The sequence below is a fragment of the Streptomyces sp. NPDC057702 genome (genome assembly GCF_042799315.1).
Lineage (GTDB): Bacteria > Actinomycetota > Actinomycetes > Streptomycetales > Streptomycetaceae > Streptomyces.
Map to the genome: position 1 here is coordinate 57,672 of NZ_JBHVJC010000010.1, position 56,831 is coordinate 114,502.

The 56,831-nt window shown below is 73.3% G+C and carries 51 protein-coding genes (1 of these 51 only partly in view); 30 read left to right on the top strand and 21 right to left on the bottom strand.

What is annotated here, in order from left to right; all coding sequences use genetic code 11:
* Positions 1-75: 75 nt before the first annotated feature.
* Positions 76-501 (bottom strand): MarR family winged helix-turn-helix transcriptional regulator, encoded by a 426-nt coding sequence (locus ACFVFR_RS09460; RefSeq protein ID WP_383699173.1) that lies wholly within the window; start codon positions 499-501, stop codon positions 76-78.
* A gap of 142 nt (positions 502-643) precedes the next feature.
* Between ACFVFR_RS09460 and ACFVFR_RS09465 the strand changes: the two genes are divergently transcribed.
* The gene (locus ACFVFR_RS09465; RefSeq protein ID WP_383699175.1) at positions 644-1,534 is read left to right on the top strand and encodes an MBL fold metallo-hydrolase; all 891 of its coding nucleotides are present in this window, start codon (positions 644-646) and stop codon (positions 1,532-1,534) included.
* Between the two features lie 93 nt (positions 1,535-1,627).
* On the opposite strand, the gene ACFVFR_RS09470 is transcribed toward ACFVFR_RS09465, so the two are convergent.
* The 8 genes from ACFVFR_RS09470 to ACFVFR_RS09505 all read right to left on the bottom strand — a co-directional run bounded on the left by ACFVFR_RS09470 (position 1,628) and on the right by ACFVFR_RS09505 (position 9,992).
* Positions 1,628-2,473 carry a calcium-binding protein gene (locus ACFVFR_RS09470; RefSeq protein ID WP_383699177.1) on the bottom strand — a complete coding sequence of 282 codons (846 nt, stop codon included), beginning with the start codon at positions 2,471-2,473 and terminating at the stop codon, positions 1,628-1,630.
* 166 nt (positions 2,474-2,639) lie between these two features.
* Positions 2,640-3,011, bottom strand: coding sequence for a zinc ribbon domain-containing protein YjdM (locus ACFVFR_RS09475; RefSeq protein WP_383699179.1), 372 nt, complete (start codon positions 3,009-3,011; stop codon positions 2,640-2,642).
* A gap of 152 nt (positions 3,012-3,163) precedes the next feature.
* A complete protein-coding gene (locus ACFVFR_RS09480; RefSeq protein WP_383699181.1) occupies positions 3,164-4,909 on the bottom strand; it encodes an amidohydrolase in 1,746 nt (581 codons plus the stop codon).
* A 64-nt stretch (positions 4,910-4,973) separates the two neighbouring features.
* Entirely contained in the window at positions 4,974-5,951 is a 978-nt protein-coding gene (locus ACFVFR_RS09485; protein ID WP_383699183.1) for an alpha/beta hydrolase, read from the bottom strand.
* Between the two features lie 48 nt (positions 5,952-5,999).
* Entirely contained in the window at positions 6,000-7,070 is a 1,071-nt protein-coding gene (locus ACFVFR_RS09490) for a phosphotriesterase (protein WP_383699185.1), read from the bottom strand.
* Positions 7,067-8,185, bottom strand: coding sequence for a phosphotriesterase (locus ACFVFR_RS09495; RefSeq protein ID WP_383699187.1), 1,119 nt, complete (start codon positions 8,183-8,185; stop codon positions 7,067-7,069). The genes ACFVFR_RS09490 and ACFVFR_RS09495 overlap by 4 nt, the downstream gene beginning before the upstream one ends.
* A gap of 334 nt (positions 8,186-8,519) precedes the next feature.
* Positions 8,520-9,194: a GntR family transcriptional regulator gene (locus ACFVFR_RS09500; RefSeq protein ID WP_383699189.1), complete on the bottom strand. Its 675-nt coding sequence runs from the start codon at positions 9,192-9,194 to the stop codon at positions 8,520-8,522.
* Between the two features lie 57 nt (positions 9,195-9,251).
* Positions 9,252-9,992 carry an alpha/beta fold hydrolase gene (locus ACFVFR_RS09505; protein WP_383699190.1) on the bottom strand — a complete coding sequence of 247 codons (741 nt, stop codon included), beginning with the start codon at positions 9,990-9,992 and terminating at the stop codon, positions 9,252-9,254.
* Between the two features lie 257 nt (positions 9,993-10,249).
* On the opposite strand from ACFVFR_RS09505, the gene ACFVFR_RS09510 reads away from it, so the two are divergent.
* The 4 genes from ACFVFR_RS09510 to hpaD are packed head-to-tail and all read left to right on the top strand — an operon-like array spanning position 10,250 to position 15,215.
* Entirely contained in the window at positions 10,250-11,686 is a 1,437-nt protein-coding gene (locus ACFVFR_RS09510; protein ID WP_383699192.1) for a fumarylacetoacetate hydrolase family protein, read from the top strand.
* Positions 11,687-11,720: 34 nt separating this feature from the next.
* Positions 11,721-12,641, top strand: a complete 921-nt coding sequence (gene dapA / locus ACFVFR_RS09515) for a 4-hydroxy-tetrahydrodipicolinate synthase (RefSeq protein ID WP_383699194.1) — start codon at positions 11,721-11,723, stop codon at positions 12,639-12,641.
* A gap of 31 nt (positions 12,642-12,672) precedes the next feature.
* Positions 12,673-14,169, top strand: a complete 1,497-nt coding sequence (hpaE, locus tag ACFVFR_RS09520) for a 5-carboxymethyl-2-hydroxymuconate semialdehyde dehydrogenase (protein WP_383699196.1) — start codon at positions 12,673-12,675, stop codon at positions 14,167-14,169.
* Between the two features lie 20 nt (positions 14,170-14,189).
* A complete protein-coding gene (hpaD, locus tag ACFVFR_RS09525) occupies positions 14,190-15,215 on the top strand; it encodes a 3,4-dihydroxyphenylacetate 2,3-dioxygenase (protein WP_383699198.1) in 1,026 nt (341 codons plus the stop codon).
* A gap of 506 nt (positions 15,216-15,721) precedes the next feature.
* On the opposite strand, the gene ACFVFR_RS09530 is transcribed toward hpaD, so the two are convergent.
* The 4 genes from ACFVFR_RS09530 to ACFVFR_RS09545 form a co-directional block, all read right to left on the bottom strand.
* Entirely contained in the window at positions 15,722-16,966 is a 1,245-nt protein-coding gene (locus ACFVFR_RS09530) for a multidrug effflux MFS transporter (protein WP_383699200.1), read from the bottom strand.
* 29 nt (positions 16,967-16,995) lie between these two features.
* Positions 16,996-18,000 carry an alpha/beta hydrolase gene (locus tag ACFVFR_RS09535; protein ID WP_383699202.1) on the bottom strand — a complete coding sequence of 335 codons (1,005 nt, stop codon included), beginning with the start codon at positions 17,998-18,000 and terminating at the stop codon, positions 16,996-16,998.
* 136 nt (positions 18,001-18,136) lie between these two features.
* Positions 18,137-19,099, bottom strand: a complete 963-nt coding sequence (locus tag ACFVFR_RS09540) for an aldo/keto reductase (RefSeq protein WP_383699204.1) — start codon at positions 19,097-19,099, stop codon at positions 18,137-18,139.
* Between the two features lie 102 nt (positions 19,100-19,201).
* Complete coding sequence (locus ACFVFR_RS09545) at positions 19,202-20,311, bottom strand: zinc-binding dehydrogenase (RefSeq protein WP_383699206.1); 1,110 nt, start codon at positions 20,309-20,311, stop codon at positions 19,202-19,204.
* Between the two features lie 99 nt (positions 20,312-20,410).
* Between ACFVFR_RS09545 and ACFVFR_RS09550 the strand changes: the two genes are divergently transcribed.
* Complete coding sequence (locus ACFVFR_RS09550; RefSeq protein WP_383699209.1) at positions 20,411-21,808, top strand: amidohydrolase; 1,398 nt, start codon at positions 20,411-20,413, stop codon at positions 21,806-21,808.
* A gap of 88 nt (positions 21,809-21,896) precedes the next feature.
* On the opposite strand, the gene ACFVFR_RS09555 is transcribed toward ACFVFR_RS09550, so the two are convergent.
* Positions 21,897-22,637, bottom strand: coding sequence for an SDR family NAD(P)-dependent oxidoreductase (locus ACFVFR_RS09555; RefSeq protein WP_383699211.1), 741 nt, complete (start codon positions 22,635-22,637; stop codon positions 21,897-21,899).
* A 91-nt stretch (positions 22,638-22,728) separates the two neighbouring features.
* Between ACFVFR_RS09555 and ACFVFR_RS09560 the strand changes: the two genes are divergently transcribed.
* The 9 genes from ACFVFR_RS09560 (at position 22,729) to ACFVFR_RS09600 (ending at position 32,698) form a co-directional block, all read left to right on the top strand.
* Positions 22,729-23,697 carry an aldo/keto reductase gene (locus tag ACFVFR_RS09560; RefSeq protein ID WP_383699213.1) on the top strand — a complete coding sequence of 323 codons (969 nt, stop codon included), beginning with the start codon at positions 22,729-22,731 and terminating at the stop codon, positions 23,695-23,697.
* Positions 23,698-23,764: 67 nt separating this feature from the next.
* A complete protein-coding gene (locus ACFVFR_RS09565) occupies positions 23,765-24,763 on the top strand; it encodes a methyltransferase (protein WP_383699215.1) in 999 nt (332 codons plus the stop codon).
* A gap of 258 nt (positions 24,764-25,021) precedes the next feature.
* Positions 25,022-26,533 (top strand): ABC transporter substrate-binding protein, encoded by a 1,512-nt coding sequence (locus tag ACFVFR_RS09570; RefSeq protein WP_383699217.1) that lies wholly within the window; start codon positions 25,022-25,024, stop codon positions 26,531-26,533.
* 62 nt (positions 26,534-26,595) lie between these two features.
* Positions 26,596-27,537, top strand: a complete 942-nt coding sequence (locus ACFVFR_RS09575) for an ABC transporter permease (protein ID WP_383699219.1) — start codon at positions 26,596-26,598, stop codon at positions 27,535-27,537.
* Positions 27,534-29,327 (top strand): dipeptide/oligopeptide/nickel ABC transporter permease/ATP-binding protein, encoded by a 1,794-nt coding sequence (locus ACFVFR_RS09580; protein ID WP_383699221.1) that lies wholly within the window; start codon positions 27,534-27,536, stop codon positions 29,325-29,327. The genes ACFVFR_RS09575 and ACFVFR_RS09580 overlap by 4 nt, the downstream gene beginning before the upstream one ends.
* A complete protein-coding gene (locus tag ACFVFR_RS09585; protein ID WP_383699223.1) occupies positions 29,324-30,178 on the top strand; it encodes an ATP-binding cassette domain-containing protein in 855 nt (284 codons plus the stop codon). Before ACFVFR_RS09580 ends, ACFVFR_RS09585 begins: the two co-directional genes overlap by 4 nt.
* A gap of 8 nt (positions 30,179-30,186) precedes the next feature.
* Positions 30,187-30,777 (top strand): TetR/AcrR family transcriptional regulator, encoded by a 591-nt coding sequence (locus ACFVFR_RS09590; protein WP_383699225.1) that lies wholly within the window; start codon positions 30,187-30,189, stop codon positions 30,775-30,777.
* Between the two features lie 56 nt (positions 30,778-30,833).
* Positions 30,834-32,282, top strand: a complete 1,449-nt coding sequence (locus ACFVFR_RS09595; protein WP_383699227.1) for an aldehyde dehydrogenase family protein — start codon at positions 30,834-30,836, stop codon at positions 32,280-32,282.
* A gap of 32 nt (positions 32,283-32,314) precedes the next feature.
* The gene (locus ACFVFR_RS09600; protein ID WP_383699229.1) at positions 32,315-32,698 is read left to right on the top strand and encodes a nuclear transport factor 2 family protein; all 384 of its coding nucleotides are present in this window, start codon (positions 32,315-32,317) and stop codon (positions 32,696-32,698) included.
* 143 nt (positions 32,699-32,841) lie between these two features.
* On the opposite strand, the gene ACFVFR_RS09605 is transcribed toward ACFVFR_RS09600, so the two are convergent.
* Together ACFVFR_RS09605 and ACFVFR_RS09610 are read right to left on the bottom strand one after the other, a co-directional pair.
* On the bottom strand, positions 32,842-34,140 hold the full coding sequence (locus ACFVFR_RS09605) for a cytochrome P450 (RefSeq protein ID WP_383699231.1): 1,299 nt from the start codon (positions 34,138-34,140) through the stop codon (positions 32,842-32,844).
* 20 nt (positions 34,141-34,160) lie between these two features.
* Positions 34,161-35,516: a glutamine synthetase family protein gene (locus ACFVFR_RS09610; RefSeq protein WP_383699233.1), complete on the bottom strand. Its 1,356-nt coding sequence runs from the start codon at positions 35,514-35,516 to the stop codon at positions 34,161-34,163.
* A 275-nt stretch (positions 35,517-35,791) separates the two neighbouring features.
* Between ACFVFR_RS09610 and ACFVFR_RS09615 the strand changes: the two genes are divergently transcribed.
* From ACFVFR_RS09615 to ACFVFR_RS09655, 9 genes are all read left to right on the top strand, one after another.
* Positions 35,792-36,076, top strand: a complete 285-nt coding sequence (locus ACFVFR_RS09615; RefSeq protein ID WP_383699235.1) for a ferredoxin — start codon at positions 35,792-35,794, stop codon at positions 36,074-36,076.
* A 3-nt stretch (positions 36,077-36,079) separates the two neighbouring features.
* Entirely contained in the window at positions 36,080-37,330 is a 1,251-nt protein-coding gene (locus tag ACFVFR_RS09620; protein WP_383699237.1) for an NAD(P)/FAD-dependent oxidoreductase, read from the top strand.
* On the top strand, positions 37,327-38,133 hold the full coding sequence (locus ACFVFR_RS09625; protein WP_383699239.1) for an acetoacetate decarboxylase family protein: 807 nt from the start codon (positions 37,327-37,329) through the stop codon (positions 38,131-38,133). Before ACFVFR_RS09620 ends, ACFVFR_RS09625 begins: the two co-directional genes overlap by 4 nt.
* A 35-nt stretch (positions 38,134-38,168) precedes the next feature.
* Positions 38,169-39,632, top strand: a complete 1,464-nt coding sequence (locus ACFVFR_RS09630) for an aldehyde dehydrogenase (RefSeq protein WP_383699241.1) — start codon at positions 38,169-38,171, stop codon at positions 39,630-39,632.
* Positions 39,625-40,539, top strand: coding sequence for a 3,4-dihydroxyphenylacetate 2,3-dioxygenase (locus ACFVFR_RS09635; protein ID WP_383699243.1), 915 nt, complete (start codon positions 39,625-39,627; stop codon positions 40,537-40,539). Before ACFVFR_RS09630 ends, ACFVFR_RS09635 begins: the two co-directional genes overlap by 8 nt.
* A gap of 28 nt (positions 40,540-40,567) precedes the next feature.
* Positions 40,568-41,413 (top strand): fumarylacetoacetate hydrolase family protein, encoded by an 846-nt coding sequence (locus ACFVFR_RS09640; protein WP_383699245.1) that lies wholly within the window; start codon positions 40,568-40,570, stop codon positions 41,411-41,413.
* Between the two features lie 28 nt (positions 41,414-41,441).
* Positions 41,442-42,164, top strand: a complete 723-nt coding sequence (locus tag ACFVFR_RS09645; protein WP_383699247.1) for a TetR/AcrR family transcriptional regulator — start codon at positions 41,442-41,444, stop codon at positions 42,162-42,164.
* A 391-nt stretch (positions 42,165-42,555) separates the two neighbouring features.
* Entirely contained in the window at positions 42,556-44,043 is a 1,488-nt protein-coding gene (locus ACFVFR_RS09650) for an aldehyde dehydrogenase (protein WP_383699396.1), read from the top strand.
* Positions 44,040-44,777 (top strand): gamma-glutamyl-gamma-aminobutyrate hydrolase family protein, encoded by a 738-nt coding sequence (locus ACFVFR_RS09655; protein ID WP_383699249.1) that lies wholly within the window; start codon positions 44,040-44,042, stop codon positions 44,775-44,777. The genes ACFVFR_RS09650 and ACFVFR_RS09655 overlap by 4 nt, the downstream gene beginning before the upstream one ends.
* A gap of 83 nt (positions 44,778-44,860) precedes the next feature.
* Here the strand turns inward: ACFVFR_RS09655 and ACFVFR_RS09660 are convergent, their stop codons facing one another.
* On the bottom strand, positions 44,861-45,433 hold the full coding sequence (locus ACFVFR_RS09660; protein ID WP_383699251.1) for a MarR family winged helix-turn-helix transcriptional regulator: 573 nt from the start codon (positions 45,431-45,433) through the stop codon (positions 44,861-44,863).
* Positions 45,434-45,796: 363 nt separating this feature from the next.
* On the opposite strand from ACFVFR_RS09660, the gene ACFVFR_RS09665 reads away from it, so the two are divergent.
* Positions 45,797-46,498, top strand: coding sequence for a polysaccharide deacetylase family protein (locus tag ACFVFR_RS09665; protein WP_383699253.1), 702 nt, complete (start codon positions 45,797-45,799; stop codon positions 46,496-46,498).
* A gap of 230 nt (positions 46,499-46,728) precedes the next feature.
* On the opposite strand, the gene ACFVFR_RS09670 is transcribed toward ACFVFR_RS09665, so the two are convergent.
* Positions 46,729-47,493, bottom strand: coding sequence for an SDR family oxidoreductase (locus ACFVFR_RS09670; protein ID WP_383699255.1), 765 nt, complete (start codon positions 47,491-47,493; stop codon positions 46,729-46,731).
* 50 nt (positions 47,494-47,543) lie between these two features.
* On the opposite strand from ACFVFR_RS09670, the gene ACFVFR_RS09675 reads away from it, so the two are divergent.
* Positions 47,544-48,185: a TetR/AcrR family transcriptional regulator gene (locus ACFVFR_RS09675; protein WP_383699257.1), complete on the top strand. Its 642-nt coding sequence runs from the start codon at positions 47,544-47,546 to the stop codon at positions 48,183-48,185.
* Positions 48,186-48,554: 369 nt separating this feature from the next.
* On the opposite strand, the gene ACFVFR_RS09680 is transcribed toward ACFVFR_RS09675, so the two are convergent.
* Entirely contained in the window at positions 48,555-49,553 is a 999-nt protein-coding gene (locus tag ACFVFR_RS09680) for a GlxA family transcriptional regulator (RefSeq protein ID WP_383699259.1), read from the bottom strand.
* A 157-nt stretch (positions 49,554-49,710) separates the two neighbouring features.
* On the opposite strand from ACFVFR_RS09680, the gene ACFVFR_RS09685 reads away from it, so the two are divergent.
* Positions 49,711-50,295, top strand: a complete 585-nt coding sequence (locus tag ACFVFR_RS09685; RefSeq protein WP_383699261.1) for an isochorismatase family protein — start codon at positions 49,711-49,713, stop codon at positions 50,293-50,295.
* Between the two features lie 186 nt (positions 50,296-50,481).
* On the opposite strand, the gene ACFVFR_RS09690 is transcribed toward ACFVFR_RS09685, so the two are convergent.
* Complete coding sequence (locus ACFVFR_RS09690) at positions 50,482-50,985, bottom strand: hypothetical protein (protein WP_383699263.1); 504 nt, start codon at positions 50,983-50,985, stop codon at positions 50,482-50,484.
* A 222-nt stretch (positions 50,986-51,207) separates the two neighbouring features.
* On the opposite strand from ACFVFR_RS09690, the gene ACFVFR_RS09695 reads away from it, so the two are divergent.
* The 3 genes from ACFVFR_RS09695 (at position 51,208) to ACFVFR_RS09705 (ending at position 55,850) form a co-directional block, all read left to right on the top strand.
* Entirely contained in the window at positions 51,208-51,579 is a 372-nt protein-coding gene (locus ACFVFR_RS09695; protein WP_383699265.1) for a YciI family protein, read from the top strand.
* A gap of 64 nt (positions 51,580-51,643) precedes the next feature.
* Entirely contained in the window at positions 51,644-52,897 is a 1,254-nt protein-coding gene (locus ACFVFR_RS09700) for an RNA polymerase sigma factor (protein ID WP_383699267.1), read from the top strand.
* 1,816 nt (positions 52,898-54,713) lie between these two features.
* Positions 54,714-55,850 carry an acyl-CoA dehydrogenase gene (locus ACFVFR_RS09705; RefSeq protein ID WP_383699269.1) on the top strand — a complete coding sequence of 379 codons (1,137 nt, stop codon included), beginning with the start codon at positions 54,714-54,716 and terminating at the stop codon, positions 55,848-55,850.
* A gap of 383 nt (positions 55,851-56,233) precedes the next feature.
* Here ACFVFR_RS09705 and ACFVFR_RS09710 read toward each other — a convergent pair whose 3' ends face one another.
* A protein-coding gene (locus tag ACFVFR_RS09710; RefSeq protein ID WP_383699271.1) for an MMPL family transporter crosses the window boundary here: on the bottom strand, positions 56,234-56,831 show its end. Its footprint extends 1,625 nt past the window's final position; only the last 598 of its 2,223 coding nucleotides appear in the window; its start codon lies off the right edge, out of view — the gene reads right to left on this strand; it ends in the stop codon at positions 56,234-56,236.

Below are 56,831 nucleotides of genomic sequence, written 5' to 3' on the forward strand. Positions count from 1 at the left end.
CGAGGCCGGGACCGGGGGGCCGCCGACCGGGCGGGGCCGGCGGCGCCCCCACGCCAGCGGCGGGTGGTGGTCGGCTCAGGAGTGGAGGGTGGCTCGCGCCAGGAGGTGGTGCAGGGTGCCCTGCTCTTCCTGGGTCAGACCGGCGAGCGGGGAGCCCTCGCCCAGCAGCCCGAGGAGCCGCTGGCGCAGCGTGGCGCCCTGTGCGGTGAGGACCAACCGCTTGGCCCGGCGGTCGGTCGGGTGGGGATGGCGCTCGATCAGCGACCGCTTCTCCAGCTTGTCCACGACGAAGGTGGCGTTGGAGGGCTCGCAGCTCATCCGCTCGGCGAGCTCCCGCATGGTCATCGGTCCGGTCAGCTCGCGCAGCGCCGTGGCCTGGGGCGCGGTCAGACCCAGGGTGGCGGCCCGCTGTCGGACGTGCTCCGCGATCTGCTGGGCCATGCCGTTGATCAGTCCGCACAGCTCCCGCTCGGCGACGGCCTGCGCGTCCGGGTTCGTCATGCGCCCCAGCCTAGCAAGAGCGACCAGATTGAATATTGCAAGCTTGCATGGTTCAAGCTTGATGCATACGGTTGCCTGAGTCGCCGCCGGTCGGGAACCCGTGGTGACGGACCCTGTCGTGCGCGGAGAGGAACGAGTACCCATGAGCACCACCGCATCGCACCAACCCGAGCGGCTGCGCCGACCCGCGCGGCTGCGCTCGCTCGGGCTCGGCGAGACCAAGGTGACCCACGTCCCGGACGGGGCGGTGCAACTCGCCCCGCGCGGCTGGCTCCCGGAGACCACCGAGGAGGTGTGGGCCGCGCATCCGGGATACCTGGACGACGCCGGCTACCTGGTGGCCGGCATCGGCGCCCTGCTGGTGGAGCACGGCGACCGCGCGCTGCTGATCGACTCCGGGTTCGGCCCGTACTCCCTGCCCGCCCGCGAGGACGCCCCGCTCGGCCGCACCCACGGCGGTGCCCTGCTGGAGAACCTGGCCGGTCTCGGCCATCGCCCCGCCGACATCGAGGCGGTGGCCTTCACCCATCTGCACATCGACCACCTCGGCTGGGCCGCGCACCGCGCGTCGGAGGGCGAGCGCCCCGCCTTCACCGGCGCCGACTACCTGGTGGCCGAGCCCGAGTGGTCCCAGCGTCACCTGCTGGCGGCCCACGGCACCCCCGCCGAGACGCTGGCCGCGCTGGAGCCGCAGGTGGTGACGGTGGCCGACGGGCAGGAGATCTTCCCCGGCGTCCGGGTCCGCTATCTGCTGGGGCACACGCCCGGCCACACCGCCTACGTCATCACCGGCGGCGGGCGGCGGCTGATCGCCTTCGGCGACGCGATGCACTCGCCGATCCAGGTCAGCCACCCGGAGTGGGCCGCGTGGTCCGACCATGACGCGGAGCGGGCGGTCGACTTCCGCCGCCGACTGGTCGCCGAACTCCAGGAGCCCGACACGATCGGCTTCGGCGTGCACTTCGCCGACGTGCCCTTCGGGCGCGTCCACTCCGGTGTCGACGGTCCCACCTGGCGGCCCGTCGACGCGTGAGTGCCGGCGCGGACCCACCGGGCCTCTCACACCCGCCGGCCGCCGGGCCACCCCCGCCGGACGGTCGGCGCGCGGGGGCGACCGGAGTGGAGGTCAGTCCTGGTGGAGTTGGTTGCGGCCGGCGCCGCCGGAGAGCTTGTCCGTGCCGGGGCCGCCCCACAGCACGTCGTCGCCGCTGTTGCCCCACAGCGTGTCGTCGCCCGCCTCGCCGTACAGCGTGTCGTCGTCCCGGCCGCCGAACAGGACGTCGTCGCCGCCCCCGCCGCGCAGGACGTCGTCGCCGTCGTCACCGTGCAGGGTGTTGTCCTCGGCGGTGCCGACCAGGGTGTCGTTCCCGGGACCGCCGAAGCAGTCCTGCCCGCAGCGGGTGAGGGTGTCGTTGCCCGGCCCGCCGTAGGAGCCGAAGCCGAACGGGCCGCCGCCCCCCTCCAGTCGGTCGTTCCCCTCCTCGCCGTGCAGCATCGCCGACGCCGACGCCTTGATCACGTCGTTGCCCGCACCGCCGTGGACCCCGGCCCAGGCGTGGCTGTCGGCCGCGAGGGTGGCGGTGTCGTCCTGGTCGCCGAGATCGATGTCGTAGCTGTCCGAGTCATCCGAGTTCAGCGGGATCTCCACCGCGCAGCGCACCGTGGTGCGATCGCCCGGCGTGGGGTACGCGCACTCGTCCCACTCCGCCGCGCTGGCGTCGATGGTGATGTCGTACTGGTCGTGGAAGGTGAGGACGTAGTACGACGCGAACTCGTCGCGCTCCTCGATCTTCTCACCGACCGTCAGCTTGTTCCGCTGGCCGGGGGCGGCCTTGTACCAGAGCTCGCCGTCCTGGTGGACGACGGTGGCCGTGGCGTTCGAGGCCGCCTGGGCGGTCGGCGCCGCGAGGACGGCCGTGCCCAGGGTGAGGGCGAGGGAGGCGGTGGCGGCGATGGTGCGGTAGGTGCGCATACGGAAGTGGCCCTTCGGGACGTCGGTGCGCCGTGGTGCTCGTGGTCTTCCGGTTAGACCAGGGGTCCCGGGGTCGAGTTGTGCCGGCGATCATGAACAACGAAGGGCCGGGTGGTGGTCGGGATGTGGACGGATGCGGGCGGGGCGTGGGGCGCGCCGCCGGCGATCAGACCTTCTTGACCACGCTGGACCTGAGCTTCATGGCGCCGAAGCCGTCGATGCGGCAGTCGATGTCGTGGCCGTCGACGGCGTCCACGAGGCGGATGCCGCGCACCTTGGTGCCGGCCTTGATGCCGGCCGGGCTGCCCTTGACCTTCAGGCTCCTGACCACGGTCACGGTGTCGCCGTCGGCGAGCACGTTGCCGACCGCGTCCCGGACCACGCCGTCACCGCCGTCGCCGTCACCGCTGTCGCCGTCGGCACTCGCCTCGGTCGCGGGTGACCACTCGTGCCCGCATTCGGGGCAGACCAGCAGTGCGCCCATCGCGTAGGTGTGGGGGCTGGAGCAGGTGGGGCACGGGAGCAGGTTTTCCGTCACGGCGGAAGTGTATGTCACTTGTCGAATTGCAAAGATTCGCAACTACTGCCGGTGGAGTGGAGGGCTCGCGCCGCCCGCCGTGCGCCCGCCGTGCTCCCGGCGCGGCCCGCCCGTGGACGAGCCGCGCCGGGGGCGCGGCCGGGTACGCGCCGCTACCGGCCGCCCTGCCCGGCCGTGACCTCGCGCTCGTCGCGCCCCTCGCGCGCGCGGTCGAAGACGACGCGGCCGTCGAAGACGGTGAGGTCGATGGGCAGGTCGGGGATGTCGTGCGGGTCGGTGGCGCGCAGATCGCCGCCCAGGACGCACAGGTCGGCGACCTTGCCCGGCTCGATGGCGCCCTTCCACCCCTCGGCGAAGTCCTGTCGGGCGGGGTTGACGGTGTACGCGCGCAGCGCGGTCTCCAACGAGACGCGCTGGTCGGGGCCGCTGACCCGGCCGGTGGCCTTGGACTCGCGCAGCAGCATGGCGGCCACGCCCTGTCGCCAGTTGGGTTGGGTGATCGGGGCGTCGGAGCCGACGCACACGGCGATGCCCGCCTCGGCGGCGGAGCGTACCGGCCACTGGTAGTCCGACCGCTGTCGGCCGACGACGTCGTCCATCAGGTCCGCGATGGTCCACTTGATGGCGGGGTTCATGTTCACGCCGTAGCCGTGCTCGGCCAGCTTCGCCAGGCTGCGCGGCGAGGCGAAGTCGCCGTGGATGATGTAGTGCCGGGCGTCGGGGCGGGGGTGGGCCCGCTGGGCGTCGGCGAACGCGTCGACCACGGCGTCGATGGCCCGGTCGCCGGTGACGTGCACGCCCAGTTGGTGTCCGGCCGTGTGCGCCACCCGGATCATCTCGGCCAGTTCGGCCTGTTGGAGACCCGCGTCGGCGCCGTGCACGCACAGCGCTCCGTGACCGCCGGCGGGGTACGGGTCGTGCATCCACGCGGTCTCGTTCGGCGGCACCCCGTCGGCGAAGACCTTGACGCCGATGACGGCGAGCCGGCGCTCGTCCACGTCCTTCGGCACCTCCAGCCCGCGCAGCCCGGCGCGCACGTCGGCCGCCGAACCACCCATGGGCGCGGGCAGCAGCAGGACGCGTACCCGGGAGTCCAGTTGGCCGGCGCGGGCCAGTTCGACGTAGGCGTGCAGCGTGCCCACGTCCAGGCCGCCGCCCAGGATCTCGGCGCCCCCCGGACCGAGCCCCGGCTCCGTGTAGCTGGTGATGCCCTGGGCGTGCAGCGCCGTGACGGCCCGGCGGATCGCCTCCTTGCGCTGGGCCACGGTCGCGGGTGGCACCAGCGCCTGCACGAGGGCCTGGGCCGTCTCCTTGAGGATGCCGGTGGGCTCTCCCGTGGCGTCGGTCTCGATCACCCCGCCCGAGGGGGACTCGGTGCCCCGGGTGATGCCGGCGCGTTCGAGCGCCGTGGAGTTGACCCAGACCATGTGGCCGGAGAAGTCGGTCAGGCAGACCGGGTGGTGCGGCGCGGCGGCGTCCAGGTCGGCGCGTGTCGGGCGGCGGGCGGTGTCGGCCAGGCACTCCGCCAGGTAGCCGAGGTCCCAGCCGAGCCCGGTGATCCACTCCCCGCGCGGGGTGTCGGCCGCCGCCGCGCGCACGGCGTCGGCGATGTCGGCGATCGACTCCACGGCCGGGTGGCCGATGTCCAGCGCGAACGGCGGCCGGGTCAACGCCCAGGCGGCGCCGTGCAGATGGGAGTCGTTGATCCCGGGCAGGACGGTGCGACCGGCCAGGTCGATCACCTGGGTGTCGGGCCCGGCCAGCGCCGCGACCTCCGTCGCGCCGCCCACGGCCAGGACGCGGCCGGCCCGGACGGCGACCGCCTCGGCGACGGTGAACGCGGCGTCGACGGTCAACACGTCGCCGCCGGTCAGGATGAGGTCCGCTGTCTGCGACATGGACGACCTTTCTGGCTGGTGAGGGGGAGGGAGCGGGGCGGCGGGCGGGGCCCGGCGCGGGCGTTCAGAGGGCGAGCACGCGACGCAGCCAGGAACGGCGCGCGGCCAGCGCCGCCCGCGTCACCTCGTGCCCGGGGGCGAAGACGTCGAAGCCGTGGAAGGCGCCCTGCCAGATGTGCAGCTCCGCCTGTCCGCCGGCCGCCCAGATACGGGAGGCGTACGCCACGTCCTCGTCGCGGAAGAGTTCGGCGCTGCCGGCCTCGACGAACGCGGGGGGCAGGCCCGACAGGTCGCCCGCCCGGGTCGGGGCGGCGTAGGGCGACAGGTCCGCCGTGGGGTCGCCCGCCCGGTCGCCGAGCAGGGCCCGCCAGGCGAGGAGGTTCATCGGGCGCCGCCAGGTGCCGCTGTGCTCGTACTGGTGGCTGGAGAGCGTGGTGTTGGTGTCGTCGAGCATCGGGCACAGCAGCAGTTGGCCGGCCAGCGCCGGCCCCCGGCGGTCGCGGGCCAGCAGCGCGACGCCGGCCGCCAGGCCGCCCCCGGCGCTGCCGCCCATGACGACGACGCGGTCGGGGTCCACGCCCAGCTCCGTGGCGTGGTCCACCAGCCACGTCAGGCCCGCGTAGCAGTCCTCCACCGGCGCCGGGTCGGGGTGTTCGGGGGCCAGCCGGTACTCGACGCTGACGGCGAGCACCCCGAGCTCCTCGACCAGGTCGGCCAGGCGGGGGACGTCGTGGTGGCGGTGGCCGCTGATCATGCCGCCGCCGTGCATGTTGTACAGGCCCGGCACCGGCCCCGGCACGCCGCGCGGGCGCAACACGGTCACCCGCAGGTCCGGCCCGCCGGCGGGGCCGGGAACCGTGCGCTCCTCGGCGTCGATCTCCCGACCGGCCACGACGTCGGCGACCGGCGGCGCGGGGATGGCCGAGGCGGCCTCGCGCACCGCCGGGACGCCGGCCGACGCGGGGTCGGGGCCCGCGTCCTCGGGCATGGCGTCGAGCACCGCGCTCAGGGTGGGGTCGAAGGGGACGGGGACGACGCGCATGGTGCTCCCTCGGGGCGGGTTCGGGGCTGGTCGGGGGTGCGGGGAGGCTCAGCCGGGCGCGGCGAAGGCGAGGGCGCGCGCGGGGTTGTCCACCATGATCGTGCGCACCGCCTCCGGGCTTACGCCGAGGCGGCGCAGGGCGGGCAGGAAGTGCCGGGGGATGTAGTCGTACCCCTGGCCGCCGTACCGCTTGAGCTGGATCTTCTGGCACACGTCGTGGCCGAGCAGGATCTGGTGGGCGTAGCCTCGCTCGATCAGCTCCGCCACGCCTCGGGCGATCTTGTGGTCGCTGGTGAGGACGAGGTGGCCCCAGGGGCTGCCGGGCGAGGCGAGGAAGTCGAACTCGACGAAGACGCCGCGCGCCAGCAGCCGGTGGGCGAAGTCCGGGTCGGCGAGCACCTCCATGGCGTGCCCCAGGACGACGTTGTGCGCGGGGACGCCCTCCTCCTCCAGGATGTCGAGCACCCGGAACTTGTCCTGGCCGACCCCGCCGACGTGGAAGGTGACCGGGGCGCCCGTCACCCGGCTCGCCCGCCCGCTGGCGCGGACGCTCTTGAGTTCGTTGTCGGTCAACGGCACGGTCTCCGCGCCGACCTCGCCGATGACGCCCGAGCGGATGCCGGTGTCGCCCACGCCCACGGCGACGTCGCGCACGATGACGTCGGCCAGCGCGTCGACGTCGCGCTCGGCCATGTCCGCCGGGTGGAAGGTGGGGGTGTACCAGCCGCCGCCCATGACGATGTTCAGCCCGCTGGCCCGCGAGAGCCGCAGCAGCGACTCGGGCGCCCGGCCCAGGCCCTCGGGGGAGACCTCGACCATGGTGCGTCCCCCGTGGCGGGCGAAGGCCAGCACCTCGGTGAGCATCTCGTCGAAGTCGTCCAGTACGTCGTTGTCGGCGTTCGGGGCGCCGTGCCGGGTGCGGGCCAACGTGGCCAGCGTCAGCGGCTCGGCCGCCTCGGGGGCGTCCTCGCCGGGGCGCCGGAAGCCGGCCGGTCGGCGCAGGTCGACGAAGAGGTGCTCGTGCATGAGGGTCTGGCCGAGCGTGGCCGGGTCCACCGGCCCGGCCACGGTCAGGGCCTGACCGGTGAGGTCGGGGATCTCGAAGGGGTAGCGGCTCACGGCGTCGTCCTCCGGTTCGCGAGGGTGAGCAGACGGCCGGGGTTGTGGAGGGTCAGCGAGGCGACGAGGGAGTCGTCGGCGCCGATCATCCGCAGGTAGGGGACGAACTGCTGGAGCACGAAGCCGTAGCCGCCCCCGCCGTAGGCGAGCAACTGCGCCCGGGTGCTGACGTCCTGGGAGAGCAGCAGGCGCCCGGCGTGGCCACGGCGGGCGAGTTCGACCACGGCCGTGGCCACGTCCTGGTCGTCGCTGACGCCGTGCGCCGACGGCAGCCGGCCGAGCTGGTCGAACAGGACGAACACCCCGCGTTCCAGGAGAGGTTCGAGCTCGTCGGGGCGGGGCGCGAGCGCGTCGCAGTGCCCGACGGCGACCCGGGTCAGGTCCGCGCCCTGTTCGCCGAGCAGATCGAGTACGCGCTGCTGGGTGGCGTCCTCGGGGGAGCGGCTGAGCGAGATGGCGGCGCCGGTGGCCGCCGCCGCGCGGCCCGCGGCGACCAGCAGGGCGCGCTCGGCGGGCTGATCCGGGTCGAGCGCGGCGAGATGTCCGATCAGGCCCGCCCGTACGCCGTCCACGCCCTCGGTGAGGTCGCGGACGATCTCCTCGGTCAGCTCCTCGGCGGTGGGGTCGGCCCACTCGGTGGGCCAGGCGGGGTGGTGGCGGCCCGCGCCCATGACGATGTGCAGGCCGCTGGCCTCGGCGATCCGGCGCAGCGCGGCCGGGCGGCGACCGGGGCCGACCGGCGTGGCGTCCACCAGGGTGGCGCCCCCGGCGCGGCGCAGGGCCGTGGCCTCGGCGATGGCCAACTCCTCGTCCCCGAGCAGCCAGTTGTCCCGGTTGGGGGCGCCGGTGCCGATCTCGCCGAGGAGGTCCATGGTCAGGGGCGCGCGGTAGAACCGGAGCGCGTCGGCGGTGGCGGGCAGCTCGCGCCCCGTCGCCGCCCAGGAGGCCGCCGTGTCGCTCGGCGGGGCGAAGTCGCTCAGCAGGTGTTCGTGGGGGAGGACCACGCCGAGCGCGTCCGGCGCGATCTCGCCGGTGACGGTGACGACGGTCCCCCCGGCGGGCTGCGCTGAGCGCGCCGCGCTGACCGCGCCCGCGGTCGGGTCGGTGGTGGACATGCGGCTCAATCTAACAGGCGAGATACCGCATCGTATACGATTACGCGCCCCCGAAATCCGCGAGTTCGCGCCCGATACCGCCGCCCGCCCGACGACGTCGCGGCCCCGACCCCGCCGGCCGCCCCGTGTCTCACCGCCCGACCCCGCCGCCCCCTGCCGCGTCGAGCACCCCGCCGCCGCCCCGTCCCGCCGTATCGAGCCCCCACCGCCGCCCACGCCCCGCCCGTCGGGAGCGCGAGCCGCCCGCTCCGGCCGCCCCCGACCGGGGCCCGCCCGTACGTCACCGCCCGTGTCGGTCACCGTGGGGCGCGGTGACCGACACGGGCGGGGCGGGTCAGGGGGCGGGCTTGGCCTGCCGTAGCGCGTCCGCCGTGGCGATCTTGTGGGCGCAGGCGACCTGCTCGATCTCGTGGGCCGGCGCGCCCGTCTCGATCAGCTCCAGCAGCCGCTCGTGCTCGGCGACCGAGCGGCGGGCCCGCCCGGGGACGTAGCTGAACGTCGAGCGGCGCATGTGGTCGAGGCGCGCCCACTCCGCCTCCAGGAGCGCGACCAGGTGCGTGTCCGGGCAGTGTTCGTAGAGGGAGAAGTGGAACTCCCGGTTGAGGGCGGTGAAGGACGTCGGGTCGAAGTCCTCCAGGGCCCGCGTCATCCGGGCGTTGACCTGGCGCGAGCGTGCGACGTGCCGTGCCGTCATGTGGGGCGCGCAGATCGCGCTCGCGTACCCCTCCAGCCGGGCCAGCACCTGGAGCGAGTGCTCCACCTGCGTGGCGTCGAAGACCGCCACCCGCGCGCCGATGTTGCGGACGACCTCGACCAGCCCGTCCGACTGCAACCTGCGCAGGGCCTCGCGCAACGGGATCGTGCTGACCCCGGTCTCCCGGGCGAGCTGGCTCAGCACCAGCCGGTAGCCGGGGCCGTAGGTCCCGTCCAGGATGCGCGAGCGCAGCAGGTCGTAGCTGAGCTCGGCCTTGGACCCCTTGGCGCGGGTCTGCTTGTCCGTGGTACTCATCGGTCTTCCCCTACCCCAGGCCGGCCGCGTCGCGACCCCGGCTGTCTCCTCGTGCGCTCACCCTGCGAGTGTTTCCAGGACTGTACGGCGGAACGCGCCCTCCGCGAGAACCTCGTGGTGCTCGCCGGGGACCTGGGTCAGCGCCGACCCGGCGACCAGGTCGACGAGTCGCTCGATGCCGCGCGTCATGAAGTCGTCCTTGCCCACGACGAACAGGGGCGGGGTGCTCGCCGGCCAGGCGTGCGGCACGAAGGGAGTGCTCCGCAGCCCCTCGACGCACCGGGCCAGGCCCGGCGCCCGGTCCCCGTGGGCGCGCACCATGCCGGCGATCACCGCGGTGAAGGGGTCGGCGGGCTCGGTGCCGTCGGCGACCGCGCGGTGCAGCGCCGCCACGTCCACCGCCTCGAAGGGCTCGGCGGGGCTGAGCCCGCCCAGGACGGCCCGCCGCAGCCGGCCGGGCGCCGCCGCGGGCAGCTCCCAGGCGAGTCGGGCGCCCAGCGAGTAGCCGACGACGTCAAAGTTCCGCGCGCCCGCCTCGTCCACCACGGTGACCAGGTCGGCGACCAGTGCCGGCGCGGTGACCTGGTCGGCCGTCAGCGGTGTCGGGCTCTGCCCGTGTCCGCGCAGGTCGGGGACGATCACCAGCCGGCCGGCGGCCGTCAGGGCCGGGGCGATGCCCGTGTCCACCCAGTCCCGCTGGCCGTCGGAGCCGAAGCCGTGCACGAGCAGGACGGGGGGCCCGCCGGCGGCTTGGGCGGGGGCGAACGTACGGACAGTCAGACCAGTTCGACTCTGCATCGGTCGCACATCCTCACATCGAGTGTCATCGGCGCGTGGCGATCCGCTCACCCCGGCCGGCCCGGCCGGTGGGAAAGGAGCGCCTTCCCCACCATGCCATGCATGATATCGTATACGATTACTGCGTCGCGACGCTGGCCGACCCGTACCCGGGACGGACGCCGCCGCTCGCGCCCCACCCCGCCACGCCTGCGCGGGACAGGCGCCGCACCTCCTCACCACAGCGCCTGACGCCGCTCACGCACAGGAGAACTCCCATGCCGCACCCGCTGGGAACCCAGCCGTCGAAGATCATCGCCGTCCACCTCAACTACCCCTGCCGGGCCAGGGAGCGCGGACGCGTCCCCGACCAGCCGTCGTACTTCCTCAAGCCCCCCTCGTCGCTGGCCGGCACCGACGACGCCCTGGTCCGCCCCAGCGGCTGCGAGCTGATGTCCTTCGAGGGTGAGATCGCCCTGGTCATCGGCCGCCGCGCGCACCGCGTCACCCCCGAACAGGGGTGGAGCCACGTCGCCTGGGTGACGGCGGCCAACGACGCCGGTGCCTACGACCTGCGCTACGCCGACCGGGGCTCCAACCTGCGCTCCAAGGGCGCCGACGGCTTCACCCCGATCGGCCCCCGGCTGCTGGATGCCACCGGGCTCGACCCCGCCGCGCTGCGGCTGCGCACCTGGGTGGGTGGCGAACTCGTCCAGGACGCCGACACCGCCACCCTGCTCTTCCCCTTCGGCACCCTGATCGCCGACCTCTCGCGGCTGGTCACCCTGGAGCCCGGCGACGTGATCCTGACCGGCACCCCGGCCGGCGCCTCGGTCGTCTCACCCGGCGACACCGTCGAGGTGGAGGTCAGCGCGCCGGACCAGCTGATGTCCACCGGCCGGCTGCGCAACACGGTCACCGAGGCCGAGCACACCCTGGCCGACTGGGGCGCCATGCCGCGCGTGAGCGCCGCGCTGCGGGCCGACGCCTGGGGCCCGGCCCACGCGCCGGAGCCCGCCCTGGACGAGGCCACCGCCCGGGCGCTGCGCGGCCTGGCCACCGCCACCCTCAGCTCCCAGCTGCGCAAGCGCGGCCTCCAGCACATGACCATCGACGGCGTACGCCCCACCCGCCCGGGCGACAAGCTCGTCGGTGTCGCGCACACCCTGCGTTACCTGCCGTTGCGCGAGGACCTGTTCCAGCGGTACGGCAACGGCATGAACGCCCAGAAGCGGGCCGTCGAGGAACTGCGCCCCGGCCAGGTGCTGGTCATGGACGCCCGCCGCGACCCCACCTCCGGCACCATCGGCGACATCCTGGCGCTGCGGGCCCAGATGCGCGGCGCGGCCGGCATCGTCACCGACGGCGGCCTGCGGGACAGCGCCGCGGTGGCCGACCTGGACCTTCCGACGTACTACGCCGCCGAACACCCCGCCGTCCTGGGCCGCCGCCACGTCCCCTGGGACACCGGCGTGCCCGTCGCCTGCGGCGGGGCGCTCGTGCAACCCGGCGACATCCTGGTCGGCGACGCCGACGGGGTCGTCGTCGTCCCGCCCGACCTGGCCGCCTCGCTCATCGTCGACAGCACCGAGCAGGAGGCGCAGGAGCGCTTCATCGCCGAGCGGGTCGCCGCCGGCGAGGCGATCGAGGGCCTCTACCCGCTGGGCCCCGCCTGGCGGGACACCTACCAGCGGTGGCTCGCCACCCAGGCATGACGCAGCCCGTCCCCACCCACCCACGGAGCCACCCATGAAGTTCCGCACCGACCCCGCCACCATCCGCGGGTCCATCGCCCCCGTCGTCACCCCCTTCACCGCCGACGGCGCGGTCGACCACGACAGCCTGCGCGGCCTGATCAACTGGCAGCTGGAGTCCGGCTCGCACGGCATCTCGCTGGGCGGCTCGACCGGCGAGCCCTCCGCGCAGTCCGTCAGCGAGCGCGTGGCGGCCATGCGCACCGCGGCGGACGCCATCGAGGACCGGGTGCCCTTCCTGCCCGGCACCGGCTCGCACAAGCTGGACGAGACGCTGGAGATCACCGCCGCGGCCCGCGAGCTGGGCGCCGACGCCGCCCTGGTCATCACCCCGTACTACGCGCGCCCCACCCAGGAGGCGCTGTACCAGTGGTACGCCACGGTGGCCCGCGAGTTCCCCGACCTGCCGCTGGTCGCCTACAACGTGCCCTCGCGCACCGCCGTGGACATCGCGCCGGAGACGGTGCGCCGGCTGTTCACCGACTTCGACAACTTCGTCGGCGTCAAGGAGACCACCAAGGACTTCGAGCACTTCTCGCGTGTCCTGCACGCCTGCGGCCGCGAGCTGCTGGTGTGGTCGGGCATCGAGCTGCTGTGCCTGCCGCTGCTGGCCCTGGGCGGGGCCGGCTTCGTCTCGGCGGTCTCCAACCTGGCGCCGACCGCCGTGGCCCGCATGTACGAGCTGTGGGAGGCCGGTGACTTCGACGCCGCGCGCGAGCTGCACTACCGGCTGCACCCGCTGGTGGACCTGCTGTTCGTCGAGACCAACCCGGCGCCGGCCAAGTGGGTCCTGGAGCAGCAGGGCCGGATCGCCTCCGGTCACGTGCGCCCGCCGCTCACCGGGCCCACCGAGGACGGCCTGGCCCGTATCCGCGCCCTGCTCGCCGAGGGCGGCGACCTCACCCAGCAGATCTGACCCCCACACCGGCACAACGGGAAGAGACACCATGTCCACGAACCTGACCGCGGGCCGCCCGGCCGACCTGCCCGCCACGATCCGCCACTGGATCGGCGGCGAGCTCCTCGACAGCGCCGACGGCCGCACCTTCCCCGTCAGCGACCCCGTCTCCAACGCCCCCTACGCCACCGCGGCGGCCGGCGACACCGCCGACGTGGAGCGCGCCGTCGACGCCGCCGCGCACGCCTTCCCCGCCTGGTCCAAGCTGGCCAACCGGGCCCGGGCCCGCATCCTGAACGGCATCGCCGACGCGATCGAGGCCCGCGAGGAGCGGCTGGCCACCTTCGAGACCTTCGACTCGGGCCTGCCGATCACCCAGGCCCGGGGCCAGGCCCGGCGGGCGGCCGAGAACTTCCGCTACTTCGCCGATGTCATCGTCTCCCTGGGCGAGGAGGCGTTCCGGGTCGGCGACGAGCAGATCAACTACGTCGTGCGCAGCCCCATCGGCGTCGCGGGCCTGATCACCCCCTGGAACACGCCGTTCATGCTGGAGAGCTGGAAGCTGGCCCCGGCGCTGGCCTCCGGCTGCACCCTGATCCTCAAGCCCGCCGAGTGGACCCCGCTCTCCGCCAGCCTGTGGCCGGAGATCCTGGACGAGGCCGGCGTGCCCAGCGGCGTGGTCAACATCGTGCACGGCATCGGGGAGGAGGCCGGCCAGGCCCTGGTGGACCACCCTCGGGTGCCGCTGATCTCCTTCACCGGCTCCACCGACACCGGCCGGCACATCGTCCGCAGCTCGGCCACCCACCTCAAGACGACCTCCATGGAGCTGGGCGGCAAGTCCCCGGTCGTGCTCTTCGCCGACGCCGACCTGGAAGCCGCGCTGGACTCGGTCGTCTTCGGCGTCTTCTCGCTGAACGGGGAGCGCTGCACCGCCGGCTCCCGCGTCCTGGTGGAGCGCCCGGTCTACGAGGAGTTCACCCGCCGCCTGGCCGAGCGCGCCGAGCGCGTGCGCGTCGGGCTGCCCGCCGATCCGACCACCGAGGTCGGCGCCCTGGTCCACGCGGAGCACTACGCGCGCGTCCTGGACTACGTCGAGATCGGCCAACGGGAGGCCAAGCTGGTGGCCGGCGGCGCCCGCCCCGCGCACCTGGCGGAGGGCAACTACCTCCAGCCCACCGTCTTCGCCGACGTCCCCCGCGACGCCCGCATCTTCCAGGAGGAGATCTTCGGGCCCGTGGTGGCCGTGGCGCCCTTCGACGACGAGGCCGAGGCCATCGAGCTGGCGAACGCCACCGAGTACGGGCTCGCCGCCTACGTGTGGACCTCCGACCTCAAGCGCGGCCACCGCATCGCGCACGCCGTCGAGTCCGGCATGGTCTGGATCAACTCCCACAACGTCCGTGACCTGCGGACTCCCTTCGGCGGGGTCAAGTCCTCGGGCCTGGGCCGCGAGGGCGGTGCGCATAGTATCGATTTCTACACCGAGTCGAAGATTGTCCATGTCATGCTCGGTCAGCCCCACACCCCCCGCTTCGGCGCGTGACCGGCAAGGAGTCGCATCCCATGACCACACCTCCTGACGTCGTCCGCTCCGCCTACGCCCAGCTCGTGGTCACCGACCTGGCCAAGGCGCGCTGGTTCTGGGCCGACATGCTGGGCTTCCACATCCAGTACGAGGACGACACGCTGCTGTGCCTGCGCGGCACCGACGAGCTCACCCACCACTCCCTGGTGCTGCGCGCGGGCGAGACCCCGGCCCTGGACCACCTCGCCTACCGGGTGCGTACCAGCGAGGACGTCGACCGTGCCGAGGAGTACTTCCGGGCGCTGGGCCGGCCCGTACGCCGCGTGCCCAAGGGCGCCGGCACCCCCGGGGTCGGCGAGGCCGTCCGCGTCATCGACCCGCTCGGCTTCCCCGTGGAGTTCTTCCACGACATCGAGCGCGCCGAGCGCCACATCCAGCGCTACGACCTGCGCCGGGGCGCCGAGATAGCCCGCCTGGACCACTTCAACATCTGCACCCCCGACATCCCCGCCGCCTACGCCCACTACCAGGCGCTCGGCTTCGGCTGCTCGGAGACCATCGAGGGGGACGAGCACGAGCTGTACGCGGCGTGGATGTACCGCAAGCAGACCGTCCACGACGTCGCCTTCACCGGCGGCGCGGGTCCGCGCCTGCACCACGTGGGCGTGGCCACGCACGAGTCGCACCAGGTGCTGCGCACCGCCGACCTCTTCGGCTCGCTGCGCAAGGAGCACCACATCGAGCGGGGCCCGGGCCGGCACGGCGTCTCCAACGCCTTCTACCTCTACCTGCGCGACCCCGACGGCCACCGGGTGGAGATCTACACCTCCGACTACTACACCGGCGACCCGGACCACGAGACCTACCGGTGGAACGTCCGCGACGACCGCCGCCGGGACTTCTGGGGCAACGCGGTGATCGAGTCCTGGTACAAGGAGGCGTCCCCGGTGCTCGACCTCGACGGCCGCCCGCTGCCCGTCACCGAGGCCGCCTTGGACGAGTCCGCGGTCCAGGTCGGCGCCGACGGCCTGGGCATCGTCGAACCGGGCCAGCGCGACGGGTGACCCACCCCGGGTGACGGCTCCGACCGCCACCCGGGCGCACCCGCACCCGGGCCGCCCCGAGCTGTCCCCCAGCGCACCCACGAGCCGCCGCCGGCACCCCTGCCGGCGGCGGCTCGCCGCGTCCGCCCCCGACCGGCCCACGAGGCGAGCCCGTCGCGTAAGGCCGCCGCACGCGGCGCGCCCGTCGTAGGAGATCGCATCGCGCGAGGCCGCTCCACGCGAGCCCGCCGCGGGCGGCCGCGCCAGGCGGAAGCCACCTCACGAGGGCTGACGGGGCTCCCGCTCGCGTGCGGAACGCCCACCCCCGGGCGCCCCCGCGCCCGCGGCGCCCGGCCCCGGCTCCTGGGCTCGTGGCGGCCCCGCCCCCGGCGCTCTCCGTCCGGCGCCCCCTCCGTCCGGCGACCCGCCGGCGCCCCCGTGGCCGTCCCGGCCCACGGCACGGCCACGGGCCCGTACCGAGGCCCCCGGGTGGGGGAGCGGCCGGTACAGGCCCGTGGCGGAGTCGTTCAGCGCAGGGTGTCGTGGGGCGCCCCGGCCCCGTCGACGTGGGGCCGCCCGACGGGTGCGGCACCCGGTGCCGCGCGCAGCCGGGGGCGTACGGTGGTCCACACCAGTACGCAGGCGACCACGAGCGCCACCGCCATGGTCAGCGCCATGGTCACCTGGCCCGTGCCACCGAGCGCGACCAGCGGTGCGATGACGGGGCCGACGGCGAAGCTCGACATGCCGAGCAGGGCCGCCGCCGTCCCGGCGCGCTCGCCGTGGCCGGAGAGGGCCAGCGTCGAGCTGTTCGGGCTGATCACGCCGTAGCAGAACAGCACCAGCGCCAGGGCGATCAGCAGCGGTGTCAGGCCGAGGCCGGCGACGGCCGCCGCGAGCAGACCCAGCGCGGCGATCGCGGTGGCCGTCGTCCCCACGACGTACATCCGCGCCGGGCCGGCCCCGCGCACCACGGCCCGGTTGGACAGCGACCCGAACACCGCGACGATCGCGTTCATCGCGAAGACGGCGCCGAACGCCTGCGGGCTGAGGTGGAAGCCGTCCTGGAGGACGAAGCTGATGGACGCCAGATAGGTGAAGAACGCCGTGCCGGTGCACGCGCCCACCAGCAGGTAGCAGACGAACAGGCGGTCGCGCAGCACCACGTGGAACCGTCGCCCCGTCTCGGCGAACCCGCCCGCGTGCCGTAGGCCGGCGGGCAGCGTCTCGGGCAGCAGCGTGGCACAGACGACCAACAGGGCGGCGCCGATGCCGGCGAGGACGACGAACAGCCCCCGCCAGTCGAGGACGGCGGCCAGCTGTCCGCCGATGACCGGCGCCAGGATGGGGGCGAGCGCCCCGACCAGGCCCAGCAGGCTGAGCAGCCGGGCCAGTTCGGCGCCGGTGGCGATGTCCCGGGCGGCGGCGAGCGCGATGACGATGCCCGCCGACCCGGCGACACCCTGGAGGAAGCGCAGCACGAGCAGCGTCTCGATGGTGGGCGCGAACGCGCACAGCAGCGAGAGGACCGTGAACAGCGCCACGCCCCACAGCAACGGCCGCCGCCGCCCCAGCCGGTCGCTGAGCGGGCCCGCCACCAACTGGCCGAGCGCCAGCCCCAGCATGCACACCGACATGGACGCCTGGGCCAGGCTGTCGCTGGTGTGCAGGTCCCTGGCCAGGTGGGGCAAGAGCGGCATGGACAGGTCCATGGACAGCGGCCCGAACACCTCCAGGGAGCCCAGTACGAACGCGGCGCGGCGCGCGCTCATCACGCGCGCGCCGCCCGCCGCCACCGTCGTCACGGGCCCTGGCCGTCGATGTCGAGCACCCGCCGCAGCCACGACTCCCGGGCGGCCACGGCGGCCCGGGAGACCTCGGCCTGGGGCGAGAAGCCCGTGAAGCCGTGGTAGGCGCCGGACCACACGTGCAGTTCGGCCTGGCCGCCGCTGGCCCAGATGCCACTGGCGTACGCGATGGCCTCGTCCCGGAAGACCTCGGCCGCGCCGACCGTGACGCACGCGGGCGGCAGCCCGGACAGGTCGGTGGCGCGGGCGGGCGCCACGTAGGGCGAGACGGCGTCGGTGCCGCGCGCGGCACCGAGCACCGCGTTCCAGGCGGTGTCGTTGTTGTTGCGGTCCCACAGGCCGATGCCGTCGTACTGGTGACTGGAGACCGACTCGTTGCGGTCGTCCAGCATCGGGCAGTCCAGGATCTGCCCGGCCAGCGCGGGCCCGCCCCGGTCGCGGGCCAGCAAGGCGACGGCGGCGCTGAGACCGCCGCCCGCGCTCGCGCCGCTGACCACGACGCGGTCCGGGTCGACGCCCAGCCGGGCGGCGTTCTCGGCGAACCAGACCAGCCCCGCGTAGCAGTCCTCGACGCCGGCCGGCGCCGGGTGTTCGGGCGCCAACCGGTACTCGACGCTGGCGGCGACGACGCCGAACCGCGCCACCTCCTCGGCCAGGCCGGCGATGCCGAAGAACCGGTTGCCCAGGATCATGCCGCCGCCGTGGATGGCGTAGATCCCGGGCCGGCCGCGCCGCCCGGACGCGCCGCCGGGCGGGGCGTCGCGAGGCCGCAGCACGGTCAGCTCCACTGGCGGCGCGCCGGCCAGGCCGGGGACGCTGACGTGTTCGAAGTCCACCGGATGGTCGCCGATCGCCTCTTCGAGGGGCGGCACGATGGTGGCGAAGTGGGCGCGGTTGGCCAGGATCGTCTCGGCCCGCAGCGGGATGCCCTCGATGAGCTCGCGGCAGGCGGCGAGTTCGGGTTCGAGTCGCGGGTCGTAGGGCACGGGGCGCGGCACGGCGCTCACCACCGGCCGGCCGGGCGCGGGCACGCGGTGCGCGCCGCGCCGTGCGGGCGGGTTCGGGCGGGCGTGGCGCCTGGGCCCGGCCCGGCGGGTGTCGGCCGGCCCGGGGCGTGGGGTGTGGTCGTCACGGTCACGGGCCCTCCGGGTCGACGATGCCCCGGTCCACCCAGAACGGCTCGACCAGGGAGCGCAGTTCGGCGGCGCCCACTCGCTCCAGCAGGTCCAGGGCCTCGATGTTCTGCTGGACCTGTGCCAGCCGGCTGGCGCCGACCAGCGTCGTGACGTTGGCCGGGTGACTGAGTGTGAAGGCGATCGCGAGCTGGGCGGGCGTGGTGGCCAGCTTCTCGGCGAGTTCGGTGATCCCGGGCACGGTGGCCACGATGGCCTCCCGTACCGACCCCGGGTCGCGGCCGATCTCCCGGGTGGGCGCGATCCGGCCGGCCAGGATGCCGCCTTCCAGCACGTCGGAGGACTGCATGCTCAGCCCGCTGGCGAACAGCTCGGCGAACGGCTCCCCGTCGGGGATCGAGCGCCGCGCCAGGCTGTACTTGAGCTGCGCGATCTGCGGGCCGGGCACCCCCCGCTCGGCGGCGATGCGGCGCAGGGCGTGGATGTTGGCGGCCGACCAGTTGTTGACGCCCCAGGCCCGGATCAGCCCGGCCTCGGTGAGGGCGGCCAGGTCGCCGACCAGGTCTTCCAGGCGTACGTCGTCGCGCCGCAGGTCGCCGAGGATGACCAGGTCCGCGTGGTCGAGCCCGGTGCGCAGGAACGCGTTGTCCAGTTGCGGGCGGAAGCCCCGCGCGTCGAAGCCCTCGATCCACAGCTTCACCGAGGCCAGATAGCTCTCCCGGGCCACGCCCGTCGCGCGCATGATCGCGCCCCACAGCACGTCGGTGAAGACGGGCGGCTTGCCGGGCAGGCCGTAGACGCCCACGTCGAAGAGATTGATGCCCCGGTCGAGCGCGTAGCGGACCATGGCCACGGCGTCGGCGAAGTCCATCCGGTCGAAGGTGTGCCACGAGCCGAGGGAGAGCACCGAGGTCTGGAGTTCGCTGGTGCCGACGCGGCGCCGGGGGAGCGGGGTGGAAGTCACGTGTCGTTCCTTGTCTGTGGGAGACCCTGGTCCGCGCACGGCCCCGGGCCCCGGACGCGGCCGGGGCGGGGCGGGGCGGGCGGCTCGGGCGATACGGGCGGCTCAGGCGATGCGGGGGTCGATGACGGCCTTGATCTCCTCGTGTCGGCTCATCGCGGCGATGCGCGCGGAGGCTTCCGAGAGCCCGACGGGCGTGCCGAACAGCCGGTCCCAGGGCATGCGGTCCGGGAAGGAGGTGAAGAACCTGATCGCCTCGTGGTAGTCGGCGATGTCGCCGTTCAGGGAGCCGACGACGGTCAGCTCCTTGCCCATCAGGGCGCCCAGCGCCAGCGGTTCGGAGACCGGCCCGGTGCTGCCCACGACGGCGATACGGCCGCGCTGGGCGGCCATCTCGACGGCCTCGCGTCCCACGGAGGGCGCGCCGGCGAAGTCGAGTACCAGGTCGGCGCCGTGGCCGCCGGTGAGCTCCAACACCCGGGCGACGGTGGCCTGCGAGCCCTCGGCGATGTCCACCGTGGCGTGCGCGCCGAACGCCTGGGCCAGGTCCAGCCGGACCCGGGGCGCGCCCACGGTGATCACCGTGCCCGCGCCGGCCAGGTGGGCGACCGCGGTGGCGAAGAGGCCGAGCGCTCCCGAACCCTGCACGACCACACGGGAGTTGGGGCGTACGCCGCCGACCCGGTCGAAGGCCCGCAGCACGGTCTTGGCCGCGCAGCCGGCCATCGCGGCCCAGGTGTCGGGGATCTCGTCGGGCAGCAGGAGCTTGGCGGCGTTCGGGACGACGTACGCGTACTCGCTCAGGCCCGCCGTGGCGTACGGGTGCACGTCCGCGCGCTGCCGGAAACCGTAGCCACGGTCGGAGCAGGCGACCGGTTCGCGCAGTACCGCGCAGCCGTGGCAGGCGCCGCACGTCGACTCGGACCAGCCGATGCGATCACCGGCGGACAGCTCGCGGCCCAGCGCGTCCCGGGTGCCCTCGCCGACGGCGACGATCTCGCCGACCATCTCGTGGCCGAGCACCATCGGCAGCATGCCGGGAAAGGTCATCTTGCCCGACCAGATCTCGATGTCGGTGCCACACAGCGTGGTGCGGGTGATGCGGACCAGGGCGGCGCCGGGCTCGATCGTCGCCGGCAGCGGCAGGTCGGTGAGGTCTAGCGCGGCGCCGTGTGCGCTCAGGACGGCGGCGCGGGTCGAGGAGGGGAGGTCCATCGAAGCTCCTTCGGATCGAGCGGTAACGGGGCTCGACGATGCGTTAGTCTACGGACGTTGACTCAAATGTCGAGACCCTGAGAGCAACGAGGAGCACCCGTGCGCACAGCCGACGGCGACGCCCGCAATGCATCGGCCGACCTGATCCTGCGAGGCGGTGTGATCCACTCCCTGTCCCCGGGCTGCCAGGGGGCGACCGCGATCGCGCTGCGCGGCGGTACCGTCGCCCGCATCGGTGACGACCGCGAGGTCACGGCGCTGGCCGGCGCCTCGACCAAGGTCGTCGACCTCGCCGGACGGGCCGTCCTGCCGGGCATCAACGACGCCCATCTGCACGCCACCTGGCTCGGCGCGATGTGGCCCCACACGCTCTTCGGCGACCAGGTCGCCCCCGGGCCCGCGCCGGAGCGCCCGCTGCTGGATGCCGCGCAGCGTCGCCGCGCGATCCTGCGCGCCGGAGAGCTGGCCGCGTCACTGGGCATCACCAGCTACACCGAGCCGGGCCTGGGTCCCGGTGAGGACCACGGCGCGACCGGCGCCTTCGGCACCTCGGTCGCCGAGCAGTACCGCGCACTGGCCGCCGAGAAGCTGCTGCGGGCCCGGGTCACGGTGCTGTGGCTCTTCGGCGAGCTGGACGGGCCGAGCGACCTGGACAGCTTCCTGACCGGCCTGGCCGCCACCAACAGCGCGACCAGCGACCCGCGCTGGCTCCGCTTCGCCGGGGTGAAGATATTCGCCGACGGCATCCCGCCGATGCGCTCGGCCTACACCCACCACTGCTACGCCGACGGCGCCAGCGCGTCCCTGCTGGTCGCGGGCGCGGACGACGCCGAGCGCGAGGCCAACCTGGCCCGCATGATCATCGCCGCGCACCGCGCGGGCCACCAGGTGGGGGTGCACGCCACCGGTGACCGCTCCATCGACGTCACACTGGACGCGATCGAACGCGCCCGGGCCGAGAACGACGTGGACCTGCGGCACTACGTCATCCACGGCGACCTGGTGACCCGGCCGCAGCTGCACCGCATGGCCGCGCTCGGGGTGGGGCTGGACACCCAGCCGGAGATCGCGGTGCGCACCCGCCCGCTGGTGGACGACGCCCTGGGCCCGGGTTCGGCGGAGGCCGCCTGGCCGTTGCAGGCGGCCCTGGACGAGACCGTCCCGCTGTGCCTGACCTCGGACGCGCCCGTGCTCTCGCCGGACTGGCGCCGACAGATCGCGGCGGCCGACGCGTGGATGGGCCCCACGGCCGACCCGCGCCGGCGGATGGGGCGCCTGCTGCGCTGCTACACGGTCGAGCCCGCCCACCAGGACCACGCCACCGCGTGGAAGGGGACGCTGGCCCCGGGCATGGTCGCCGACCTGTGTGTACTGGAGGCCGACCCGCTGACGGTGACCCCCGCCGAACTGCCGGAGGTGGCCGTCGAACTCACCGTGGTGGACGGGGAGATCGTCTACGAGCGCGACGCGCGCGTCGCGGTCCCGGAGACGGTCTGACCCGGCGGGCGGTGTCGTGCGGACGCGCGAGCGGGGGCTCTGGCCTGGACCGACGGTCGAGGCCAGAGCCCCCGCTCGCGCCCCGGGTCTAGGTGAGGAGCTGGCCGCCGTCCACCGGAAGGCTGGTGCCGGTGATGTGGGTGGCGGCGGGGCCGGCCAGGAAGACGGCCGTCGCGGCGACCTCCTCCACCGAGGCGAACTTGCGCAGCGGGATGCGGTCCTCCCAGGCCAGCCGCTGGGGCGAGCCCTCCGGCATGCCCGCGGCGAGCATCTCGGTGAGGACCGGGCCCGGCGCCACCGCGTTGACGCGGATGCCGTGCGCGGCCAGTTCGATGGCGGCCCAGCGGGTGAGCGCGTCCACGGCCGCCTTGCTGCTCTCGTAGCCGCCCATGCCCGGCGTGGGCTGCCGGCCGCCGATCGAGGAGATGTTGACGATCGTGCCGGCCAGCTTGGCGTCCACCATGCGGCGCGCCACGTGCTGGGTCACCAGGAACGTGCCCACCACGTTGGTACGCAGGATGGTGTCCAGATCGCCGCCGGGCAACTCCAGCAGTGCGCCGTGCACGGTGAGCAGGCCGGCGTTGTTCACCAGGACCTCGACGGGCCCGAACTCGCCCTGGATCGCGTCGAGTTCGGCGGCTATCGCGCTCTCGTCGGTGATGTCCAGGGTCCGGCCGTGGACACCGAGGGCCCGGGCCGTGTCCTGGACGCGCTGGGCGTCCCGGTCGGCGATCACCACGGTGTCGCCCTCGGCGGCGAACGCCGTGGCCACGGCGCGGCCGATCCCGCCGGCTCCGCCGGTGACCAGGACGGTGCGTGTGCGCTGCATTGTGACTCCCCTCGCGCCACGACCCCTGTCGCGGCGTCGGCGGTATAGTATACAAGTGTAGACGAAAAAGCCGAGGCTTCCGGGAGGAGCTTTGAGCACTACACAGTCCGTGCCCCGCCGTCGGTTGGGGCCCGGTGGTCCCGACGTACCGGTGCTGTCACTGGGGTCCTGGAACACCTGGGACCGGATGGAATTCGATGACGCGGTCGCGTTGATCGCCCGAGCCGCCGAGCTCGACTGCGCCTTCTTCGACGTCGCGCACTACAACATGGGCCCGCACGCGGAGAACGCCCGCACCGACCTGATCTTCGGCCGCGCCGTACGGGAGGCCGGACTCGCCCGCTCCGACTGGCAGTTCTGCGGCAAGCTCTGGCTCTGGGACTACCCGGCCACCGGGTTCACCCAGCAGATGGAGACCTCGCTGGAGCGCGTCGGGGTCGAGCGGGCCGAGACGGTGGTGCTCGGCGACTACCTGGGCGACCTCGACGTCGAGCGCGTGGTCACCGACGTCGCCGAGCAGATCGCGGCCGGCCGGTTCGCCACCTGGGGGGTGAACAACTGGCGGTACGCGGACCTGCGGGCGGCCCTGGACATCGCCCGCGAGCGCGGACTGACGCCGCCTACCTTCGCCCAGCTCAAGTACGGACTGGTGCGCAGGTCGATGGCCGAGGGCCGCTACTACGCGCCCCTGTTCGCCTCCGGGGAGCTCGTCCTCCAGGCGTCCGACGTCTTCGAGGGCGGCATCCTGGTCGGCAACCTCCGCCCCGAACGCAAGATCGGCGCGGACGTCGGCGGCATCCGGGAGCGTATCGCCGCCTCCTACGACCAGGTGCGGAAGGTGGCCGAGGGGTTCGACGCCTCGCCGGCCCAGCTCGGTATCGCCTTCTGCCTGGCCAACCCCGCCGTCGCGAACGTCCTGGTCGGCGTCTCGCGACAGGCCCAGCTCGAGGACAACGTCGGCGCCCTGGCCCTGCTCGACCGGGTGGGGCCCGAGGCGCTGCGCGAGGCGGTGGCCGAGCTCTGGCTCGATCGGGACGTCGCCGCCGACGGCACCTGGTGAAGCGGGCCGCCCCCGGGCCCGCGCGTACGCGCACAACCGTCGTAGGACCACACTTCAGGAGGACACCATGACCGCACCCAGCACGCCCGCCACGCCCGCCACGCCCGAGCGCATCGTGGACATCGCGATCGGTTACATGGGCGCCAAGCAGCTCTTCGCCGCCGCGCGCGTCGGCCTCTTCCGCGCCCTGGCCGAGGGGGAGCGGGACGTGGCCGCCCTGGCCGAGGCGACCGGGGTCAGCGAGCGCATGGCGCGCATACTGGCCGACGCCATGAACGGGCTGGGGCTGCTGGAGCGCGCCGAGGGCCGCTACCGGCTGGCGCCGGACGCCGCCGCCCACCTGACCGGCGAGGGCGACCTCGACCTGCACCCGTTCCTGGCCTTCCTGAACGAGATCAGCTACGGCCACTGGCTCCAGTTCGACACCACCGTCGACACCACCAAGCCCGGCGACCTGGGTATGGACGAGGAGCGGTGGAAGGCGTTCATGGCCGGCGTCATGCGCTACAACGCGCTGCACGCCGCCATGCTGGCCCGCTCCTTCGACTTCGGTCCCTACCGCGACCTGCTCGACCTCGGCGGGCTGTCCCCGGCCTTCGCCATCGGCGCCCTCCAGGCCAACCCCGAACTGTCGGCGCGCTTCGTCTTCGACCCGGCCTCCTCGGAGTCGATCGCCGAGGCGCTGGCCGCCGCGGGCCTGAGCGAGCGGGCCCGTATCGACGCGGCACCCACGGACGAGGCCAACCCGGGCGGCGACCACGATCTGGTCATGGTCAACCACGTCATCCACCGCTTCACGGCCGAGCAGAACCGCGCCATCCTGGCCAACGCACGAGCCGCCGCGCGGACCGGGGCGACGCTGTTGCTGCTGGACTTCCTGCTGGACGACGACGACCGCCAGCGCCCGATCGACGCCCTGCACGCGGGGGAGTACCTGGTCATCGACGGTACGGTCGTCTACCCGGAGTCCGAGGTCGTGGCCTGGCTGGCGGCGGCCGGCTGGCGTCGGACCGAGGTGCTGGCGCTGCCCGGAAGCCCGCGCGTCATCGTCGCCGAGGCCGTCTGAGAACCCCGTTTTCGGGCCCCTCGGGCCCTGGCCGAACAGTGGCCCCGCCCCCGCCGATTTGGCTGTGGCGGGGCCATTGCCTTTTTTGCCGACGTCCGTAGACTAACGGCCACGACACGTGAGATGGCGGGCAAGGGAACTCTTCCACGCACCCGCCCCCCGTCTTTGGGCCGAGCAATGCGATGGCGAAGAGGACCAGCGAATTCCTCTCCCGGCTCGAGCTGGCATCAGCGCCCCTCTTACTCGAGAGAAGATTCCATGCAGAGGATCTGGAGAGCCACACTTGTCGCGGTCATCGCCCTCGCGCTGGCCGCCTGTACCAACGCCGGTGCCAACTCCGGCAGCGGCTCCGTGGACAAGATCAAGATCGGGACCCTCCTCGACGTCACGTCCTGGGACCCGGCACAGGCCGACATCGGCTTCGACGGCCCCTACCTCTCAGCCGTCTACGACCCCCTGGTCGCCCTGGACAAGAACTCGCGCCCCATCCCCGCGCTCGCCACGTCCTGGACGTACTCCCCGGATCGCCGCACGCTCACCATGCGACTGCGCTCCGGAGTCAAGTTCACCGACGGACAGACCTTCGACGCCGCCGCGGCGGTGCGCAACCTCCAACACCTCAAGGCCGGCGTCCGCTCCGGCCAGACCTACGCGAACGTCACCGGCTTCCGCGAGGTGGACCCGACCACCATCGCCATCCACCTGCGGAAAAAAGACGACGCACTCCTCTACTCCATGGGCCTGGGGCGTAGTTGGATGGCCTCACCCGCAGCGATCAAGGCCAAGTCGCTCAGCCTCCAACCCACCGGCTCCGGCCCCTACGCCTACGAGCCGGGCAAGTCAACCCCCGGGTCACAGTACGTCTTCAGCAGGAAGAACGCGCACTGGGACCGCACGACCTATCCGTTCAGCGGCGTGAGCGTCTACCCGATCGCCGATCCGACCGCCAGCTTCAACGCCATGCTCTCGGGCCAGCTCGACGTCGCGTACGCCAACGCGGCCGACAAGCCGCACGCCAAGCGCAACGGCTGGAACATCGCGTCCAAGGTCGCCACCTGGGTGGGTATCCAGTACACCGACCGTACGGGCAAGCAGCTCAAGCCACTGGGTGACGTGCGCGTGCGGCAGGCCATCAACCACGCCTTCGACGGCGCGGCCATCCTGAAGTCGGTGGGACAGGGTGCCGGAGTGGCGACCAACCAGGTCTTCCCCGCCGGTGACCCCGCGTACGACGCCTCGCTCAACGACACCTACGCCTTCGACATGGACAAGGCCAAGCAGCTCATGGCCGACGCCGGCTACGCCGACGGCTTCCGGGTGACCCTGCCGATGTCGTCGATCTTCCAGGCCTGGCAACCGGCCGTCCAGCAGATTCTCGGCCAGCTCGGGATCAAGGTGTCCTGGAAGAACCTCTCGCCAGCCGACTACCAGAAGAACGCCGCGACCTACCCGATGTTCATCGCCGTCGTGGCCCTGGACTCCAACTCCGCGGCCTCGGTCGACGGCCGGATCGCCTCCCGTCAGTGGTTCAACCCCAACCCCTCGACGGAGGCGTTCCCCGAGCTCCACAAGCTGCTCGGCGAGATCGGCACCACCACCGGCGACAAGCAACTCGCCCAGATCCGCAAGCTCAACGCGGCCGTCACCCAACAGGCCTGGCAGGACGTCTGGTACCAGGCGGACAACACCTACTTCAGCAAGAAGGGCATCACGGTCACCCCGATCACCGGGATGATGTTCCCGACCCTGCGGTTCCTTCAGCGCGGCTAGTTCCCGTTTCGGCGGTGGTGGCCCGCGGTACGGGTGACCACCGCCCCCAGAGGGGTCTTCACATGATCAGATTCACGCTTCGGCGCCTGTTGTCAGGAGCCGTACTCCTGGTGGTCGTCACGTCCGCCTCGTTCTTCCTGGCACACCTGGCCATCGGCGATCCCACCGCCGGCCTGCTCGGCGACAGCGCCACCCCCGCCCAGCGGGCGGCCCTGCGCGAGCAGCTCGGCCTGGACCGGCCACTGATGACACAGTTCTGGGACTGGCTCTCGCACGCGGTACGCGGTGACTTCGGGACCTCCTGGCGCAACTTCCAACCCGTCTCCGACCAGATCAGCCTGCGCGTCCCGGTCACCCTCTCGATCGTGGTGGCCGCCACCGTGCTGGCCGCCGTCGTCGGGCTCGTGGTGGGGGTGGCCACCGGACTGCGGCCCGGCGGCGTCCTGGCCCGCGTCCTCAAGGTCGCCTCGGTGATCCTGTTCGCCCTGCCCGGCTTCTGGGTCAGCCTCATGCTCGTCATGGCCTTCGCCATCAAGCTCCAGTGGTTCCCCGCCGTCGGTTACGTCCCCTTCTCGCACTCCGGCACCGAGTGGCTGCGCTCCATCACCCTGCCGGCCATCGCCCTGGCACTGGGCGCGATCGTCATGATCGCCGAACAGCTGCGCAACGGCTTCCTGGAAGTGGGCAACCAGGACTTCGTCCGCACCCTGCGGGCCCGTGGTCTCTCCGCCCGGCGCGTGACCGTGCACGTGCTGCGCAACGCCTCGCCCGCCGCGCTCACCGTGCTCGCGGTGATGTTCGTGGGGTTGCTCGGCGGCGCCATCGTCGTCGAGATCATCTTCAACCTGCCGGGCATCGGCAGCCTCACCCAGTCGGCCTCCCAGATCGGCGACATCCCGGTCCTGCTCGGACTGACCGTCGTGACCGTCGTCTTCGTCGTCGTCGTCAACTTCCTGCTCGACCTCGTGCTCGGGTGGGTCAACCCGAAGGTGCGCGAGAAATGAGCGATGCCGCATCCGCCGTCGAGCCCACCCCCGCCCAGGCCAAGCAGCCGCTCTGGGCCCGCTACCTGCGCCGCCCGGTGGGCGTCACCGCACTGGCGGTCTTCCTCCTGGTGGTCCTCGCGGGGCTGTTCGCCCCGCTGCTCGCCCCGCACGACCCCAACTTCGTCGACTTCGCCCTCACCCAGACCACACCCGACTCCGGACACTGGATGGGCGGTGACTCGGCCGGCCGGGACATCCTCAGCCGCCTGCTGTTCGGCGCGCGCACCACGCTGTACGGCGCGGCCGTGGCCTGCCTGACGGGCATCGTGCTCGGCGTCCCCGCCGGCGTGGCGGCCGGCTACTTCGGCGGCCTGACCGACCGGGTCTTCTCCTGGATCAGCGACGGCGTGCAGTCCGTACCCGGCATGATCGTCCTGCTCATCGTCGCCGCCGGCACCGGCGCCAACTTCACGGTCCTGATGATCACCGTGGGTGCCTTCATGGCCCCCGGCTACTACCGCATCTCCCGCTCCAAGGCCCAGGCCGTCCGCAAGGAGCCCTACATCGACGCCGCGCGGGTCGCGGGCCTGACCCACGTCAAGATCCTGCACGCCCACGTGCTGCGGGCCGTCCACGCGCCGGTGATCATCCAGTCCGCGCTGACCGCCGGCGTCGCGATGGGCATGCAGACCGGCCTCCAGTTCCTCGGCATCGGCACCGCGTCGGAGGCCAACTGGGGCCAGATGATGAACGACGGCTTCCGCACGATGCTGACCCACCCGCTCATCCTGCTGTGGCCCTCGGCGGCCCTGGGCATCACCATCGCCGCCCTCGCCTTCATGGGCTCCACCCTCGCCGACCTGGTCAGCGTCCGGGCTGAGCCCGCGCCCCGACGTCGGCGCGGCACCGAGCCCACGCCCCAGGGGGCCATCGCCAAGACCGGCGAGCTGGTCCACCCCGTGCAGGCCAGCGCGCTGCGCGTGGACAACCTGCGCGTCAGCTACCGCACCGCGCACGGCGACAAGCAGGTCGTGCGCGGGGTCTGCCTGGACGTGGCCCCCGGCGAGGTGCTCGGCATCGTCGGCGAGTCCGGCTCGGGCAAGTCGCAGACCGTCTTCTCCGCCCTGGACCTGCTCCCGCCGGACGGCCAGGCACACGCGGACGGCATCTGGCTCGGCGGCCAACCGGTCGGCGACCTGTCCCGCGCCGCGCGCCACGCGCTGCTCGGCACCCAGATCGGTTACGTCCCCCAGGAGCCCATGAGCAACCTGGACCCCTGCTACACCGTCGGTCACCAGCTCGTCGAGCCGCTGCGCGCGGTGCACAAGCTGTCCAAGGTCGCGGCGCGCGAGAAGGCCCGCGCGATGCTGCTGCGGGTGGGCATCACCGACCCCGACCGCGTCATGGCCTCCCATCCGCACCAGATCTCCGGCGGCATGGCCCAGCGCGTCCTGATCGCCGGCGCCGTCGCGGGCAACCCCAGCCTGCTGGTCGCCGACGAACCCACCACGGCCCTGGACGTCACCGTGCAGGCCGAGGTGCTGGAGCTGCTGCGCGAACTCCAGCGGGAGTTCCGGATGGCCCTGGTCATCGTCACCCACAACTTCGGCGTGGTCGCGGACATCTGTGACCGGGTCGCGGTCATGAAGGACGGCCGGGTCATCGAGACCGGCTCGGTCGACCAGATCTTCGCCCACCCCACCGACCCGTACACCGCGGAACTCATCCGCGCCTCGCAGGACGACACCGAAAGCCGCGCCGAGCTCGACGCGGCCTGGAGCACGGCCGGACGGACGGTGCACTCATGAACACGGACACCCGCGAAGCCACCCCCCTGCTGGACGTGGCGGACCTGGTCGTGGACTACCGGCGGGGGCGCGACACCTTCCGCGCGCTCAAGGGCGTCTCGATGACCATCGCGCCCGGCGAGTGCGTGGGGCTGGTCGGCGAGAGCGGATCGGGCAAGTCCACCCTCGGCAAGGCCATCCTCGGCCTCACCGACGTCACCTCGGGCCGCATCACCTTCGACGGCAGTGACATCACTCACGCCAAGGGGGCCGCCCGCCGCGGCCTGGCCGCCGACCTCCAGGTCGTCTTCCAGGACCCCTACGGCTCGCTCGACCCCACCCTGACGGTCGGTCAGATCCTGGCCGAACCCCTCACGGCCGCCGGCGCCAGCCGGACCGAGGCACGGTCGGCGGTGGCCGACATGCTCGACCACGTACGGCTGCCCGCCGACACGGTGACCCGCTACCCCAGCGAGTTCTCCGGCGGCCAGCGTCAACGCATCGCCATCGCGAGAGCGTTGGTACGCCGCCCACGCCTGATCGTCTGCGACGAACCGGTCAGCGCGCTCGACCTGACCACCCAGGCGGCGGTCATCGACCTGTTCATCGACATCCAGCGCGAGACCGGCGTCTCCTACCTGTTCGTCTCGCACGACCTGGGCGTGGTGCGTCGCATCTGCCACCGCGTCTCGGTGATGTACCAGGGAGAGTGCGTCGAGACCGGGCCGAACGAGACGATCACCCGCAACCCCGGACACCCCTACACCCAGCGCCTGCTGCTGGCCTCCCCGGTCGCCGACCCGGCCCGACAGGCCGAGCGCCGGCGGAGCTGGCTCGGGCTACGTACGCCGACCAGATCGCCAGTACCGTAGGGACAACTATGCCGAAGATTATCGACCACGATCAGCGACGGCGAGAGATCGTCGCCGTCGCGAAGAAGCTCATCATCCAGGGCGGCTTCGAAGCCGCGACCATGAGGAGCATCGTCGCCGAAGCGGGCTTCGCCAACGGCGCGCTGAAGCGGTACTTCCCCAGCAAGGACAGCATCGTGGCCGCCACCTTCCAGAGCGTACTCGCGGAGATGAACGAGCGGATCGACGAGGGCGACCCCGCGCTCGACCCCCGGGAGGCGCTGCGGCACGACATCGAGGTGACGCTGCCGCTGGACAAGTACCGCATCGACTCCGCCCGCGTACTGCTCTCCCTGTGGGAGCACTCGGTGGCCAACGAGGAGCTCGCCACGCTCTACCGCGAGCACCTCCAGGAGTGGCGCCGCCGGCTCGCCGCGCGGATCGCCGCCGCGCGCGGCCGGGGCGAGCCCGCCGACGCGCCGGCCGTGGTGGAGCTCGCGGGGGAGGTCATCAGCATGTCGATCGGGGCCAACGTCACCTCCCTGATGTTCCCCAGCGGCGCGCTGATCCCCGAGCACCGCGCCCATGTCGACCGGCTGATGCGCAACATCACCGACTGAACCCGTCCCGCGGGCACGTCTGCGAGACGGGACGAAGGCCAAGAAAGGGACCCTGTATGGACGTGCGAGGCCGGCTTCTGATCGCGGGCCACTGGACGCCCGCCGCCAGTGGCGCCGAGTTCACCACCTTCGACCCCGCCTCCGGGCAAGCCCTGGGCACCTGCGCCTCGGCCGGGCAGGCCGACGTGGACGCCGCCGTGGAGGCCGCCCGCGCGGCCCTGACCGAGCCCGCGTGGGCCGGGATCGCGGCGGCCGAGCGGGCCAGGCTGCTGTGGCGCCTGGCCGACCTGATCGAGCGCGACGCCACGGAACTCGCCGAGCTGGAGACCCGTGACCAGGGACAACCCCTGGAGGTGGCCCGTACCGTCAGTGTCGCGGGGGCCGCCGAGCACTTCCGCTACTACGCCGGCTGGGTCACCAAGATCGAGGGCACGGTCAGCCCGGTCTCCTTCCCCGACACCCTGCACTTCACCCGCCGCGAGCCGGTGGGGGTGTGCGCGCTCATCACGCCCTGGAACTTCCCGCTGATGATCGCGTCCTGGAAGATGGCGCCCGCGCTGGCCTGCGGGAACACCATCATCGTCAAGCCGGCCGAGCAGACCCCGCTGACCACCCTGCACCTGGCGCGGCTCTGCGCGGAGGCCGGCTTCCCGCCGGGGGTGGTCAACGTCCTCACCGGCGGGCCCGAGACCGGCCGGGCCCTGGTGGAGCACGCCGGAGTGGACAAGGTCTCCTTCACCGGCTCCACCGAGGTGGGCCAGAGCATCGTCCGGGCCTCCGCCGACGACCTGAAGCGGGTCACCCTGGAACTGGGCGGCAAGGCCCCCAGCATCATCGCCAGGGACGCCGACATCGACGCCGCCGTGCGGGGCAACGCCCAGGGGGCGCTGCTCAACAGCGGACAGGTCTGCGCGGCCTACGCGCGCTTCTACGTGGACCGCCGCCGGGCCGAGGAGTTCACCGAGAAGCTCGCGGCGGCGGTCGCCGCGCTACGCCTGGGCCCCGGCCTGGCCCCCGAGACCCAACTCGGTCCGCTGGTCAGCCAGGAGCACGTGGGACGGGTGGAGGCGATGGTCAAGGAGGGCCTGTCCGAGGGCGCCGAACTGGTCACCGGCGGCGCGCGCGCCGACGGGCCCCTGGTGGCGGGCAACTTCTACCAGCCCACCGTCCTCGCCGGCGTACGCGACGAGATGACCATCGCCCGCCAGGAGGTCTTCGGTCCCGTCCTGCCCGTCCTGACCTACGACGACGAGGACGAGCTGGCCGCGCGGGCCAACGACACCCGCTACGGCCTGGCCGCCGCGATCTGGACCCGGGACCTGTCCACCGCCCACCGGATGGCGGCGGACGTCCGCGCGGGCGCGGTGTTCGTCAACATGCCGCCGATACCCGATCCCGCCGCGCCCTGGGGCGGGTTCGGGGCCAGCGGCTGGGGCCGCGAGATGGGCGCCCAGGCGCTGGACGTGTTCACCGAGACCAAGGGCGTGTGGATGCACCACGGGTGATCCGTCCGCCGACCGAAAGAGGAGAAAGCCAGATGAGTGAGCGCAAGGCCACCCACGACGCCGTCCGCGCGGCCGTGGAAGCCTATGTGACGGCGGTCAGCGCCGCTGACCCCAAGGCCGTGCGGGCGGCGTTCGGCCCGGACGCGCACATGTGGGGCTACCTGGGCCCAGAGTTCGTCTCCGCGCCCATCGAGGCGTTCTGCGAGGTCGTGGCGGCCGACACGGACGCCCACACCTGGAGCCGCGACTACAGCTACGCCATCCGCGCGGTGGAGGTCAGCGGCGACGTGGCGGTCGCGGTGCTCGACGAGTACGGCTACCAGGGCCACGACTTCACCAACCACTTCTCGCTGGTGCGCCGGGACGGCGCGTGGTCGATCGCCAGCAAGACGTTCTTCCGCCGGGACGGGGACTAACCGGCGGCGGCCCGCGCGCCGGGCCCCGCCGCACCCGGCGGCGGGGCCCGGGCCCAGGACCGACCCACCCCCGACGCGTACGCCTGTGGCCCCCGTGGACCGGATCGGTCCACGGGGGCCACAGCTCGGTGTGAGGCTCCCGCTCAGGCGCGCGTGACCTGGACGGGCAGGCGCTTGACGCCGTTGACGAAGTTGGACCGCACCCGGGGCACGTCACCCACCAGGCGGATGTCCGCGAGGCGCGGAACCAGCTCCTCGAACAGGATGCGGATCTCGGTACGCGCCAACAGGTTGCCCAGACACAGGTGCGGGCCGCCCTTGCCGAAGGTGAGGTGGTCGTTGTCCCGGCGGGCGACGTCGAAGGCGTACGGGTCGGGGAAGACCTCCTCGTCGCGGTTGCCCGAGGCGAACCACATGACGACCTTCTCGCCCGCCCTGATCCGCTTGCCGCCCAGCTCGGTGTCGCGGGTGGCGGTGCGGCGGAAGTGGTAGACGGGCGAGGCCCAGCGGAGGAACTCCTCGACCGCGCCGGGGATGAGCGAGGGGTCCTCGCGGAGCCGGGCGAGCTGCTCGGGGTGCTGGAGCAGGGCCAGCATCGCGTGGCTGATGGTGTGTCGGGTGGTCTCGTTGCCCGCGACGACCAGCAGCAGGAAGTAGTTGTCGAAGTCCCGCTCGGACAGCGGCACCCCGTCCCGTGGCGTCTCGTTGACCAGTCGCGAGACGAGGTCGGTGCCCTGCCCGCCGCGCCGCTGGCGGGCCAGCTCGCGCCCGTAGGCGAAGACCTCCAACGAGGCGGGGGAGCGGAACGGCAGGTCCCGGTAGCGCTCGCTCTCCTGGCTGTGCAGCAGGACGTCGGCGTAGTCGGGGTCGGTGTGGCCGATGATGCGGTTGCCCCAGTCGATGAGCCGCTGGTTGTCCTCGGGCGGCACGTCCAGCAGGCGGGCCAGCACGTTGATGGGGAAGTCGGCGGAGACCTCCTTGACGAAGTCGAAGGTGCCCCGGGCCAGGGCCGCCTCCACGGTGGTGGCCGTCAGGCCGCGCAGGAAGTCGGCGTAGCCGTTGATCACGCGCGCGCCGAACTGGCGCTGGAGCAGGGTGCGCAGGGCCCGGTGACGTACGCCGTCCAGCTCCAGGAGGGAGGCGCGCCGTGCGATCTGGTCGTCGTCGACCTCCTCCAGGTTGACGAACCGGGTGGAGGTGAACGTCTCGGGGTCACGGTCCACGCGGGCGATGTCGGCGTGCCGGGTCACCGCCCAGAAGCCGGAGTTCGGCGCGTCCTCAGGCTGCCAGTGGACGGGGTCCTGGTGGCGCAGGGTGTGGAACATCCGCCAGGGTGTGACGCCGTCGGTGAAGTGGTCCAGGTCGGTGAGGTTCACCTCCTCCAGGGGCAGGGGTTCGCGCGCGGCGTCGGCCGTGGGGTGCTGGTTCGGTACGCGGGTCATGGCGGGGCGCCTCCTTCGCGTCACAGGTGGTAGGCGTACTCGGTGAACTCCCAGTCGGTGACGTGCCGGTGGAAGCGGGCGACCTCGTCGCGCTTGTAGGCCAGGTAGGACGCGCTGAAGTCCTTGCCGAGCAGCTCGGTCAGGGCGGTGTCGGCCTCCAGCGCGTCGAGCGCGGCCGGCAGGGTCATCGGCAGCACCTCGGCCCGCACGGCGTCGTAGCCGTAACCCTCCAGCGGCGCCGGCGGCTCCTCGCGGGCCAGGATGCCGAGCAGGGCGGCGGCGAGGGTCCCGGCCACGATCAGGTACGGGTTGGCGCTCGCGTCACCCAGCCGCAGTTCCAGTCGGGAGCCGGCGCCGCGCTCGGGTGGGACGCGCACCATGGCGCTGCGGTTGTCCAGGCCCCAGTCGATGAGCCAGGGGGCCAGGGTGTGGGGGCCGAAGCGCTTGTAGGAGTTGACCGTCGGGTTGGCCAGCGCGGTCAGCGCCGGGGCGTGGGTCAGGATGCCGGCCAGGGCGTGTCGCGCGGTGTCCGAGAGGCCGTAGGGCGCCGAGGGGTCCGCGAAGACGTTCCCACCCTCCTGGTCGACGCACGAGAGGTGCAGGTGGAAGCCGGAGCCACCCGCGTCGTTGAAGGGCTTGGCCATGAAGGTGGCCAGGCGCCCCTCCCTGCGGGCCAGTTCCTTGACCGCGGACTTGAAGCGGAAGGCCCGGTCGGCCGCCTCGGCGGCGTCGCCGTGGGTCAGGTTGATCTCGAACTGCGAGCCGTCGTACTCGTGGTTGCCGCCGCTGACACCGATGTTCAGGTCGCGCAGCAGGCGCAGGGTGCGCAGCAGGTGGTTGTCCGGGTCCGCGCGCAGACCCGCTGTGTAGACGACGCCGTCGGCGTCGCTGTAGCGCTCCCAGCCCTGGGGGTGTTCCGGGGCGGCCTCGCACAGGAAGTACTCCAGCTCCGGCCCCACCACCGGGCGCAGCCCGTGCTCGGCGCACCGCTCCAGGACGCCGCGCAGCAGGTCACGGGGGGACTCGGGGGCGGGCAGACCGGTGGCCGGGTCGGTGACGTAACCCAGACAGGTGGCGACTCCCGGCTCCCACGGCAGGGTGGTCAGGGTGTCCAGGTCGGGGGTGACACAGATGTCGGGCAACCCGGCGTCCAGGCCGCCGGCCACGTTGACCGTGTCGCCCTGCGGGCTGGTGTGGTAGACGGCGCGGCAGAAGGCCAGGCCGTGGTCACAGGCCGAGGGCAGGTGGTCCAGAAGGACGTCCCGGGCCCGTTCGGTGCCGATGAGGTCGGGATAGGTCACCCGGACCACGTCGATGCCTTCGGCGGCCAGTTGCTCCACGCGCCGGCGGACGGGCGGGGTGTCGGATGCGCTCACCGGTGGCTCCTCTAGGGAAAGGGGGCGCTTCCCCGGGTACGGGGGCGCCGGGGGCGAGGGGGAGGAAAGGGGGCGGCCTCACCCTGCGCTGCGCAGGGGGCCGCGGTGATGTGAGGTCAAACGGTAGGGAGCGGCGCGGGCTGTCGGCAAGGGGTTCGGCGCAGAAATTTATCCACCTGGATAGGTATTGACCGCGGGGTGGTCCCTTCCTATCTTGTTTGAAGCCAAACGAGTTGCGGTGGTGCCCGCCGTCCCTCTGGCCGGGGCCCGGCCCGTTGTGTGCCGGGCCCCTCTCTCCCTTCCGCTCCCCGCGTCCCGCGCCGTTCCCGCTCTCTCCGACGCCCCCACCGCACCCGTACAGGAGGCCGGCCATGAAGGTCGTCGTCGACATGAACACCTGCCAGGACCACGGCCAGTGCGTCTTCGCCGCGCCCGAGGTCTTCCACTTCGACGACACCGGGCACCTGGCCTACCTCGCCCACCCCGACGACGGCCTGAGCGAGGCGGTGGAGGAGGCGGCCGACGTCTGCCCGCTGCAGGCCATCCGCATCGAGGACTGAGCCGTGCGCGCCCCCGTCATCGTGGCCGGCGCCTCCCTGGCCGGCCTGCGCGCGGCCGAACAGCTCCGCGCCGCCGGCTGGGACGGGCCGATCACCCTCGTCGGAGCCGAGCCCCACCCGCCCTACCAGCGCCCTCCGCTGTCCAAGGAGTTCCTGGCCGGCACGGCGTCCGCCGACTCCCTCACCCTGCGCCCGCGCGCCAGTGTCGCCGACGTGACCTGGCGCCTGGGCACCCGGGTCGTACGGGCCGACCTGGAGCGCCGCACCGTCGAACTCGACGACGGCCACACCCTGCCCTACCGGGCGCTGGTCGCCGCCACCGGCACCCGCCCGCGCCGTCTGACCTGCCCCGGCCCGCTGGCCGGCCGACACACCGTGCGCACCCTCGCGGACGCCGCGCGGCTGCGTACGGCCCTGACCCGGCCGGGCGCGCGGGTGGTCGTGGTGGGTGCCGGATTCATCGGCTGCGAGGTCGCCGCCACCGCCCTCGCGCTCGGCGCCAGCACCGTCACCGTGCTCGACCCGCGCCCGCTGCCCCTGCTCGCGCCCCTGGGCGAACGGCTCGCCCGCGCCCTGCGCCGCCGCCACGAACGACGCGGTGTGCGCTTCGCCCTCGGCAGCCCGGTGGCCGCCTTCACGGGCCAAGGGAACGTGGCCGGCGTACGCCTGGCGGACGGCCGGGAACTGGCCGCCGACGTCGTCGTCGAGTCGGTGGGCTCGCTCCCCAACACCGAGTGGCTGGCCGGCAACGGGCTCGACCTGAGCGACGGTGTGCGCACCGACGCGCACCTGCGGGTGGGTGGACGCCCCGAGGTCGTCGCCATCGGCGATGTGGCCCGCTTCCCCAACCCCCGCTACGACGCCGTGCCCCGCCGCGTCGAGCACTGGTCGATCCCCGCCGACACCGCCAAGCACGCCGCCCGCGCGCTCACCGCCCACCTCACCGGAGCCGAAGCCGACCCGGCGCCGTTCGCGCCCCTGCCCACCTTCTGGAGCGACCAGCACGACCTGCGACTCCAGTCCTTCGGCGCCCCGGCGCTGGGCACCGGCGACGTCCGGATCCTGCACGGCGACCCCGACGCCGACGCCGAGGGCGACACCGTCGTCGGCTACCACCGCGACGGCCATCTCGTCGGCGTGGTCGCCCTCGGCGGCCGGGCGGCCCTGGCCGTCGCGGCCCGCCACCGCGCCGACCTGCTCCACCCGATCGCCCCGAACGCACAGCCCGCACAGCCCGCAAGGAGCCCCAGGTGACCCGTGTCCGTGGATACTTCCACCCCAAGACCGCGACGGGCAGCTCGTCGCTGATCCCCGCGCCCCCGTGGCACTACTCGGGCGACCTGCTCACGATCGAGTACCGCACGGACCCGGCCCGGGTGCGCGAACTGCTGCCCGCGCCGCTGGAGCTGGCCGAGGAGGACCCCGGCGCCGTCGCGTTGATCTGGGCCGACTGGCAGTCGTGCGCCGCCTCGCGCGAGGAACTGCTCGACCCGGTGCGCGCCCAGTACAAGGAGGCGTTCGCCGTCGTGCGCTGCCAGTACGCCGGGCACACTTATACCCGCTGCGTCTACATCTGGGTCGACAAGGACTTCGCCATCGCCCGTGGCCTGCACCAGGGTTACCCGAAGAAGCTCGGCTCCGTGCACCAGACCCGGCCGCACCCCTACGGTCCCGCGCCGCGCATCGAGGCCGGCGCCCGCTTCGGCGCCACCCTGGCCGCGGCCGACCGGCGACTGGCCCAGGCCGTGGTCACCCTGCGCGAACCCAGCCAGACCAACGGGTTCGTCAACGGCCACCCGATGGCCCACCACCGCTGGCTGCCCTCCATCGAGAAGGGCGGCGGCCTGGCCCTGGACGAACTGGTCGCCTCCGGCGCGGCCTCCTTCGAAGGCGGCCAGCCCTGGCGGGGCGAGGCCGACCTGGAGCTGTTCGAGGCGCCCACGGAGGAGCTGGCCCGCCTGGAGATCCACGAGCCGATCGCCGCGTACTACCGGCAGGTCGGCGTCGTCTGGGACGGCGGCCAGCTCCTCCAGTCGCACACCTCGGACGCCCAGTGACCGCACCGCATCGACCCTCAGGAGCGAAAGAGGCCATGAGCGCACACCTCACCACCGTCGCCGGCGTCGCCGTCGACACCCGGCACTGGATCGGCGGCCAGCGGATCGCCTCCGCCGCCACCTTCACCGACACCTCACCCATCGACGGCGCCCCCCTGGCACAGATCGCCCGGGGCACCGAACGCGAGGCCCGCGCGGCCGTCGCGGCAGCCCGGGACGCCTTCCCCGGCTGGGCCGCCACCCCGCGCGCCGAGCGCGCCCGCCTCCTGCACGCCATCGCCGACGGGGTGGACAAGCGGCTCGAAGAGCTGGCCATCGTGGAGACCACGGACAACGGCGCGCTGCTGCGCTCCCACCGCCGGGGCGTCATGCCCCGCGTCGCCCACAACTTCCGCTTCTTCGCCGACTGGCTGCTCACCCTGGAGCACGAGGACTTCGACACCCGTGGCCACACCAACCACGTCTCGTGGGACCCGGCCGGCCCGTGTGTGCTGATCACCCCGTGGAACGCGCCGTTGATGCTCGCCACCTGGAAGGTCGCCCCGGCCCTGGCCGCCGGTGACACGGTGGTCCTCAAGCCCGCCGAGTGGTCCCCGCTGACCGCCTCGCTGCTCGCCGACATCGCCGCCGAGGCCGGCCTGCCGGCGGGCGTGCTCAACGTCGTCCAGGGTTACGGCTCCGAGGTGGGTGACGCGCTCACCGCACACCCGGACGTACGCCGTATCAGCTTCACCGGCTCCGTACCCACCGCCCGGCACATCGCGGCCCAGGCCGCGCCCCACCTGACCCCGCTCAGCCTCGAACTAGGCGGCAAGTCACCACTGTTGGTCTTCGCCGACGCGGATCTGGAGCTGGCGGTCGAGCTGGCCGTGGAGCAGTACGACAACGCCGGCCAGGTCTGTCTGGCGGCCACCCGGCTGCTGGTGGACGAGACGGTGGCCGACGAGTTCACCCGCCGCTTCCTGGACCGCGCCGCCCGGCTCCGGCAGGGTGACCCGCGCGAGGAGGCCACCGACATCGGGCCCAACATCCACCCCCGCCAACTGGAGAAGATCGACGGCTTCGTCCAGCGCGCCCTGGGCGCCGGGGCCCGCGCCCTGATCGGCGGCCGGCGCGGCGAGGGGCAGTACTACGCGCCCACCCTGCTCACCGACGTGCGCCAGGACTCCGAGATCGTGCAGGAGGAGGTCTTCGGGCCGGTGCTGACCCTCCAGACCTTCGCCGACGAGGACGAGGCCCTGCGCCTGGCCAACGACACCCGCTTCGGGCTGGCCGCCACCGTCGTCACCGGCGACCCCGAACGCGCCGAACGGGTCACCACCGGGCTCGTCGCCGGCACCGTCTGGGTCAACTGCTTCTTCGTCCGCGACCTCAAGGCACCGTTCGGCGGCTCGCGCCACTCCGGCGTCGGCCGGGAGGGCGGCACCTGGAGCTTCGACTTCTACTGCGACCTGAAGAACACGGTCACCGCGCCGAAGGGATGGCGCGACCATGGGTGAGATCGTCGGGGCCGGCCTGCTCGCCCACGTCCCCACCATCGTGCTGCCCGAGGCGACCCGGCTGGAGCTCAACGAGGGCAAGGAGGTCACCCTCGTCACCGGCCTGCAGCAGCTGCGCGCGGAGGTCTTCGAGCGGGACGACTACGACACCGTCCTGGTCATGGACTCCCACTGGGCCACCACCGTCGAGTTCGTGGTCACCGCCCAACCCCGCCGGGCCGGCCTGTACACCTCCGAGGAACTGCCGCGCGGCATGTGCCGGATGCCCTACGACTTCCCGGGCGACCCCGAACTGGCCCACCACATCGCCTCCTTCGCCGGCGAGCACGGCACCTGGATCACCCCGATCGAGGACGCGTACCTGCCGATCTACTACGCCACCCTCAACCTGTGGTCCTTCCTCGGCAAGGGGCTGCCCGACAAGCGCTGGATGAGCATCGGCGTCTGTCAGACCGGCGACATGGAGGACCATCTGCGCCTGGGGCGCGCCGTGGCCGACGGGATCGCCGCCACCCCGGGCCGCCGCGTCCTGGTGATCGCCTCCGGCGCCCTCTCGCACACCTTCTGGCCGCTGCGCGAACTGCGCGACCACGAGGCCAGCGACCCGGTGCACATCTTCACCCCCGAGGCGCGCGCGGCCGACCTGGAGCGCATCGCCTGGCTCCGCGAAGGCCGCCACGACAAGGTCCTGGACACCATGGACGACTTCTGGAAGTTCAAGCCGGAGGCGAAGTTCTTCCACTACCTGATGATGGCGGGCGCCCTGGGTGAGCAGGCGTGCACCGCGCCCGGCCGCCAGTACGGCGAGTACGAGAACTCCGTGGGCACCGGCCAGGTGCACCTGTGGTTCGACCGCCCCGCCGACGGCTGGGCCGGCACCGGCCTGCCCGCCACCACCCCCGCCTGACCCCGCCGCGCCCAGAAAGGCCCCCGCCATGCCCGAGTACCGCCGCATCCTCCTCGACGGCGCAGCAGTGGAGACCGTACGCGACGGCGACGAACTGGTCGCCGGCGACGGCCGCCGCGTGCAGACCAAGGACGCCCACCACCTGCCGCCGGTCGTCCCCTCCAAGGTGATCGCGGTCCACCTCAACCACCGTAGCCGGGTCGAGGAGTTCCAGCTCGACCTGCCCGACACACCCACCTACTTCCACAAGCCCACCTCGGCGCTGAACAGCCACCGTGGCGCCGTCGTCCGCCCCGAAGGGTGTGCCTGGCTCAACTACGAGGGGGAGGTGGCCATCGTCATCGGCAGGACCGCCCGCAACATCTCCCCGGACCAGGCGGCCGAGCACATCGCCGGCTACACCGTGGCCAACGACTACGGCCTGCACGACTTCCGCGACACCGACGCGGGCTCCATGCTCCGGGTCAAGGGCTCCGACACCCTGTGCCCGCTGGGCCCCGGCCTGGTCACCGACTGGGACTTCCACGGCAAGCGGCTGCGTACCAGGGTCAACGGCGAGGTCGTCCAGGACGGCTCCACCGACGAGATGACCTGGGACATGCACTACCTGGTCGCCGACATCGCCCGCACCATCACCCTCTACCCCGGCGACGTGCTGCTCTCCGGCACACCCGCCAACTCGCGTCCGGTACGCCCCGGCGACGTGGTCGAGGTGGAGGTCGAGGGGCTGGGCACCCTCACCAACCACGTCATCACCGGCCCCACCGCCATCCGTGGCGACGTCGGCGCCCAACCCACCGAGTCCGAGGAGGTGCTGTCCACCGCGCTCGGCGGCGACTGGGAGTTCCGCGGCATCCGGGCACCCCGGCGCTGACGGAGCCCGCGCCGGTAGGGTCGGGCCCATGAGCGACCCCGTCGAGCCGACCGCCGAGCGCGGCCCCCGCAAGCGCGTGCGGAACTACGGGACGGGCCGGGCGGCCCTGCTGGACGCGGCCGTGCGCGTGGTGGCCCACGGGGGGTTGCGCAAGCTGACCTACCGGGCCGTGGCCGAGGAGGCCGGCGTGACCCACGGGCTGGTCGTCCACCACTTCGGCTCCCGCGACGCGCTCATCGAGGAGGCCGTCAACCACGCCATCCGCTCCTCGCTGCGGGTCAACGCCCTGCACACCGGAACCGGCATGGCGGACTTCGCCGCCAACCTGGGCGGGATGGTGGACTCCGGGCCGGACGTCCAGGCGTTCCAGTACGAACTGCTCCTGGAGGCCCGGCGCAGGCCGGAGCTGATGCCCCAGCTCCGGGCCCTGTACGAGGAGTACTTCAACGCCGCGCGGGGCGAGCTGACCCGGGTGCTGGCCCGGCCGGTGGACCGGGGCCTGTCCCGGCTGGTCTTCGCCGCGCTGGAGGGGCTCGTGCTCCACCAGCTCGTCTTCGGCGAGCGCGAGGTGACCGAGGAGGCCCTCGCGGAGCTGCGGACGCTTCTGGCGCGGCTGGCACGGGACCCGGAGGATCTCGCGGCGACCGACGGTGAGGCGGCCGAAGGCGCCGAAGAAGTCCAGCTCACCGGGGGTTCCAGCGCCACCGACGGCGAACCGGCCGGGGGCCCCGAGGGCCCGACCAGGAGCTGACCGCCCCACCCCGGGGCGGCTCACCCTCCGAGGGGGCGCCGGGCCCACCCGGGCGCGGGGGCGGGTGGCCCCGCGCGCGGAAGTCCCGGCTCCCGGACGTACGCGCACGGCGTCCGCCCCACCCGGCCGCGCGCGGTCGGTGGCCGACCACCGCGCTCCGGCGCCGCGACCCCGCCCCGCAAGCCGCCGCCTCGGCGCGGACCCGCACCATCCGCCCGTGCCCCGACCGCGCCACCACTCGCCGACCCACCCCGACCCGTACCCACCAACCCACCCACACGGCCGGCCCACCCTCCCGGTCTCGCCCCACGCGCCCGGTGCCCGCCGCACCGGATGACCGGCCGGCCGTGGGCGCCCCGCACACCGGAACTCCCCAACGAAACGAGGACGCATCGTGGACGCCACCCGAGACGACTGGATCCGCCGGGCGGGCACGCTCCGCTTCCCCGGCTCGCACCTCATCGACGGCCGCGAGCACGCGGGAGGCGGCACCTTCACCGTGATCTCGCCGCGCGACGGCCGGCCGTTGGCGGAGGTGGCCGACGGGGGAGCGGCGGAGATCGACCTGGCCGTCGCGTCGGCCCGTCGGGCCTTCGACAGCGGGCCCTGGCCGCGGCTGGCCCCCGCCGAACGCGGCCGGGTCCTGCTCCGCGTCGCCGAACTGATCGAGGCCCAGCGGGCGGAGATCGCGCTGACCGTCAGCCTGGAGATGGGCAAGACGATCACCGACGCGTACGACGTCGAACTGCGCGCGCTGATCAACACCTTCCGCTGGTACGGGCAGTTGGCCGACAAGCTCACCGACGAGGCCCCGCACACCGAACCCGACGCGCTGGCGCTGGTCACCCGCGAACCGACCGGGGTCGTGGGCGCCGTCGTGCCCTGGAACTTCCCCCTGACACTGGCGGGTTGGAAGGTGGCACCCGCGCTCGCCGCCGGCTGCGCGGTCGTCCTCAAGCCCTCGGAGAACGCCCCGCTGTCCGCCCTGCGGCTGGCCCGGATCGCCACCGAGGCCGGGCTGCCGCCGGGGGTGCTCAACGTCGTCAACGGCAGCGGACCGATCGCCGGCCGGGCCCTTGGCCTGCACCCCGACGTCGACGTCATCGCCTTCACCGGCTCCACCGCCGTCGGCCGCCACTACCTGCGCTACGCCGCCGACTCCAATCTCAAGCGCGTCTGGCTCGAACTGGGCGGCAAGTCACCCAACATCATCCTCCCCGACGCCCCCGACCTGGAGCAGGCCGCCGCCACCGCCGCCTGGGGCATCTTCTTCAACCAGGGTGAGATGTGCACCGCCCCCTCCCGACTGCTCGTCCACCGCGCCGTCGTCGACCAGGTCACCGAGGCGGTCGTGGAGCGGGCCCGCGCGCTGCGCGTCGGCGACCCGCTGGACCCGGCGACCGAGATGGGCGCCCTGGTGGGACAGGACCACCTGGACCGGGTGCTGGGCCACATCCACACCGCCGTCGACGCCGGCGCCCGACTGCGTACCGGCGGTGAGCGGGTGCTGGCCGAGACCGGCGGCGTCTACCTCCAACCCACCGTCTTCGACCAGGTCGCCCCGGGCTCCGCGCTCCTGCGCGAGGAGGTCTTCGGGCCCGTCCTGGCCATCCAGCCCTTCGACGACCTCGACCAGGCGCTGGCCCTGGCCAACGCCACCGAGTACGGCCTGGCGGCGGGCCTGTGGACCTCCGACCTGTCCACGGCACACCGCGCCGCACGCGCCCTGCGGGCCGGCACGGTGTGGGTCAACTGCTACGAGGAGGGCGACCTGACGGTGCCCTTCGGCGGCATGAAGCAGTCGGGCAACGGACGCGACAAGTCCGCCCACGCCCTGGAGAAGTACACCGACCTCAAGACCACGTGGATACGACTGTGACCCACGCCGACCGCCCCCTGATCGCCGTACCGGCCCGCTTCTCCGCCACCACCTCCGCCCTGCGCTACGCCGCCGAGGTCACCGCCCGCGCGCTCGTCGAGGCGGTCTGGCGGGCCGGCGGCGAGCCCGCCACCATCCACCCCTACGCCCCCGACGGCGTCGGCGACCCGGCCGCGACCGCCGCCCGCCTCGCCCGCTTCGACGGCGTCCTGCTGCCCGGCGGCGGTGACCTCTCGCCCCACCGGTACGGGGCCTCCACCGCGCACGCGGCGGTGTACGACGTGGACCACGAGCAGGACGCGTTCGACCTCGACGTCGCCCGCCAGACACTGGCGGCGAAGCTGCCGCTGCTGGCGGTCTGCCGTGGCCTCCAGGTCGTCAACACCGCGCTGGGCGGCACCCTGCACCAGGACATGGGCGGACCGGGCACGGAACACCGCCACCTCACCCACCCGGTGACCCTCACCCCGGGCTCCGCCCTGGCGACCGCCCTGGACACCACCAGGGTCGAGGCGTCCTGCTACCACCACCAGCACGTCGAGCGGCTCGGCACGGGGCTGGTCGCCACCGCGCACGCCGCCGACGGCACCATCGAGGCCGTGGAGGCGCCGGGCGCCGGCGGCTGGTTCCTGGCCGTCCAGTGGCACCCCGAGGACACGGCGGCGACGGACCCGGCCCACCAGCGCCTGTTCGACGCGCTGGTACGCGCCGCGCGAGAGGCCCGCCACCCCTGACCCCGCCGGACTCCGCGCCGCCGGCCCCACCGCGCCACGGCACGCCCGGAGCGCTGGCACCGCGTCGGTCCCCGCGCGTCGGTTCAGCCCTTGGCACGCCGGCCGCTGCGTCGGGGGGCCGGCTCCGCCCCGTTCAGCAGCGTCCTGCGCCGCTCCTCGCCGTGCTGTTCCACCTGGAGGACCACGCGGCGCAGCCCGTCCGCGAGGTCGCGGCACTCCTCGTCGCTCAACTGCGAGGTCACGAACACCTCCTCCGCGTTGAACTCGGGGAAGACGCGCCGCATGAACTCCTCGCCCCGCTCGGTCAGGCTCAGCAGGACCAGTCGGCCGTCGGTGGGGTGGGCGGCGCGGCGCAGCAGTCCACGGGACTCCAGGGTGCGGGCGACGCCGGTCAACGTGCCCTTGGAGACGCCCGCCTCGTCCGCGACGTGCCGGGTCTCCGACTCGCCGCCGACCCACACCACCCACAGCACCACGAAGGCGGTCCAGGTCAGGTCCGAGCCGCGCAGTACGGAGTTCTCCAGGTGCTGGCGCACGGCGGAGGCGGCCCGGTGGATGTTGGCCACGGCCACCATCTGCTCGCGCCGGACGGGTATCCCGCCCAGCCTGGCCTCCGCGAGCTTCTCCGCCTCTGTGATGGATCGCTGGCCGGGCAAGAGTGCTCCCTGTGTCGCCTGTGCGGACCCGGGCGCCCCACCGGCCCACCCGGTCGTTCGGGACCAGATTCTACGGTCGGCGCGCTCTCGCCCCCGCTGTGCGCGCCCCCCCCGCGCGGGGGCGGCCCGCCCGGCGCGGGAGTCGCCCGGGCTGGCGGGGGAGCGGCGCGGCCCCGAGCGGGGGGAGCGGCCCGGCGACGTCGCGTACCGCGTGCGCGGCGGGGCTCCCCGTCCGGCCGGAGCTCGTGGGTCGCCTCGCGCGAGGGTGGCCGTCCGGGCCGCGACCGCACGTCTCGACGGGGAGCCGCCAGCCCCAGGAACATGCCATTGACACGGAGTTGGTCTGAACCAATCATGTGGGCCATGTCGAGAATCCGTGGTTCGCTCGCCGCGCTCGCGGCCCTGCTGCTCCCCCTCACCCTCGTCGGGCCGGCGCGGGCCGCCGAGGCGAGCGCGGTGCCGGCTCCTGTCCACACCCGGATCGCGACCACGGACCCGGTCGTGTTCGTCACGATCGACGACGGCTGGGGCACCGACTCCGCCGTCGGCGCCCGAAAGCTGCTCATCGACCGTCAGGTCCCCGCGTCCCTCTTCCTCCTGCCCGGCGCGTACGAGCAGGACCCGGCCTACTACCGCACCCTCCTCGCCCACAGCCCCGCCCGGGTGGAGAACCACACGGTCAGCCACCGCGACATGACCACGCTGACCCAGGCCGAGCAGCGGGCCGAGATCTGTGGTGCCCGTGACCGGCAGCTGGCCGCCTTCGGTGACAGCCCCCAGCTCTTCCGTCCGGCCGGCGGCCAGGACCACCAGTGGCCGTACTACAACGACGACACCCGCGCCGCCGCCACCGCCTGCGGCGCCCGGGCCGTGGTGACCTGGACGCACGACCTCACGACCTGGGGCGAGTGGACGCCGCCCACCCCCGAACTGCGCCGCGGGGACATCGTGCTGCTGCACATGGGCCCGCAACTGGAAGGTGACCTCAGGCGTGTCCTGGCCGCGGCGACCGCGGCCGGCCTCAAGCCGGCGAACCTGCGGGAGTACGCGCGCACCGCGTCCTGAGCCCACCGGGCGAGGCCCCACCTCGCGCACGCCACCACCTCCACCCCACGTACGCCACCGCAGGCGCGCCGGGTGCCCGACGTCCCCGCCGCGCGGGCCCGACCGCCCCTCCCAGGCGGCCGGGCTGCGAGCGGTACGGGGGTGACGCCGCACCCCGGCGCGACACTCGGCCCCACCTCGTGCCTCCCCGGCCCGGCGCCCGGCCCTCTGGTCCGCCGAGCGCGGGCCGATCAGCCGCGCGGGCCCAGGAACAGGCCGCCGCTCGCGTCGATGACCTGGCCGGTCACCCACCGGGCGGCGTCCGAGGCGAGGAAGGCGACCACGTCGGCGATGTCACCCGGGCCGCCCAGCCGGTCGAGCGCGGTGAGGCCGGTGATCTGTTCGGTCAGGCCCGGTAGGTCGAAGACGGCGTGGTTGGTCGCCGTCCGGGTGGCGCCGGGCGCGACCGCGTTGACCGTGATGCCGCGCGGCCCGAGCTGGGCGGCCAGGGTCCTGCTCATCGTCTCGACCGCGGCCTTGGTCATGGCGAAGGACGTCTGGGCCGGGTTGGCCATCCGGGTCGCCACCGAGGAGAGGCTGATGATCCGGCCACCGTCGGGGAGCAGGGGCAGCGCGCGCTCGATGATGAAGTACGGTGCGCGGACGTTCACCGCGAAGAGGTGGTCGAACTCCGCGCGCGTGGTGACGCCGAGCGGGCCGGCCGGCGGGGCCGCCGCGTTGTTGACCAGGATGTCGAGCGGCCGACCGGCCAACCCGGCCTCGACACCGGCGAACAGCGTCTCGACGTCGTCCGCCACCCCCAGTTCGGCCCGCACGGCCACGGCGGTCCCACCGGCGCGCGCGATCTCCTCGACCGTGGCGTCCGCCCCGCCCCCGTCCGTGCCGAAATGCGCGACGACCAGGGCCCCGTCGGCCGCGAGCCGTACCGCGACCGCCCGTCCGATACCCCGTGACGCACCGGTCACCAGAGCCGTCCTGCCCGTCAGCTCGCCCATGCCACCCACCTCGAAGTGTTAGTCACTAACATTGCGGTAGTGTCTACCACGTGAGTGAGCGGAAGCCGACCCTTCGAGAGCGACAGCGCGCCGAGACCCGGCGCGCCCTTCAGGCGCACGCGGTGCGGCTGTTCACCGAGCGGGGCTACGACGCCGTGCCGGTGACCGACATCGCCGAGGTCGCCGGCGTCTCGGCCATGACCGTCTACCGACACTTCCCGACCAAGGAGGACCTCGTCCTGGTGGACCAACCCGCGCTGCTCGTCGCCGAGCGTGTCGCCGCCACACCGCCGACCTGGCCCCCGGTGCGCCGCGTCGGCAGCGCGCTCGTCGCCGCGGCCACGGACCTGACCGGCGACGACGGGGAGGGGGGCCGCGCCAACGAGCGGTTCCTGCTCGACTGCCTGCGCCTGATGGTGTCCACCCCCGCGCTACGCGCCCGGCACCTGGACAGCCAGTACGCCCTACAGGAAGCCGTCGTCCAGGCGCTCGGCCCCCCGCCCGACCCCGAGACCGGATTCCGCGTCCGGGCGGTGACCAGCGCCTGCCTGGCCGCCCTGCACACGGCACTCACCCACTGGGCCGCCGAGGACGGTCGGCCCGACCTGCCCACCCTGATCGCCCAGGCCCTCACCGCCTCCTTCGGCCCGACAGCGCTCGACCCCACGGGAGCGGCGGACCCGCTCCCGTAGCGCCGCACCGCCACGCCCCCACCGGCGACGCGCACGGGCCGCCCCCACCGGCCCGCCGCGACCGGACGGGGCGACGGTGGCCGCATGGCCGGGGGCTCGGCCCGCCTCGGTCGTCCTCAGGGGGCGAAGGGACCGGTGTCGCCGAAGGCGAGGTCGGTGAAGGTCCGGGCGATGTGACGGTGGGTCGCGGGGGCCTGGCGGTCGTGTCCGGCGGGGCGCCGCGTCGTGTGCCGTCACCGGGCCGTACGGCCCGTACCGGTCAGCGGGGTACGCGGCGTCGCGGCGGGGTGTCCGGGGGGTCCGGGGAGTCCGTCGTCCGGGCCCAGGACTCCCGCGCGGCGCGCGGGTCCTCGTTCGGGTGGGGGAGTCTCAGGGTCTCAGGGGCATCCGGAAGCGGCGGCGATACTCCGTCGGCGTGGTGTCCAGGCGGCGGCGGAAGGCCCGTACCAGGGTGTCCGTCGTGCCGAAGCCGCAGGTGGTGGCGACGCGTTCCAGGGTGGCGTCGGAGGACTCCAAGGTGTGGCGGGCCTTCTCCACGCGGACGGACTCGATGTAGGCGTACGGGGTCATGCCCAGCTCGGCCTTGAAGAGCCGGGTCAGGTGCCGGTCGCTGACGTGGGCGTGGGCGGCGAGATCGACGACCGTGAGGGGCTGGTCGAGGTGGCGCAGGATGTGGTGGCGCAGTTCCTCGACGCGGCGCGTGGTGGAGACCTGTTCCAGCGGAACGCTGAACTGGCTCTGGCCACTGGGGCGTTTGAGGTACATGACCAGCTGCCGGGCCACCCGCAGGGCGACGGCCTCGCCGAGGTCGTCGGCGATCAGGGCGAGGGACAGGTCGAGACAGGCGCTGATCCCGGCGCCGGTCCACACGTCGCCCTCCCGGATGAAGATCGGGTCGGCGTCCACGCGGACGGACGGATGGTCGGTGGCCAACTGGTGCGCGGTGGACCAGTGGGTGGTGGCCCGCTTGCCGTCGAGCAGGCCGGCCGCGGCGAGCAGGTGCGCGCCCACACACACGGACGCGATCCGGTGCGCGCGGGCGGCGAGCGTCCTCACCCACGCGACGATGTCGGGATCGACCAGCGGGTGGACGCGCCGCTGGTCGTCGACGCGCACCGCCCCGGGCACGATGAGTGTGTCGATGCCGCGCGCCGCCGCCTCCTCGAAGGTGAGGTCGGGCAGGACGCGTACGCCCGCGCCGGTGGTGACCGGGTCCCCGGTCGCGGCGGCGAGCAGCACCTCGTAACCCGCCGCCTCCTCCGTCTCGCGCAGGGCGAGCGAGAACACCTCCGGCGGGCCGGTGACGTCGAGCAGGTCGACACCCTCGAAGAGCACGATGACGATACGGCGGCGGACGGTGTCCGGCACGGGTCCCCCCGGGTGGTGTGAGCAGGTCGGTCGGCATGTCGGTATCCGCAGGTTAGACGTCATTGCCGACATCGTGGCGGGCTCGTAGCTTTGCGGACGTGGCCCGACGCACGGTGCGGGTCACGCCTCCCACCCACCTCGCGAAGGCGGTACACCCATGTCCAGAACCACGTTGCGTGAGCTCAACGGCTTTGACCAGAGGCCCGCGAGCCTGGCCGGCTCGACACTGGTCCTGGTCGACTTCCAGAACACCTACACCCGGGGTGTCATGGAACTCGACGGCTGGCGGCCGTCCCTGGACGCCGCGGCGAACCTGCTGGCCAGGGCCCGGCAGGCGGGCGCCCGCGTCGTGCACGTCGTCAACGACGGCGGCGCGGGCACCCCGTACGACATCCGCGCCGAGATCGGACGGATCCACCCCGAGGTCGCGCCGGTCGACGGCGAGCCGGTCGTCGTCAAACAGGTTCCGAACGCGTTCGTCGGTACGGACCTGGCCGCGCACCTCGACGCGGGGCAGGACGTCGTCATCGCCGGCTGGATGACCCACATGTGTGTCGCGTTCACCGCGCAGGGCGCGTTCCTGGCCGGCCACCGGCCCACCGTCGCCGCCGACGCCTGCGCCACGCGCTCGCTCCCGGTCGCGGGCGCCGACGTCCCGGCCGACCAGGTGCACCGTGGCGCGCTGGCCACCATCGCCGACCTGTACGGGGTCGTCGTCGCGTCCCAGCGGGAGATCGTCTGACGAGCGGTGGGCGCGGCCCCGGCCTCCGGGCTGCCCCGCGAGGGTGAGAGGTACGCGGTGTCGCGCCGGTGGGCAACCACGACGCCGGCGGACCAGCCGCGCCGCGCCGTCCCGCCCGCCGTACCACCGCCGCCCCCCCGCGCGGCCCCGACGCGGCGGTGCCGGGGCCACGGGAGGTGGAGGTGGTCAGATCCGGGTCATGGTCGAGGCGTAGCCACCTCCGCCGGGGTAGACCCACTCGCCGGTCATGCTGGTGCCGTCGGCGGTGAAGGTGCCCCGGAAGTAGGCGGGACCACCCCTGACCCCGGCCCAGATGGTGAGCTCGTCGCCGGCGAGTTCGTAGACGTAGTCGAAGGTGTTGCCCCGCGAGTCGTAGTAGCGGGAGGCCACGTCCGGGCTGGTGGGCTCGCCGAAGGGGCGGAGGTTGCCGATGACCTCCATGCCGGTGACCGGCTCGCCGAACTGGGTCAGGTCGACGTGCTGGACGAGGAAGAACCCGCCGGGCAGCCACGCGTAGCGCACGGTTCCCTCCGCCCCGCCGGTCACCTTCCAGGTGCCGACCAGTGGGGCGAGGGCGCGTAGCGCGGCGGTCGGTCGAGCGGACGGCTGGCTCGTGGGCGCGGCGTCGTGTGTGGTGGTGGCCGGGTTCGCGGTCGTGGGTGGGGTGGTGTGCGCGTCGGTCTCGGGCATCGGGTGCTCCCTCTCGGTGGGTTGGTCGTCCGCTACCTCGTGGCCGGAGCCGGGATCTCGACACCCGTGCGGTGTGTTCCACATCACCCGGGGCGGGTGTCGAGGGTGGGCCGGCGGCTCCGAGGTAGCGGGTGGGGCCGCCGGGGCGGGCCCTTCACGCCCGCCCCGCCTCCCGCGCCGACCGGCCCTACCATCGTCGAACCGAGAACCAGGGAGCGATCCGTGAAGTACCTGCTGTTGGGTTACACGCCGGCCGACAGATGGGACGCGGCGACCGCCGACGCCCCGACGGCGGAGGCACTGGCCGCCTTCGCGGCGTACCAGGAGTTCGAGAGGGAGCTCGTCGCGTCCGGCGAACTGGTCACCACCGAGGGGCTGGGCCACCCGGCGGTCAGCGTCACGGTACGCCCCACCCCGGAGGGTGTGGTGGCCACCGACGGGCCGTTCGCCGAACTGAAGGAGGTGCTGGCCAGCTTCGCGGTCATCGACGTGGCCGGCGCGGAACGGGCCACGGAGATCGCCGCCCGGATCGTCCGCGCGCTGGGCGAACCGATCGAGATCCGGCCGGTCATGGGCGAGGACTTCGCGTCGTGAGCGCCCGCCCCCGGCCACGCCCCGGTCCGGGCGACCAGGTGGGGGCGGCCCACCGCGACCCGCGATGAACGACGGGAGCCGGGCGGCCGACGCCGCCGTGGACGTCGAGGACCTGCTACGCGCCGAGGCGCCGCACGTGCTCGGCGCGCTGACCCGACGCTTCGGCCGCTTCGAGGTGGCCGAGGACGCCGTGCAGGAGGCACTGCTCGCCGCGAGCGGAGCCTGGCCGACCGAAGGCGTGCCCAGCCACCCGCGCGGGTGGCTGATCCGCGTCGGCTACCGACGGATGGTCGACCTGCTCCGTTCCGAACAGGCCAGGCACCGCCGCGAGCGGGACGTCAGCCTGGCCGAACGCGCCACCCGGGCACCGGAACCCGTGCCCGAGACGGACGACAGCCTGCTCCTGCTCCTGCTGTGCTGTCACCCCGAGTTGGCACCCACCTCCCAGGTCGCGCTCACCCTGCGCGCGGTCGGCGGGCTGACGACCGCCGAGATCGCGCACGCCTTCGGCACGACCGAGGCCACCATGGGCACCCGGATCAGTCGCGCCAAACAGCGACTGGCCCGCACCGGTGCCCGCTTCACGCTGCCGGACGCCGCCGACCGCGACAGCCGGACCGCCGCCGTCACGCGGGTGCTCTACCTCGTCTTCAACGAGGGTTACACCGCCACCGCCGGAGACACCCTCACCCGGGTCGACCTCACCAGCGAGGCGATCAGGCTGACCCGCATGCTGCACGCCGCCGCGCCGGCGGACGCCGAGGTGACCGGGCTGCTGGCGCTCATGCTGCTGATCGAGTCCCGGCGGGCCGCCCGCACCGACGAGGACGGCGCGCTCGTACCGCTGGACGAGCAGGACCGTACGTGCTGGGACCAGGCTCTGATCCGCGAGGGAACCGCGCTGGTCGACGGCGTCTGGGTCCGCCGCGCGACGGGCCCCTACCAGCTGCAGGCGGCCGTCGCCGCCCTGCACGCGGCGGCCCCCACCTCCCAGCGCACCGACTGGCCGCAGATCGCGATGCTCTACCTGTGGTTGGAACGCCTCACCCCGACCGCCCCGGTACGCCTCAGCCGCGTGGTCGCCGTCGCCCGCGCCTTCGGCCCCGCCCGGGGACTCGCCCTCCTCGACGACCTCAACCATCGCCACGGCCTGGACCGGGACCCCCTTACCCGACCACGCGAACGCGCCGTTCGCGCCCACCTGACCCACCTGGCCGGCGACGCCACCCGCGCCGCCACCCTCTACCGCGAGGCGGCGGACCTCACCGACAACCAGGTCGAGCGCCGCTATCTGCGCGACAGGGCCGCTGGCGGGTGATCACGCGCCGCGTGCGGCGGAGGCGCGACCGGCTCCCCGCGCCCGGTGGAGCCGGTGGCCGCCGCATCCGGAACGACGCGCCGGCGGGGAACATGAAATTCCTGTGACAGAAACTCTCCGCCGCATAACGGAGTCGGCGATTCGGGCACGAGGCGGTACGGTCGACTGGGATACCGGAAGTCGGGGGAGCGGCGTGAGGCTCCCGTGCCGGTGCGTGCGAAGAGCATCATCGCGGCGAACGTCGACCGGCCGGGCAGCGCGGAGAGATATCTGCCGCGACCTCCCCCGAGTTCGCCTCGGACCCCGCTGTATTAATCCCCGTCGAACCAGTGGCGGAGGGCCAGGAGAACGGGCAGTGCGGATATGCCCGAAGGCGCACGGCTCCTCGGTGCCGGGTATTTCTTTGCCGTGAAATGACCGTCCCATGGCATTCCCATCACCGACGCCGCCGAGTACGCGGGAGAGCTGGCCGCACACGCCGCGTCCGGGATCATTCCCCGTTGCGCATCCGATTCCGCGCCCGGGGAGCGGCCCGCGTCGGCGGCCTGGGGTCGGGTGGCCCGGTCGGCCTGATCCACCCGGGTGGGGCCGCGTCGTCGGCCGGGTTGGCCCGTACCTGGTTTATGCCGCCGATGTCGCGATCTGACAGCAACTGGCCATCCCGTGGGGGGACTTCGGCGGCGTCCGCCGGGCGTCGGCCCCGCGCTGGCGCCGGCGCGGGTCGATCCCGAGGTCAGCGGCCGTGCTACCTCCCCGTAGCCCTGGCTGGAGAGCTCACTCGGCACCCATCGAAGTAGAGGAATCCGCGCACCGCCTGAACAGGTGACCGATTGACCAAGACCCGCAAGTCACTGGTATCGCGGCTCATCCCCACCGGTCGGAAACGGAATGCGACGTGCGGGAACGAGGTCAGGTGTTTTCGGCCAACCTACACGTGCTGAGAGGTGCCGTCGGCTGTTGACGTAGCGTTGCCCGATATCCTGAAGAGGACGTCGCCGCCTTCACCCAGAAGTGCGGCGGGGGTTAGTCGGACCTCGTTTCCCGATAATGGACGAGCGGCGAAAGAAGCACATATAGAAATACGGAATCGCACGTGCCAGATACCTCAAGGAATTTGGAGTACCGAGCGACTCGGGGGCTCCGTCGGGTGCGTGAACCCCGGAAAGTCGGGGCCACGGCACGGCGTCATCCACCGGACCTCGCCGCGTCGGGCGGGGACCCGTCCTTCGGCCCCGAACGGAACGACGGCGACCCGTCCCACCCGCGCCAGCGACCGTGACGCCGCGCCAGCCGCGCGCGTCCACACCGCGCCGCCGTCCTCGACCCGGGACGACGTCGCCACCCGCCCGATGCCCGAGCGGGAGCCAGGCCGGGGCGCGACCCACCCGTCCCCGGCGATCAACCTCGGCGAGGACGCCCCGGCCGGCGCGGTGGGTGAACGGCACGGGGGGCCGGCCACCGTGACCGCCGAACGGTGCTCCGCAGCGTCGCGGACACCGTCACGGCAGGTCACCCACCGTGGTGCGCGGCTGCCGGCGGCGCCCTGTCCGCCGGGCCGCTGAAGGCCGACGACCCGTCCACCGACCTCCCCCACCCGCCGACGCACCGAGGCGCCGGACGGACGGGACGTGTGGCGAGGCCACCCACGTCCCCAACCCACCCCTGTCACCTTCGGGCAGCGCCCAGCACCGCAGGAGCACACCCCGCGAGGCGTGTTCGGCGTCGTCGCCGAACCCCCGGAGAGCGGCTCACCAAGCGGCGACGACCCGACGGTCACCGCGGGCGAGAGCCCGCGACCCTTATACGAGGAGCAACCATGCGATTCATGCAGGCCGACCGCGACACCTGCGACACCCTGCTGCCGGGACTGCGCGCCGCGCTGGCCGCGGAGCCCCTGGCGAAGCTGGAGGCCGAAGGCGGCCCGGCGATGGGGCTGTTCCGCGAGTACGGCGGCTCCAACCTCCTGATACCGAAAGCCTACGGAGGGCTCGGGGCCGACGCCCTGGAGGCGACCCGCGTGGTCCGCGTCCTGGGCTCCCTCTCGCCCTCGCTGGCCGTGGCCACGGCCATGCACCACTTCTCCATCGGCATGCTCTTCGGCATCGCGGAGTCCTTCGGGCCGGGCACCGACCTGAACGACACGCTCAAGCGGGTCTCGGAGGAGCGGCTGCTGCTCGCCTCCGGCTTCGCCGAGGGCCGCAGTGACCAGGGCATCCTCAGCCCCACGATGGTCGCCCAACCCACCGAGGGCGGCTACCTGCTCAGCGGCTCCAAGAAGCCGTGCAGCCTGTCGCGGTCCATGGGGCTGCTCACCGCGAGCGTGGGCATGCGCCGCCCGGACGGCTCGATCGAGATGGGCTTCCTGCTGCTGCCGGCCGACACCCCCGGCGTCAGCGTGCTGCCGTTCTGGTCGAGCTTCGCGCTCGCCGGCGCGGAGAGCAACGAGGTGCGACTGAAGGACGTGTTCGTCACCGAGGGCCAGATCCTCCGGCCGCCGGCCGACCTCGTGGACGGTCTGAGCGAACTCCAGGAAGTCGGCCTCATCTGGTTCCAGATGATCGTGAGCGCCGCGTACACCGGGCTGGCCAGTGCCCTGGTGGACCGGCTGCTGGAGAAGGGCCGGGGCAGCGCGTCCGACCGGGCCGCGATCGCGGTGCGCGTGGAGTCCGCCGCGCTGCTCACCGAGGGCCTGGCCCGACGGGTGGCCAGCGGCGACACCGGTAACGACGCGCTGGCCGCCGCGCTGGTGACTCGCTTCACGGTGCAGGACCTGCTCGCCGACACGGTCCGCGGCGTCGTCGAACTGCTGGGCGGCATCGCGTACGTAACCTCCTCGGACACGGCCTACCTGGCGGCGGCCTCGCACGCCCTCGCCTTCCACCCGCCGTCCCGTTCGAGCATGGTCGACGGCCTTCTCGACTACTACGCGGGCAAGCCCCTCATCGTGGGCTGACGCCCGGGACACCCGAGACAACCAGACACCCATAACACCCGCGCACCCGGAACACCCGCACACCCGAAACCCGGACCCCAGGGCGGACGTTGACCGCTGTGGCTGTGGCTGTGGCTGTGGCTGTGGCTGTGGCTGTGGCTGTGGCTGTGGCTGTGGCTGTGGCTGTGGCTGTGGCTGTGGCTGTGGCTGTGGGGCCCGTGCGCCCTCGTACGGCGGTGGTCAGGCGGGCGTTGTCCATTTCCGACAACGCCCGTCGGGGCGGCGCGCCCGCCCCGACGGGCGCGCTCTCCACCGGTCGGGCGCCGCCGGGCGCCGGGGCCGGGGGCGCTCGGCCCACCCGCCCGGCGCGAGGGGGCGGCGCGGTGGCGACACCCCCTTCGCCGTCAGCGCCGGCTGTGGTCGTCGGAGAGCGCCGGGCCGGGCTCCGCAGGCGGGCCCGGCGCCGCTGACGGCTCGGACCGCGCCAGCTTCTCGCCCTCGATGTCCACCTCGGGCAGCACGCGGTCGAGCCATGTCGGCAGCCGCCAGGCCCGCTCGCCCAGGAGGGCCAGGGCGGCCGGGACGAGCGTCATGCGGACGACGAACGCGTCGAAGGCCACGGCCGCCGCCAGCCCGAAGCCCAGGCCCTTCAGCATCGGGTCGTTCGAGCCGACGAAGCCCGCGAAGACGGTGATCATGATGAGCGCGGCGACGGTGACCACCATCGAGCTCTGCGCGAACCCCTCCCTGATCGCCGTGCGGGCGTCGGCGCCGTGGACGTACGCCTCGCGCATCCGTGTGACCAGGAAGACCTGGTAGTCCATGGCCAGGCCGAAGACGATCCCGACCATCAGGATCGGCATCAGGCTCATGATCGGTCCGGTCTGCTCCAGGCCGATCAGGTCCTTCAGCCAGCCCCACTGGAAGACCGCGACCAGGGCCCCCAGCGAGGCCAGTACGGAGAGCAGGAACCCGAGTGCGGCCTTGACGGGCACCAGGATC

Excerpts from the sequence above, each read along its gene's own strand:
- ACFVFR_RS09585 (WP_383699223.1), top strand. The coding sequence starts at position 29,324 with ATGAACACGGACACCCGCGAAGCCACCCCCCTGCTGGACGTGGCGGAC.
- ACFVFR_RS09555 (WP_383699211.1), bottom strand. The coding sequence starts at position 22,637 with ATGCAGCGCACACGCACCGTCCTGGTCACCGGCGGAGCCGGCGGGATC.
- ACFVFR_RS09605 (WP_383699231.1), bottom strand. The coding sequence starts at position 34,140 with ATGACCCGCGTACCGAACCAGCACCCCACGGCCGACGCCGCGCGCGAA.
- ACFVFR_RS09530 (WP_383699200.1), bottom strand. The coding sequence starts at position 16,966 with ATGAGCGCGCGCCGCGCCGCGTTCGTACTGGGCTCCCTGGAGGTGTTC.
- ACFVFR_RS09640 (WP_383699245.1), top strand. The coding sequence starts at position 40,568 with ATGCCCGAGTACCGCCGCATCCTCCTCGACGGCGCAGCAGTGGAGACC.
- ACFVFR_RS09495 (WP_383699187.1), bottom strand. The coding sequence starts at position 8,185 with ATGTCCACCACCGACCCGACCGCGGGCGCGGTCAGCGCGGCGCGCTCA.
- ACFVFR_RS09470 (WP_383699177.1), bottom strand. The coding sequence starts at position 2,473 with ATGCGCACCTACCGCACCATCGCCGCCACCGCCTCCCTCGCCCTCACC.
- ACFVFR_RS09575 (WP_383699219.1), top strand. The coding sequence starts at position 26,596 with ATGATCAGATTCACGCTTCGGCGCCTGTTGTCAGGAGCCGTACTCCTG.
- hpaE (WP_383699196.1), top strand. The coding sequence starts at position 12,673 with ATGTCCACGAACCTGACCGCGGGCCGCCCGGCCGACCTGCCCGCCACG.
- ACFVFR_RS09685 (WP_383699261.1), top strand. The coding sequence starts at position 49,711 with ATGTCCAGAACCACGTTGCGTGAGCTCAACGGCTTTGACCAGAGGCCC.
- ACFVFR_RS09690 (WP_383699263.1), bottom strand. The coding sequence starts at position 50,985 with ATGCCCGAGACCGACGCGCACACCACCCCACCCACGACCGCGAACCCG.
- ACFVFR_RS09705 (WP_383699269.1), top strand. The coding sequence starts at position 54,714 with ATGCGATTCATGCAGGCCGACCGCGACACCTGCGACACCCTGCTGCCG.
- ACFVFR_RS09480 (WP_383699181.1), bottom strand. The coding sequence starts at position 4,909 with ATGTCGCAGACAGCGGACCTCATCCTGACCGGCGGCGACGTGTTGACC.
- ACFVFR_RS09600 (WP_383699229.1), top strand. The coding sequence starts at position 32,315 with ATGAGTGAGCGCAAGGCCACCCACGACGCCGTCCGCGCGGCCGTGGAA.
- ACFVFR_RS09465 (WP_383699175.1), top strand. The coding sequence starts at position 644 with ATGAGCACCACCGCATCGCACCAACCCGAGCGGCTGCGCCGACCCGCG.
- ACFVFR_RS09505 (WP_383699190.1), bottom strand. The coding sequence starts at position 9,992 with ATGCAGAGTCGAACTGGTCTGACTGTCCGTACGTTCGCCCCCGCCCAA.
- ACFVFR_RS09670 (WP_383699255.1), bottom strand. The coding sequence starts at position 47,493 with ATGGGCGAGCTGACGGGCAGGACGGCTCTGGTGACCGGTGCGTCACGG.
- ACFVFR_RS09635 (WP_383699243.1), top strand. The coding sequence starts at position 39,625 with ATGGGTGAGATCGTCGGGGCCGGCCTGCTCGCCCACGTCCCCACCATC.
- ACFVFR_RS09630 (WP_383699241.1), top strand. The coding sequence starts at position 38,169 with ATGAGCGCACACCTCACCACCGTCGCCGGCGTCGCCGTCGACACCCGG.
- ACFVFR_RS09580 (WP_383699221.1), top strand. The coding sequence starts at position 27,534 with ATGAGCGATGCCGCATCCGCCGTCGAGCCCACCCCCGCCCAGGCCAAG.
- ACFVFR_RS09500 (WP_383699189.1), bottom strand. The coding sequence starts at position 9,194 with ATGAGTACCACGGACAAGCAGACCCGCGCCAAGGGGTCCAAGGCCGAG.
- ACFVFR_RS09460 (WP_383699173.1), bottom strand. The coding sequence starts at position 501 with ATGACGAACCCGGACGCGCAGGCCGTCGCCGAGCGGGAGCTGTGCGGA.
- ACFVFR_RS09545 (WP_383699206.1), bottom strand. The coding sequence starts at position 20,311 with ATGGACCTCCCCTCCTCGACCCGCGCCGCCGTCCTGAGCGCACACGGC.
- ACFVFR_RS09590 (WP_383699225.1), top strand. The coding sequence starts at position 30,187 with ATGCCGAAGATTATCGACCACGATCAGCGACGGCGAGAGATCGTCGCC.
- ACFVFR_RS09485 (WP_383699183.1), bottom strand. The coding sequence starts at position 5,951 with ATGCGCGTCGTCCCCGTCCCCTTCGACCCCACCCTGAGCGCGGTGCTC.
- ACFVFR_RS09565 (WP_383699215.1), top strand. The coding sequence starts at position 23,765 with ATGACCGCACCCAGCACGCCCGCCACGCCCGCCACGCCCGAGCGCATC.
- ACFVFR_RS09595 (WP_383699227.1), top strand. The coding sequence starts at position 30,834 with ATGGACGTGCGAGGCCGGCTTCTGATCGCGGGCCACTGGACGCCCGCC.
- ACFVFR_RS09570 (WP_383699217.1), top strand. The coding sequence starts at position 25,022 with ATGCAGAGGATCTGGAGAGCCACACTTGTCGCGGTCATCGCCCTCGCG.
- ACFVFR_RS09665 (WP_383699253.1), top strand. The coding sequence starts at position 45,797 with ATGTCGAGAATCCGTGGTTCGCTCGCCGCGCTCGCGGCCCTGCTGCTC.
- ACFVFR_RS09700 (WP_383699267.1), top strand. The coding sequence starts at position 51,644 with ATGAACGACGGGAGCCGGGCGGCCGACGCCGCCGTGGACGTCGAGGAC.
- hpaD (WP_383699198.1), top strand. The coding sequence starts at position 14,190 with ATGACCACACCTCCTGACGTCGTCCGCTCCGCCTACGCCCAGCTCGTG.
- ACFVFR_RS09645 (WP_383699247.1), top strand. The coding sequence starts at position 41,442 with ATGAGCGACCCCGTCGAGCCGACCGCCGAGCGCGGCCCCCGCAAGCGC.
- dapA (WP_383699194.1), top strand. The coding sequence starts at position 11,721 with ATGAAGTTCCGCACCGACCCCGCCACCATCCGCGGGTCCATCGCCCCC.
- ACFVFR_RS09510 (WP_383699192.1), top strand. The coding sequence starts at position 10,250 with ATGCCGCACCCGCTGGGAACCCAGCCGTCGAAGATCATCGCCGTCCAC.